The sequence below is a fragment of the Streptomyces sp. NPDC026673 genome, assembly GCF_040638135.1.
Taxonomy (GTDB): domain Bacteria; phylum Actinomycetota; class Actinomycetes; order Streptomycetales; family Streptomycetaceae; genus Actinacidiphila.
This window is the reverse complement of record NZ_JBEZXR010000017.1, coordinates 1-47,026: the sequence shown is the minus strand read 5'-3', so window position 1 is coordinate 47,026 and position 47,026 is coordinate 1. Positions and strand designations below refer to the sequence as shown.

36 protein-coding genes are annotated in these 47,026 nt (G+C 72.7%); 16 read left to right on the top strand and 20 right to left on the bottom strand.

Annotated features, from left to right (window positions below; all coding sequences use genetic code 11):
* Positions 1–54: 54 nt before the first annotated feature.
* On the bottom strand, positions 55–255 hold the full coding sequence (locus AB0F62_RS14820) for a hypothetical protein (protein WP_361797440.1): 201 nt from the start codon (positions 253–255) through the stop codon (positions 55–57).
* Positions 256–545: 290 nt separating this feature from the next.
* Positions 546–1,094, bottom strand: coding sequence for a GNAT family N-acetyltransferase (locus AB0F62_RS14815; protein ID WP_361797437.1), 549 nt, complete (start codon positions 1,092–1,094; stop codon positions 546–548).
* A gap of 258 nt (positions 1,095–1,352) precedes the next feature.
* Here AB0F62_RS14815 and AB0F62_RS14810 point away from each other — a divergent pair, with 258 nt between their 5' ends.
* The 4 genes from AB0F62_RS14810 to AB0F62_RS14795 all read left to right on the top strand — a co-directional run bounded on the left by AB0F62_RS14810 (position 1,353) and on the right by AB0F62_RS14795 (position 5,972).
* A complete protein-coding gene (locus AB0F62_RS14810; RefSeq protein WP_361797434.1) occupies positions 1,353–2,147 on the top strand; it encodes a hypothetical protein in 795 nt (264 codons plus the stop codon).
* On the top strand, positions 2,144–2,527 hold the full coding sequence (locus AB0F62_RS14805; protein WP_361797431.1) for a GntR family transcriptional regulator: 384 nt from the start codon (positions 2,144–2,146) through the stop codon (positions 2,525–2,527). Before AB0F62_RS14810 ends, AB0F62_RS14805 begins: the two co-directional genes overlap by 4 nt.
* A gap of 326 nt (positions 2,528–2,853) precedes the next feature.
* A complete protein-coding gene (locus tag AB0F62_RS14800) occupies positions 2,854–4,710 on the top strand; it encodes an FHA domain-containing protein (protein ID WP_361797428.1) in 1,857 nt (618 codons plus the stop codon).
* Between the two features lie 347 nt (positions 4,711–5,057).
* Positions 5,058–5,972 carry a hypothetical protein gene (locus AB0F62_RS14795; RefSeq protein ID WP_361797425.1) on the top strand — a complete coding sequence of 305 codons (915 nt, stop codon included), beginning with the start codon at positions 5,058–5,060 and terminating at the stop codon, positions 5,970–5,972.
* A 38-nt stretch (positions 5,973–6,010) separates the two neighbouring features.
* On the opposite strand, the gene AB0F62_RS14790 is transcribed toward AB0F62_RS14795, so the two are convergent.
* Positions 6,011–7,204 (bottom strand): cytochrome P450, encoded by a 1,194-nt coding sequence (locus AB0F62_RS14790; protein WP_361797422.1) that lies wholly within the window; start codon positions 7,202–7,204, stop codon positions 6,011–6,013.
* Positions 7,205–7,462: 258 nt separating this feature from the next.
* On the opposite strand from AB0F62_RS14790, the gene AB0F62_RS14785 reads away from it, so the two are divergent.
* The 3 genes from AB0F62_RS14785 to AB0F62_RS14775 all read left to right on the top strand — a co-directional run bounded on the left by AB0F62_RS14785 (position 7,463) and on the right by AB0F62_RS14775 (position 9,868).
* Positions 7,463–7,954 carry an amino acid transporter gene (locus AB0F62_RS14785; protein WP_361797640.1) on the top strand — a complete coding sequence of 164 codons (492 nt, stop codon included), beginning with the start codon at positions 7,463–7,465 and terminating at the stop codon, positions 7,952–7,954.
* 100 nt (positions 7,955–8,054) lie between these two features.
* Entirely contained in the window at positions 8,055–8,654 is a 600-nt protein-coding gene (locus AB0F62_RS14780) for a hypothetical protein (protein WP_361797419.1), read from the top strand.
* Between the two features lie 443 nt (positions 8,655–9,097).
* Positions 9,098–9,868 carry a hypothetical protein gene (locus AB0F62_RS14775; protein ID WP_361797416.1) on the top strand — a complete coding sequence of 257 codons (771 nt, stop codon included), beginning with the start codon at positions 9,098–9,100 and terminating at the stop codon, positions 9,866–9,868.
* Between the two features lie 133 nt (positions 9,869–10,001).
* Here AB0F62_RS14775 and AB0F62_RS14770 read toward each other — a convergent pair whose 3' ends face one another.
* On the bottom strand, positions 10,002–11,441 hold the full coding sequence (locus AB0F62_RS14770; RefSeq protein ID WP_361797413.1) for an MFS transporter: 1,440 nt from the start codon (positions 11,439–11,441) through the stop codon (positions 10,002–10,004).
* Between the two features lie 309 nt (positions 11,442–11,750).
* Between AB0F62_RS14770 and AB0F62_RS14765 the strand changes: the two genes are divergently transcribed.
* Entirely contained in the window at positions 11,751–12,332 is a 582-nt protein-coding gene (locus AB0F62_RS14765) for a TetR/AcrR family transcriptional regulator (protein ID WP_361797410.1), read from the top strand.
* A 123-nt stretch (positions 12,333–12,455) separates the two neighbouring features.
* Here AB0F62_RS14765 and AB0F62_RS14760 read toward each other — a convergent pair whose 3' ends face one another.
* Positions 12,456–13,217, bottom strand: coding sequence for an SDR family oxidoreductase (locus AB0F62_RS14760; RefSeq protein ID WP_361797407.1), 762 nt, complete (start codon positions 13,215–13,217; stop codon positions 12,456–12,458).
* Positions 13,218–13,440: 223 nt separating this feature from the next.
* On the opposite strand from AB0F62_RS14760, the gene AB0F62_RS14755 reads away from it, so the two are divergent.
* Positions 13,441–13,851, top strand: coding sequence for a hypothetical protein (locus AB0F62_RS14755; protein WP_361797404.1), 411 nt, complete (start codon positions 13,441–13,443; stop codon positions 13,849–13,851).
* Between the two features lie 9 nt (positions 13,852–13,860).
* Here the strand turns inward: AB0F62_RS14755 and AB0F62_RS14750 are convergent, their stop codons facing one another.
* From AB0F62_RS14750 to AB0F62_RS14715, 8 genes are all read right to left on the bottom strand, one after another.
* Positions 13,861–14,877 (bottom strand): LacI family DNA-binding transcriptional regulator, encoded by a 1,017-nt coding sequence (locus tag AB0F62_RS14750; RefSeq protein WP_361797401.1) that lies wholly within the window; start codon positions 14,875–14,877, stop codon positions 13,861–13,863.
* Between the two features lie 63 nt (positions 14,878–14,940).
* The gene (locus AB0F62_RS14745) at positions 14,941–15,969 is read right to left on the bottom strand and encodes an ABC transporter permease (protein WP_361797398.1); all 1,029 of its coding nucleotides are present in this window, start codon (positions 15,967–15,969) and stop codon (positions 14,941–14,943) included.
* Positions 15,966–16,934 (bottom strand): ABC transporter permease, encoded by a 969-nt coding sequence (locus AB0F62_RS14740; protein WP_361797395.1) that lies wholly within the window; start codon positions 16,932–16,934, stop codon positions 15,966–15,968. The genes AB0F62_RS14745 and AB0F62_RS14740 overlap by 4 nt, the downstream gene beginning before the upstream one ends.
* Positions 16,927–18,540 (bottom strand): sugar ABC transporter ATP-binding protein, encoded by a 1,614-nt coding sequence (locus AB0F62_RS14735; RefSeq protein ID WP_361797392.1) that lies wholly within the window; start codon positions 18,538–18,540, stop codon positions 16,927–16,929. The genes AB0F62_RS14740 and AB0F62_RS14735 overlap by 8 nt, the downstream gene beginning before the upstream one ends.
* A gap of 92 nt (positions 18,541–18,632) precedes the next feature.
* Positions 18,633–19,724, bottom strand: a complete 1,092-nt coding sequence (locus AB0F62_RS14730; protein ID WP_361797389.1) for an ABC transporter substrate-binding protein — start codon at positions 19,722–19,724, stop codon at positions 18,633–18,635.
* A 114-nt stretch (positions 19,725–19,838) separates the two neighbouring features.
* Entirely contained in the window at positions 19,839–23,156 is a 3,318-nt protein-coding gene (locus tag AB0F62_RS14725; RefSeq protein ID WP_361797386.1) for a LamG-like jellyroll fold domain-containing protein, read from the bottom strand.
* A gap of 413 nt (positions 23,157–23,569) precedes the next feature.
* The gene (locus AB0F62_RS14720; protein ID WP_361797383.1) at positions 23,570–25,984 is read right to left on the bottom strand and encodes a glycoside hydrolase family 32 protein; all 2,415 of its coding nucleotides are present in this window, start codon (positions 25,982–25,984) and stop codon (positions 23,570–23,572) included.
* A 135-nt stretch (positions 25,985–26,119) separates the two neighbouring features.
* A complete protein-coding gene (locus AB0F62_RS14715; RefSeq protein WP_361797380.1) occupies positions 26,120–27,187 on the bottom strand; it encodes a carbohydrate kinase in 1,068 nt (355 codons plus the stop codon).
* A 261-nt stretch (positions 27,188–27,448) separates the two neighbouring features.
* Here AB0F62_RS14715 and AB0F62_RS14710 point away from each other — a divergent pair, with 261 nt between their 5' ends.
* Genes AB0F62_RS14710 through AB0F62_RS14695 form a run of 4 tightly spaced genes read left to right on the top strand, consistent with a single transcriptional unit; the run spans position 27,449 to position 31,437 of the window.
* The gene (locus AB0F62_RS14710; RefSeq protein ID WP_361797377.1) at positions 27,449–28,450 is read left to right on the top strand and encodes a sugar ABC transporter substrate-binding protein; all 1,002 of its coding nucleotides are present in this window, start codon (positions 27,449–27,451) and stop codon (positions 28,448–28,450) included.
* 5 nt (positions 28,451–28,455) lie between these two features.
* A complete protein-coding gene (locus AB0F62_RS14705) occupies positions 28,456–29,451 on the top strand; it encodes an ABC transporter permease (protein WP_361797374.1) in 996 nt (331 codons plus the stop codon).
* Positions 29,448–30,359 carry an ATP-binding cassette domain-containing protein gene (locus tag AB0F62_RS14700; protein WP_361797371.1) on the top strand — a complete coding sequence of 304 codons (912 nt, stop codon included), beginning with the start codon at positions 29,448–29,450 and terminating at the stop codon, positions 30,357–30,359. Before AB0F62_RS14705 ends, AB0F62_RS14700 begins: the two co-directional genes overlap by 4 nt.
* A 49-nt stretch (positions 30,360–30,408) precedes the next feature.
* The gene (locus AB0F62_RS14695) at positions 30,409–31,437 is read left to right on the top strand and encodes a LacI family DNA-binding transcriptional regulator (RefSeq protein ID WP_361797368.1); all 1,029 of its coding nucleotides are present in this window, start codon (positions 30,409–30,411) and stop codon (positions 31,435–31,437) included.
* 74 nt (positions 31,438–31,511) lie between these two features.
* Here AB0F62_RS14695 and AB0F62_RS14690 read toward each other — a convergent pair whose 3' ends face one another.
* From AB0F62_RS14690 to AB0F62_RS14675, 4 genes are all read right to left on the bottom strand, one after another.
* Positions 31,512–36,053, bottom strand: coding sequence for a S8 family serine peptidase (locus tag AB0F62_RS14690; RefSeq protein WP_361797365.1), 4,542 nt, complete (start codon positions 36,051–36,053; stop codon positions 31,512–31,514).
* Positions 36,054–36,315: 262 nt separating this feature from the next.
* A complete protein-coding gene (locus AB0F62_RS14685) occupies positions 36,316–37,317 on the bottom strand; it encodes a helix-turn-helix transcriptional regulator (protein WP_361797362.1) in 1,002 nt (333 codons plus the stop codon).
* Positions 37,318–37,478: 161 nt separating this feature from the next.
* Positions 37,479–38,402 (bottom strand): NADP-dependent oxidoreductase, encoded by a 924-nt coding sequence (locus tag AB0F62_RS14680; protein WP_361797359.1) that lies wholly within the window; start codon positions 38,400–38,402, stop codon positions 37,479–37,481.
* Positions 38,402–38,878 carry a nuclear transport factor 2 family protein gene (locus tag AB0F62_RS14675; protein WP_361797356.1) on the bottom strand — a complete coding sequence of 159 codons (477 nt, stop codon included), beginning with the start codon at positions 38,876–38,878 and terminating at the stop codon, positions 38,402–38,404. The genes AB0F62_RS14680 and AB0F62_RS14675 overlap by 1 nt, the downstream gene beginning before the upstream one ends.
* Before the next feature lie 122 nt (positions 38,879–39,000).
* Between AB0F62_RS14675 and AB0F62_RS14670 the strand changes: the two genes are divergently transcribed.
* On the top strand, positions 39,001–39,852 hold the full coding sequence (locus AB0F62_RS14670) for a LysR family transcriptional regulator (protein ID WP_361797353.1): 852 nt from the start codon (positions 39,001–39,003) through the stop codon (positions 39,850–39,852).
* A gap of 254 nt (positions 39,853–40,106) precedes the next feature.
* Here the strand turns inward: AB0F62_RS14670 and AB0F62_RS14665 are convergent, their stop codons facing one another.
* The 3 genes from AB0F62_RS14665 to AB0F62_RS14655 form a co-directional block, all read right to left on the bottom strand.
* On the bottom strand, positions 40,107–42,407 hold the full coding sequence (locus AB0F62_RS14665) for a SpoIIE family protein phosphatase (RefSeq protein ID WP_361797350.1): 2,301 nt from the start codon (positions 42,405–42,407) through the stop codon (positions 40,107–40,109).
* 215 nt (positions 42,408–42,622) lie between these two features.
* Positions 42,623–43,096 (bottom strand): hypothetical protein, encoded by a 474-nt coding sequence (locus AB0F62_RS14660; RefSeq protein ID WP_361797347.1) that lies wholly within the window; start codon positions 43,094–43,096, stop codon positions 42,623–42,625.
* Between the two features lie 65 nt (positions 43,097–43,161).
* Positions 43,162–44,676: an MFS transporter gene (locus AB0F62_RS14655; protein WP_361797344.1), complete on the bottom strand. Its 1,515-nt coding sequence runs from the start codon at positions 44,674–44,676 to the stop codon at positions 43,162–43,164.
* 234 nt (positions 44,677–44,910) lie between these two features.
* Between AB0F62_RS14655 and AB0F62_RS14650 the strand changes: the two genes are divergently transcribed.
* On the top strand, positions 44,911–45,354 hold the full coding sequence (locus AB0F62_RS14650) for a VOC family protein (RefSeq protein ID WP_361797341.1): 444 nt from the start codon (positions 44,911–44,913) through the stop codon (positions 45,352–45,354).
* 120 nt (positions 45,355–45,474) lie between these two features.
* Positions 45,475–46,962 carry an NAD(P)/FAD-dependent oxidoreductase gene (locus AB0F62_RS14645; protein WP_361797338.1) on the top strand — a complete coding sequence of 496 codons (1,488 nt, stop codon included), beginning with the start codon at positions 45,475–45,477 and terminating at the stop codon, positions 46,960–46,962.
* Positions 46,963–47,026 lie beyond the last annotated feature (64 nt).

Here is a 47,026-nt window from a genome sequence, read left to right as displayed (position 1 = left end):
GGGGGTTGGCCGCGCCGGCCGCCCGGACCGGTCCGGGCGGCCTGCGCGCGCGGTTCAGTCCTGGGTCCAGCGGCTCCGCAGCCGCGCGAGTTCCGCGGACCAGCGGCCCCGGCGGCCCGCGGACGGATCGGAGTTCTCCGGCGGCGACACGGGCAGCCTCGTCGATTCGCAGTACGTCTTCCATGCCTGGTACCAGTTGGGCGCCAGGACGATGGCGAGCAGGATGAGCGGGACGAGCACGGCAGATATCAACACGGCTGCTCCCTTCCGTGCGGCCGCCGCGCCGGCACGGCGCGATCGGCTTCGGGCGCGGACAGGGGTCGGGGGACACGGGTCCGACCGACCGGACCGGATGAACGGGCTCCGAGCGATATCGTCCTCCCCGCCGCGACGAACGCAAATCGGACGGGATGCCGCCGCCGTCCCCCCGTCCGATCGGGCCGGGTTCACCCCGTCGGCGGCAAGGTCCGGGCCGCCGCCGTCCCTGTTACTCCGAACGGGTGAGGCGGCGACCCCGGAACCCCGGGCGGACGGCGCTGCGCCGCCTAGACCTCGGGGAGGGAAGGGTCGGGCGTCCACGGGGACGGTGCGGTGAGGGACCAGCGTTCGTGGTCGCGCCAGGCCCCGTCGATGTAGAGATAGGCGGGCGAGATGCCTTCGTAACGGAAGCCCAGGCGCTGGACCACGGCCAAGGACGCCTTGTTTCCCGGCTGGATGTTCGCCTCCAGCCGGTGGAGCCGCAGCTCGGTGAAGGCGTGCCGCAGGATGAGGGTGAGCCCTTCGGTCATGTAACCCCGCCCCGCGGACGGGGCGAAGGCCGCATAGCCGAGGGACGCGCCCTGGTAACGGCCCCGGATGATCGAGTTGATGTTCACCGTGCCGGCAACCGCGCCGGTCTCCCGGACGCGGATCAGAAAACCCCGGTTGGTGCCGTCGTCGAAGCGGCGCATCCACGCCTGGAACTCCTCCGGGCTCGTGGGCAGCTGCATCCACGGCCGATGGAGCTCGGCGCTGGCTTTCACGAGCGAGCAGAACTCGTCCTGGTCGGCGAGGGTGAGCGGGCGCAGTTCGACCCGAGACGGTGTGTGAGGCATGGGCCCATGCTAGGGCCAGGTTCCGCGCGGAAGCCCGGGTGTGGACGGGAGCCGAGGTTCCGCCCGCGCACCCGCGCACCCGCGTACCCGTGCCCAGTTGCGCGCCCGCAGGATCGCGGCCGCCCGGACCGGTGCCCCGCTCGCGCAGGTGCTCGGCCGGGGGCGTGTGGGTGGGGGTTCCCGGGCGCGTGGCCGGTGGCCGAGTTGTATCAATCGTTTGACACAAGCCTTCCGTGGGCGGCATCTTGTACTTGCCGCTTGATACAAGCGGTCGCGTTCACCTGGGGGGAGAAGCTCGTGTCCGAACTCGGCACCGTGCCGACCGCGTCGGCAGCCGACCGCTACATCCGCTGGGCGGGCCTGTTCGCCGGATTCGTCGCCGCTCGGTTGGTGACGCAGGCCGACAGGTCCGGCGAGGACGTCGGCATCCTGTACGCCATTCCCGTTTTCGGCCTGTGCGCCGTCGCCGGGGTCCTGGCGGCGGACGCGCTGACGGCCCGTCCGCGCGGCGCGGTCCGCACGGCGGGCCTGGCCCCGCGCCGGGTCCGCGACTACGTGCCGCCGCGGATGACCGCGCTCCTCGTCGCCCAGGCCGGCGTACTCGTCGTCCTCCTGGGCGCGGCAGCCGCGCTGGCCTGGCCCGACGATGCGGGTCGCGCGGGCCGTTCCCTGACCTTCACCTGCCCGGGCGGCGGCATCGCGGACGCGGGACCGTGGCCCGGCGCCTTCTACGGTCTGCCCATCCTCGCGTCGCTCGCGGTCTCGACGGGGTGCTGCCTCTGGTCGCTGACCTGGATCGCCCGGCGGCCCGGCGACGACCGGGCGCGCCGCGACCGCTCACTGGCCGTCGTCGCGGCGTGGGGCCTGCTGGTCTCCGCGCTCCTGCTCGGTACCGCCTCCACCGCGTCCGGCGCCCTGATGGGCACGACCTGTGACGGCACCCTCGGGCGCGTGGCGAACGGCCTGCTGTGGCCCGCCGCCCTGGTCGCCCTCGTCACGGTGCCGTGGTGCCTGGTCACGGTGATCTCGCCCAAGGCCCGGGTCCGCCGGTGACCGGCCCGGTCATCCAGGTCGACACCGGCAGCCACGTCCCGCCGTACGAGCAGATCCGCGCCCAGCTCTCCGCTCTCATCGTCACCGGCCGTCTCCCCGAGGGCGAACGCCTGCCGACGGTACGTCAACTGGCGGCCGATCTGGGCCTGGCGACGGGAACGGTGGCGCGGGCCTATCGCGAACTGGAGGCGGCGTCCTTGATCCGCACGCGCCGGGGCGCGGGGACGCGGGTGGCGCCGCTTCCGTCGCCCGCCACGGGCCCGGATCCGGCGCGGCTGGCGGAGTTGGCGCGGTCGTTCGTGACGGAGGCCCGGGGGCTCGGCGCGGACGGGCAGGCGGTGATCGCGGCGGTTCGGGAGGCGTTGGACGAACCGCTCTGATCCGCTCATGGCCGCCCGGCGACGGCCCGGCGCCGCCCCGGCACGCACGGGACGCGCGCCGTTTCCCCCGGCGGTGTTTCCGGCGGTGGGCGGGCTGGGCAGGTGTTCTGCTCGGGGAACACCGGTTGCTCCGGCTCCGTCGCGCGCGACGCCCGGTGAACCGCTGCTCCCCGGCAGGGCGGACGGTAAGAGGTGCTGGGAGGCCGGACCGGGACGTGACGCGGTGCGCGACGGCTCGGCGGCCAGGGAGTGTGCGTTCCCCGGGTTCGTTGACAAGTGGAGATGAGTGACCAATGCCTCCTGAGATTGTCGGGCATCGAGGCCCTTTGGCAGGGGAGAGGTTCGGGATCGGCGACAAGCCCCTCACCTTCGGGCGCAAGGCCGGGAACACGGTGGTGATCGCCAGTGCGAGCGCGTCCCGCCTCCACGCGGAGGTGCGCCGCGAGGGGCACGGCTTCGTCCTGTACGACCGGGGGAGCAGCAACGGGACGCGGGTCAACGGGGAGCGGGTGACATCGCACGTGCTGCAGCCGGGCGATGTGATCGCCATCGGCGACGAGTCGTTCGGCTTCGAGGCCGCGGACGCGATGGAGACCATCCTGGACCTCTCGCTCCTGGAGTCGCTGATGCCTCCGGCGGAGCCGGAGGAACCCGGCCCGGTGCTGAGGGTCACCGTGGCGGGCGGAGGTCCGGTCGGGCTGTCGTTCGCCCTCCTGCTGGAGTCCCTGATGGGCCGTCGGGTCTCCGTCACGGTCTACGACGGCCGCTGGACGCAGGAGGGGGACCGCGTCGTCTGGAAGGACGAGGGGCAGGGCAACGTCCGCCGGCAGCAGGTCGTGACCGTCCAGAGCCGGCAGTATCTGAACCTGCCCGAGGAGGTACGGGACAGGCTGTTCACCGAGGGCTCGTACACCGAGATGTGGCCGGCCGGCCCCGACTCGATCCGGGGCTTCAACCCGCGCAACATACGCATCGCCTACGTCGAGGACGCGCTGCTCGACCTGGCCAACGGCAAGCGCGACCGCATCCGCCTGGTGCCCGCCAGGTTCGACGCGGCCGAGCAGCAGGAGGCGGTGGCCCAGGGCCATGTCCTGGCGATCTGCGACGGCGGACGGTCCCGTACGCGGGAGCACTTCACCGACAGGTTCGGGACCGCCGACAAGTCCATCTACTCGCTCGGCGGCGAGCACCTCCAGGACGTGGTGCTGGGGCTGCGCGTGCGGTCGAAGCTCTCGGACCCCATGACGGTCCTGCTCACCGTGGCGCAGAATCGTTTTCTTCTGAACGCCCTGCGGGGCGAGGGCTTCCTGAACATGCGGCTGACGGACGCCGAGGCGCGGGAGGTCGTCGGGATCGATCCGGTGCGGCAGGTCTTCGAGCAGTGCATCGCCTCCCGCCCCTGCGTGATGAGCCGCGACGGGCACGGCGACTTCCACTGCTCCACCCACAGCACGTTCTTCCTGCCCGCGCTGATCAAGGGGTCGGCGCTCTGGAAGCGCGTCAAGGAGGGCCTGACGCTCTTCGACGTCGACGAGCAGGACCTGAGCGCGATCACCGCCTTCCGGCTGGACATGGTGCAGCGTCCGCGCTTCACGGCCCGCCTGTATCCGTCGACCTCGACCACCCCGGGAACATACGGTTTCCTTCTCGGGGACGCCGCCAACGCCATCCACTTCTGGCCCGGGCGCGGCCTGAACAGCGGCCTGGCCTCCGCCATCTCGCTCGCCCGCACGCTCAGCGGCACCTGGCGCGGCAGGCCGCTGCGCGACGCGGACTTCGTACGGCACGAGGCCGCCATGTCGATGCTCCAGTACCGTCACAAGAGCCGCGCCTGGAACGCGATGATCACCACGGACGAGGACGGGGTGGGGCAGGCGATCAAGGACAAGATCGCGCAGAGCATCGCGGCCGCGGCCGACGGGAAGCCGGACCGCGAGGCCGACATCGACGGGCTCATGGAGCAACTCCGCGCCATCCGGGAGCGCCTGGCGCCGCGCATCCCCGGGATGCCCGACGACGACGCCCTGCGGGAGCGCCTGGACGCCCTGGAGGACGAGACGCTGCGCACCCTCCGGGACAGCGGCGTGTGGGACACCGTCACGGTCGGCGGCGAGGAGGTCGACATCGACATCTTCTACCGGGACGAGCGGCCAGGGCCGCGCACGGTCCCGGCGGCCACCTGAGCCGGTCGGGCGACCGGCGGACCGGCCGCACCGTGAGGGGCGGGCCGGCGCCGGACGGCCCGTCGGCGGAACCGTCACCCGGGCCATCCGGACCCGGGCCATCCGGACCCGGGCCATCCGGCGCGCCGGGCCCCGGCACCTTCGCGGGCCCGGCCGGGCCGGACGGCGGGTGAGTCGGGTGAGTCGGGTGAGTCAGCAAACCGGCGAAACCGGGGCGAACCGGCGGAACGCCCGCGTATCGCGGTACGGTGATCCCGCATGCCTTCCCAGGGCCGCACCCATCCTGGCGCCGCCCCGGTGCCGAGATCCTCGAGGTCGCCGCATGATGCCGATCCGGTCGGGCCGCCGTGGCTGACGCGGCCGCGCGCGCGGAGCGACGGGTCGCCCATGTGCGGGACGATCCGGCGGCCCGCTACGCGCTCGCCCAGGACTTCTACCGGCTCGCCACGGGGCCCCGGCGCCGTTACGGCCATGCCGAGCTCAGCTTCATGCGCTGGTCGCTCGCCCGTGGCGTACTGGCACCGGAGACCGCCGACCCGCCTGGCAGTCCCTGGTGGCGCGCCGTCAACGAACGCCTGGTGCGCGACAAGACCGAGGCCCATCTGCTGTCCGCCGGGGTCCCGGGCACGCCCGGCGCCCGCAGCGTCGAGTACTGGCTGGACTTCATCCGCGCACCCGACCCTGGCCGCTGGTACCGCGCGCACAACGCCAGCATCGTCGCCGGCTATCTGCGGTACGAGGAACTGGCCGTCGCCGAGCAGCGGGTGGAGCGGTTCATGATGAACGTGGCGCTGCTCCGCGTCCTGTTCACCCACGCGATGCTCGTACGGCCGCGACTCGCCCTCGGCCCGCTGGCCGTCCTCGGTCCGCCGATGGCCGACCCCCGGCACCGGGCCGTCCAGATGTATCTCGACCTCGGCAGGTCCTTCCCGCCCCGGTACCCGATCGCGACGGCCCTGGAGGAGACGGTCCTGGACGAGCACCCCCTCGCGCGCGTGCTCGACTACGGGGTGATCGCCCCGCGGCTGAACGCCCTCTATGCCTTCTCGGCCGCCTCGCTGGACCAGCCGCGACTGACCGCCCTGCTGGACGACGGCGTCCCGGCCTACGCGTGGCGGCACGCCGACCGGCCGATCTGGTACCTCGGCAACACGGGCCCGCATCTGCGCGCCGTCGCCCGCGTGACCGGTGTGCGCCTGCTGTGGGAGCCGTCGCCGTCGGCCCGCGCGCGCCGCGGCCCGCGCCGTCCGGGTTCCGGGTAGCCCGGATCCGGGTCGGAGAAGCCGGGCCCTGACCGGTTTCAGAGCACGACCGGCAGCTCCGTCCGCCCGTTGAAGACGAAGGTGGGCAGCGGCTCCAGTTCCTCCGGCGGCCGCGCCGGCCGGATTCCGGGAAAGCGCTCGAACAGCGCGGGGAGGGCGGTCTCCGCCTCCAGGCGTCCGAGCGGTTCGCCGACGCAGCGGTGGACGCCGTGGCCGAAGGCCACATGGCCCTTGTCGCGCCGGTGGACGTCGAAAGCGTCCGCGCCCTCCGGGTGCCTCGCCGGGTCGCGCCCGCCCGCTCCGAAGCCCATGACGATCGCCTCGCCGCGGCGGATCACCACGCCCTCGCCGAGGTCGATGTCCTCGACGGCGTAGCGCAGCGGCATGTACTGGACCGGGGAGTCGGCGCGCAGGGTCTCCTCGACGACCGCCGACCACGGTACGGCGCCGCCGAGGACGTCCTCGCGCTGCCCGGGGTGGCGCAGCAGGTTGAGGACGGCGTTGGTGATCAGGTCGGTGGCGGAGGGGACGCCGCCGGCGACGGTGATGACGAGGGCCATCAGCCGTTCCTCGTCGGTCATGTCCGGCGCCCGGACGAGGGCGGTCGCCATGTCGTCGCCCGGAGCGTCCGCCTTCTCCGCCAGGAGCGCGGTCCAGAAGGCCATCGCGCCCCTGACGCCCGCTGCCGCCTCCTCGGGTTCGGAGGAGGGCTCGAGCAACCGGCGCATCGCCCTTCCGGCCCGATCCCGGTGCTCCTCCGGTACGCCGAACAGATCGCACAGCGTCTCGGTCGCGACGACCCGTGCGTACCGGGCGCGCAGGTCGACCGTCTCCCCGGAGCCGGGCGTGCCCAGCCCGTCGAGGCGGGCCGGGGTCCTGGCACGCAGGCTCGCCTTGATGACACCGACGCGCTCGGGGGAGAAGGCGCGCTCCATGATCGCGCGCAGCCGGCGATGGTCCGCCCCGAAGGCGTTGAGCACGGTGGCCGGGGCGAGGAAGGGCGACAGCGGCCAGTCGTCGGGCACATCGCCGAGGCCCGGCCAGTGCCGCTGCGCGTCGCGCGACACCCTGGGGTCGTCGGCGAGCCGCTTCAGCACGTCGTAACGGGCGACCGACCACGCCGCGATGCCGCCGGGCAGTTCGACGGGGGCGGCGGGGCCCGCCGCCCGGAGGCGTTCACCGGCGTCGTGCAGACGGCGCCCGGTCGGGTCGAGCCGGATGTCCATGGTCATGTCTCCACCTTCCCGGTGCTCACCCCGTTCCGCGCGGCACACCGCCCGGCCTGCCGGGACCCGGCTGGGGCGCTTGAGGGTGTGATGCCAGGGTGGATCCCGGGCAGGAGATGAGGCAAATCGATGGATCTCATGTTGCGATCGGCGCAATTGATGACGCTCGGGGTCGGGGACGCCGGGCCGCGTACCCGCCGATGCGGTGCCGGCCCCGCGGGAAGGTCGCGGCCGCCGTACCGGTGCACTACGGTGCGCGGCATGATGACGGCTGACGACGTCCTGTCTCTCCTCGCCGTGCTCCGCGGCGCGGGCGCGGACATCTGGATCGGCGGCGGATGGGGTGTCGACGCTCTGGTCGGCGAGCAGACCCGGCCGCACCGCGACCTGGACCTGATGCACCGCACCGAGCAGGAACCGGCCGTCGTGGCGGCCCTCGCGGACGCCGGGTTCACCGAGACGCTCGACTGGCGCCCCGTGCGGTTCGTCGTCGCCGACCCGGCCCGGCGCGAAGTCGACCTGCATCCCCTGGACTTCGCCGCGGACGGCTCCGCCGTCCAGGCATCCCCCGACCCCGGGCGCCCGTTCCGCTACCCCGCCTCGTGCTTCACCACCGGCACCATCCACGGCGTAGCGGTGCCGTGCCTCTCGGCCGAGCAGCAGGTCCACTTCCACCAGGGCTACGAGCCGGCCGAGCGCGACCGCCACGACATGGCGCAGCTCCGACGGGTGTTCGGCATCACCACCCACTTCTGAAGTTTCGTCAGTTTCATTCACGCCGGGCGTCGTTGTCACGGGCGGGGGTATACCTGTCGTGGGGCGTGGAGGGCGATGGCGGTCGCGGGCGAGCGGGGGCGTGGGAGTGCGACCTGAGGACGGGGGAACGCCGGACCGGCTGCCGGAGATGTTCAGCCTGCCGGAAGTGGTGCTCACGGAGTCCAAGAGGGGCCCGCTCATCGGTCCCGGGAAGCCGGTGATGAACCTCTCCGCCGCGGACGGCACCCGGTTCGCGACGCTGCACGACACCACGCCGAAGCGCGGCAAGCCCACCTACACCCTCACCGACCGGGCGGGCCGAACCGTCATGACGGTGGCGGTCGGACCGGGCAAACCGCACAGGATGCCGTTCGTCTTCACTGACGGCCGCGGCCGTCCGGCAGGCGGGGTGCGACTGCGCAATTCCCTCTTCTCGACGCTGGGACTTCGGGTGAGTGCCGACGAGTCGGCCGACGTACTGTGCCTCGACCGGACGGCTTTGGCAGGCTCGGCGTGGCTCGTCAAGGACGATTCGGACGCCGAACTCGTCCGTGTCACCGTGTCGTCGGCCGCAGGCGTCACCCTGCGTCAGAGATACGAGATCCGTTTCGACCCGCGGCTGACGGCACCGCAGCGGCGCGCCTTGGTCGGGGCCGTCATCACCCTCCAGGCGTTGCGGCGTTGGCTCGCCGGTGACTGAGAGGCCCTATCAGAGGCGGTCGGCGGCGTCGGTCCGCACCCTGTCGTGACAACCGGCCAGGCCGCGGCCACGGCTCGGACTCCCGGGCGCCCCCGCTACGAACGGCCCATCCAGGATGCGGCGCACGTCACCCCGTGTAACGGTGATCATGTGCATTTCGGGTTCGGCTGGGATCAGGGGACCGCGGGACGGCTTCGGCCGTCGCCTGACGGTCCGCCTCACCCACCCTGCCGGGGCCCGCGTCTTCGGCGGCGGGAACCCCGCCCCGCCGAAGACCGGTGCCTTGGACGTACCCCCCGCACACAGCGCGACCACTGACCATGATCCCCTGAAGACTCGAAGGGCCACGGCTCGACGGCTGCCGGCCCGCGGTGACGTGCGTCCTCGCACGCCGCCGGGCACGGCCGTGGGCCACGCCCTTCGACTACCCGCAAGGAGTGGGTGTGAAGGTTCGCTTTGGTGCGAGCCGAGGAAAGATACGCACGGCCATCGCTCTGGCCACCGTCGTCACCTCGGCCCTGTCAGGATCGGTGTCCGCCCTCGCGGACGGAAACTCCATAGGCTCGGATCACTGGGGTGTGATCACCCGCAACACGATCGGCTCGCCTGTCGCCGCCCTGAGGGACGGCCCGTTCGTCACAGGGATCGGCTCGAGGCCGCCCTACGGAAACGGCAGCCTGGGCATTGAGGTGGCGAACAACTCGACCACGCTGCCCACCCCGAGCGAGAAGGTCGACTTCGGCAATGAGGTCGACTTCTACGGCAATCGGGTGCGGGACCTCACGCATCTCGGGTTCCACGTTTTCCAGACCGGCGAGAACGTGAACTACGCGAACGACCGTAACCTGCCGAACATCAGGATCGAGGCCAATCCCAACCTGGCATCGCATCCGGGCGACACCTACACCACGCTGGTGTGGCTGCCGCCGGCGGTCCCGACGGACCGCCTGAACAGGTGGAGCAAGTTCCTTGACGCCACCGTTCTGGGCGGCCAGTGGTTCCTCAGCGGCAACGAGCTCTCGCCTCGGTGCACGCAGGCCAGTCCGTGCGACTTCACAACGCTGAAAAATGGGCTCCCGCAGGCGACCATCTACTCCGTCGCGGTCGGCAAGGGGCGTGACAACCTCTGGGTGGGCGCGGTCGACGGCCTCCGGATCAACAAGTACGTCTACGACTTCGAGGCCGACGGCGTGCGGGCCCGCCGCGTCAGCTGACGAGGTACCTCCGTCCCCCTCGGGGGAGCCCAGGTCGTCACCGGTGCGATCCGACCGGTGACGGCCTGGGCGTGGCACGTCAACCGCCTTCCTGCTGGAGCCTGATGAGCGGCAGGACGAAGTCGACGCTGCGTCATTCCGCGTGCCGGAGCTCCCGCGTCCGGCGGTCCCCGGACCGGACGACCCGCCCGCGCCGTCCCGGCTTCCCCGCGTCGATGGCGAAGAACGCGATCAGCGCCGCGAGGGCGAGGATTCCGGCGCCCCACCGGTAGGCGACCGAGTAGCCGTGCACCAGCGAGAGTTTGGTGAAGGCGGCCGAGCCGTGGTGGGCGGCCAGGTATGCGGTGGTGGCGCCGGCGGCGACGGTGTTGAGCAGTGCGGTGCCGACGGAGCCGCCCACCTGCTGCGCGGTGTTGGTCATGGCGGAGGCGACCCCGACGTCGCGGGACTCGACCCCGTGGGCGCCCAGACTGAAGGCGGGCATGAAGGCCGTGCCGATGCCGACGCCGACGACCACTTCGGCGAGGGCGATGCGGCCGAAGGAGGAGGCGGGGGTGAGCAGCGCGAGCATCAGTACGCCGGCACCGGACACCGCGTACCCGGCGCTCATCAGCAGGCCGGGGCGGACGCGGTGGGAGAGGCGGGCGCCGATCTGGGTGGAGCCGACGGCCTGGGCGGCCGCCATCGGGATGAAGGCGGCACCGCTCTGGACCGGGGTCCACTCCTTGACCAGCTGGAAGTGGTAGCTGAGGAAGAGGAACATGCCGAACATGGTCATGACCGACAGTCCCAGGGACAGGTAGACGCCCGCGCGATTGCGCTCCGCCAGGACGCGCAGGGGGAGCAGCGGCGAGGCCGTCTTCGCCTGCAGGAGGACGAAGCCCGCCAGCAGGAGCGCGGCGAGGACGAACATGCCCACGGTCACGCCCGCCCCCCAGCCGTCGGTCTCCGCCTTGGAGAAGCCGAAGACGAGGGCGACCGCGCCGCCGCTCGCCAGCACGGCCCCCGGGACGTCCAGTCGGGCGCGGTCCGCGGGTCCGCCGTGGTCGCGCACGGTGGTCAGGACGCCGGCGATGCCTATGGCCGCGATGGGCAGGTTGACGTAGAACCCCCAGCGCCAGTCGACGTACTCGGTGAACACCCCGCCGAGCAGCAGACCGGTCGCGCCGCCCGCCGTGGCGATGGCGCCGTAGACGCCGAAGGCCTTGGCGCGCTCCTTGGCGTCGGTGAAGGCCAGGGAGATTAGTGCCAGGGCGGCCGGGGCCAGGAGTGCGCCGAAGGCGCCCTGGAGCGCGCGGGCGGCGAGCAGCGTGGGCAGGTCGGGGGCGGCGCCGCCGAGTCCGGAGGCCGCGGCGAAGCCGATCAGCCCGATGACGAACACCCGCTTGCGCCCCCACAGGTCGGCCAGGCGTCCGCCGAGGATGAGCAGGCCGCCGAAAGCCAGGCCGTAGGCGGTGATGACCCATTGACGGCCGCCGTCGGTGAAGTGGAGGTCCCGCTGGGCGGACGGCAGGGCGATGTTCATGATGGCGCCGTCCAGGAAGACCATGAGCTGCGCGATGCCGATGAACATCAGGGCCGACCAGCGCCGCGGATCGGGGGGGAAGAGCGTCCTTGGGCATGGCTGTGCTCCTTGGGGGTTTTCGGTTCGGATCGAGTGCGATTGCGAGTGCGATTTCTAGGCGCTGGGATGCCGGCGCCGTCGCCCGGGAGGGCGGCTTCCGGGCGGTCCTGCCAGAGGGCGACCGTCCCGTATGGCAGTGAACATTAATTGGAACGATAGGTCAAAAAAATCTTCGGTCGCCATGCCCCCCGGGGGGTATGGCTGTGACCTTGCCGTCAAAACTGGACCGTTCGTTCCGGATAGGCGTACACTCCGCCCATGGCACGCGTCAGGGAGTTCGACACCGAAAGGGCTGTGGAGGCGGCGATGAACGCCTTCCGCCGCAAGGGATACGAAGGCACGTCGATCCAGGACCTGGTCGACGCCACCGGCGTGGGCCGTGGATCGCTGTACGCGGCCTTCGGCAACAAGGAGGGGCTGTACCTGGCGGCCATGGACCGCTATCGGGAGCACTACGCGCTGCCGCTGGTCGAGGTCCTGCGCGGCGGCGCCCCGGGCCGTGAGCTGCTCCGCGAGGTGCTGGTCGCGGCGGTGGACGAGATCGTGCGCGACGGCAGCCGGCGGGCCTGCCTGATCGTCGGCGCCGCCACGGAGCGGATGGCCCACGATCCGCAGGTCGCCACCCATGTGCAGTCGACGACCGCCCTGCTGGAGGACGCGCTGACCCGGGTCGTCGCGGAGGCCCAGGCGGAGGGGCAGGTGTCCGGCAGGCGTGACGCGCGGGACCTGGCCCGGTATCTCGTCGTGACGATGCACGGGCTCCGGGTGATGGGCGCGATCAACCCGGACCGCGACGCGCTGACTGCCGTGGTCGACGCCGCGCTGGACGCGCTCGGCTGACCCGTCTGACCGGAACGATCGGTCAAAAGAATTTACGGCATCTTTGCGGGGGTCGACGCGAACGCGGCACCACGCCGAAGGCCGTCCCGCCATGGCGGGACGGCCTTCGGCGCGTGGCGTCGGTCACCGTGCGGTGAAGCCGCCGTCGATGGCGAGTGCCGCGCCGTTGATGAAGGTGCTCTCGTCGCTGAGCAGGAAGGCGGTGAACGCGGCCACGTCCTCCTCGGCGCCGGCTCGGCCGGTCGGGATCTGCCCCAGGAACCGGTCCTCGATCTCCGGGTAGGCCTGGATCGCGGAACGCCACAGCGGGGTGTCGATGAGCCCGGTGACCAGCGCGTTGACGCGGACGCCCGCCTTGGCGGAGTCCAGCGCCGCGGAGCGGGTCAGGCCCAGTACGCCGTGCTTGGCCGCGACGTAGGCCGGCATGCCCGCGTCGCCCACCACGCCCGCCGTCGACGCGTTGTTCACGATCGACCCGCCGCCCGACGCGGCGATCGCCGGGAGCTCGTACTTCAGGCTGTAGAAGACGCTGGTCAGGTTGGTCGCGATCATGTGATGCCAGAAGGCGGAGTCGGTCGACCCGAAGTCGCGCTGGTTGTCGCCACCGCCCGCGTTGTTGAACGCGCCGTGCAGGCCGCCGAATTCGGTGACCGCGTAGTCGACGAGGCGGGCCACGTCCTCCTCGGCGGTGACGTCCGTCGGCAGGAAGCGCCCGCGGCCCCCGGCGGCTTCGATCTCGGCGAGGACCGCCTCGCCGCGCGCCTTGTCGCGTGCGCCGATGACGACGGTCGCGCCCTCGGCCGCGGCGCGCCTGGCGAAGGCGGCGCCCATGCCGGACGTTCCTCCCGTGACGAGGACGACCTTGGAGTGCAGACGATCGGACATGGGGCTCCCTTCGGCGCCCGAGTGCCATCGAGGATCGTGGCCGGGCGTTCATGTGACATGTGACGGGGATGGGCGGCCGGGCTGCGATGTGCGTGTTCCGGTGACGTCCGCGGGACGCCGACCGGTCTTCCGGCCTGCCTTCGGAGGCTAGCACATATCTGGAACGAACGATTGGTAAAGAAAACCGTGGAGTGGTGCCCGCACGCGCCCATAGGGTGGCCCGGTGTTCAATCGGCTTGAGATACGGGTGTCGGCGCCGGACCACCGGTACACCGCCGCCCGGCTGCGGCTGCTGGTCGACGGGGACGACCTGGTCGGGGAACTGGTCGGACCGGGCGGCCGCGGCCCGTACGCGCGGTGGGCGCTGCCCCCGGACCGGCCCGGCCCCCTGGCGGCGATCGGGGAGGGACGCCGCGTCGAGCTGGGGGAACCGGAGTGCACCGGTGGCTGCTGCGGCCACCTCTCGGTGTTCGTGCGCCGCAGCGGCGACATCGTGGAGTGGACCGACTGGCGGGGGCCGTTCGCACAGACCCCGCCGGAACTCCACTTCGACGCCCGGCGGTACGACGCCGAACTGGCCCGTGCCGCGGCCGACCGCTGGTGGGAGGCGCACCCGCAGGCGGTGTCCCCGTAGCCGGCGCCGTCAGTGGCCGCGGCCCAGCGTGGATTCGCGGACGACGAGGTCGTAGCCGGGCCGGACGCGGCGCGGCGGGGCGTCCGGGGTCCCGGTCAGCCGCTGGACGAGGCAGTCGACGGCCTGACGCGCGATGGCCTTCTTGTCGGGCGAGATCGTGGTCAGGGTGATCGCGCCGTAGCGTCCCTCCTCGATGTCGTCGAAGCCGACGATGGCGACGTCTTCCGGCACGCGCAGCCCCCGTGTGGTGAGGACCCGCAGGGCGCCGATCGCCTGGAGGTCGTTGTAGGCGAAGACCGCGTCCGGGAGCGCCCCGCGGTCCAGGAGGTCGGCCATCGCCTGGGCGCCGTCCGCCCGGCCGTAGCCGGAGGCGGTGGCGACCAGGTCGTCACCGTGGGGCAGCCCGCAGGCGGCCAGTTCCTCGCGCCAGCCGCGCAGTCTCAGGTGGGCCGGCTGCCGGGCGATCTCGCTGCGGGCGCCGAGGAAGGCGACGCGCCGCCGGCCGATCCCCGCCAGATGCCGCACCGCGCTGCGCGCCGCGGCCACGTTGTCGATCACGATGTGGTCGTAGGGGGCGTCGTACTCCCGCTCCCCGAGCAGCACCAGGGGTGAGCTGTCGCTGCGCGCCAGCAGATCCGATCCCTCCAGTTCGATCGGCGAGAGGATCAGACCGTCGATGACATGGGCGCGGAACCCCTGGCTGACCAGGATCTCCTTGCGGCGTTCGCCCGCGGTGTGGTCGAGCAGCACGGTGTAGTCGTGGCGGGCGGCGGCGTCGATGACGGCACCGGCCAGTTCGGCGAAGTACGGGTTGCCCAGCTCCGGCAGGGCCAGCGCGATGATGCCGGTGCGGCCCTTGCGGAGGTGCCTCGCGGTCAGGTTGGGCCGGTAGCCCAGCTCGTCGATGGCCTGCTGGACCCGCGCGCGCATCGCGGGTGTGACGTGCGGGTAGTCGTTCACGACGTTCGAGACGGTCTTGATGGACACTCCCGCGCGCTGCGCGACGTCCTTGAGGCTGACGCCCACGGCGCTCCCTCCGGGTTGGGCCGGTGCCGGAGGGCCGCGCACGGTCCTCCGGCACCGGCGCGATCATGTGGTGCGCGGTCCCCGCGCGAGATACCGCTGGGCCACGACCACCACGATAAGGAAGCCGCCGCTGACCACCGATTGGTACGACGAATTGAGGGAGCCGATCTGGTTGATGAGGTTCTGGATCACCGCCAGCACCAGTACGCCCCACAGGGTGCCGCTGATCGAGCCGGAACCCCCGATCAGCAGTGTGCCCCCGATGACCACCGCGGCGATGGCGTCCAGTTCCATGCCGACCCCGATGATGGTCACCCCGGAGGACAGGCGGGCGGCGTTGAGGGCACCGGCGAAGCCCGCCAGCAGTCCGCTGACCGCGTAGACCAGCACCCGGGTCCTGGCCACGGGCAGCCCCATCAGGGTGGCCGCGTCCGGGCTGCCGCCCACCGCGAACAGCGACTGGCCGAACGAGGTGCGCTGCAGCACGAGTCCGCCGACGGCGAAGAGCACCAGCGCGATCAGCACCGGGTGGCCGAACCCCGCCACAGTGCCCTGCCCGAGCTCGGCGAAGGCCGAACCGCGAGGCACCAGATAGGTGTCGGCGCCCTCCTCGGTGAGGGCCAGCAGCAGTCCGCGGGCGGCCAGCAGCCCCGCCAGCGTGACGATGAAGGGGGCCATGCCGGCCCGCGCGATCAGCAGACCGTGCACGGTGCCGAGCAGCCCGCACACCGCCAGCGGCAGCAGCAGCGCGGGCAGCATGCCGTACTGCGAGGCCCACGCGGCCAGGACGCCGCCGAGCGCGAAGACCGAGCCGACCGACAGGTCGATGCCGCCGGTGATGACGACCAGTGTCATGCCGAGTGCCACGATCGCCAGGAACGAGGCCTGCACGGTGATGTTCCGGGCGTTGTCGACGGTCCCGAAGGAGGGGAAGACGAAGGAGGAGACGAGGACGAGCAGCAGCAGGACGGCGAGTACGCCCTGCCGTTGCACCAGGACGGCCAGCCGCCCCCGGTCCCCGGCTCGGGCCGCCGCCACCGCGGGCGGTTCCGGCGTCGCCCCGGCGGAGCGGGGCGTGGTGAGTGACTTCATCGGGATCGACGCTCCCGGGCGACGTAGACGGCGACGAGGATGATGACGGCCTGGGCCATCTGCGCGGTGGAGTCGGGAAGATCGTGCTTGACCAGGGTGGCCCGCAGCAGCTGCATGAGCAGCGCGCCGCAGACCGTGCCCAGGACGCGCACCGATCCACCGGTGAGCGGGGTGCCGCCCACCACCACCGCGGTGATCGCGGACAGCTCCATCAGGGTGCCCAGCGTGGAGGGGTCACTGGCCGTCAGACGGGCGGTGGCCAGCACGCCGGCCAGCGCGGCCAGCACCCCGCACAGCACGTACACGCCGATCAGCACCCGCTTCACCGGCAGACCGGCCAGCCCGGCGGCGGCCCGGTTGCCGCCGATCGCGACGAGCTGACGTCCGAAGGTGGTGCGGTGCACGACGCCGGCGACCAGCAGGGCGAGCACACCGGCGATCAGCACCACCACCGGGACGCCCAGGACGTCGTCGGTGCCCAGGCCCAGCAGGCCGGGGTTGGCGATCTGCTTCAACTGCCCGTCGGCGAGAACCAGGGCCAGACCACGCCCGCCGACGAACAGCGCGAGGGTGGCGACGATCGGTTGCAGGCCCACCACCGCCACCAGTGTGCCGTTGACCGCGCCCACCACCGCCCCGGCGGCGAGCGCCGCGAGCAGCGAGGGCAGCAGGCCGTAGCCCAGGTACAGCGGCAGCAGCGCGGCGGCGAGGGCCATCACTGACCCCACCGACAGGTCCACCCCCTCGGTGCCGATCACCAGGGCCATTCCCAGTGCGACGATCACCACCGGGGCCACCTGGACCAGTTGGGTGCGCAGATTGGCGGCGGTCAGGAAATGGTCGGTGAAGACCGCGTTGAAGACCACCAGCACGGCCACCGCCGCGTACACCCCGTACGCCTGGAACCAGGCGGAGGAGGGGAGCCGGAGTTGGCCGCGCCGCACGGCAGGGGAGAGTTCAGCCATCGTTCCGCACCTCCCCGCCGCCGGCGCCGTTCTCCTCGGCGGGCGCGTGGGCGGCGAGCACCTCCAGCAGTTCCCCTTCGCCGACCCGCTCGCCGGTCAGCTCGCCGGCCACCGCGCCGCCACGCAGCACCACCAGCCGGTCCGCGCCCTCGACGAGCTCCTCGATGTCGGAGGAGATGAGCAGCACCGCGAGTCCCTCCTGGGCAAGTTCGTCCACCAGCGCCTGCACTTCGGCCTTGGCCCCCACGTCGATGCCGCGCGTCGGCTCGTCGAGCAGCAGCACCTTGGGTTCCAGGCAGAGCCAGCGGGCCAGCAGCACCTTCTGCTGGTTGCCGCCGGACAGCTCGCCGACCTTCTGCTCGGGTCCGGAGGCCTTGATCCTCAGGCGCTTCATGAAGATCTCGACGACGCGGTCCTGGCGGGCGCGGGACACGACCCCGGCCCGCGACAGCCGCGGCATGGCGGCCAGCACGATGTTCTCCCGTACCGACAGGCCCGGGACGATGCCCTCGGCCTTGCGGTCCTCGGGCAGCAGGCTGATGCCCGCGCGGATCGCGGCGGCGGGGGAGGGGCGGCCCAGCCGTCTGCCGGCGACCGTCACCGATCCCGAGTCCAGCGGCAGCGCCCCGGCCAGCGCCTTGGCGGTCTCGCTGCGCCCGGAGCCCAGCAGACCGGCCAGGCCGAGCACCTCGCCGGGGCGCAGCTCCAGCGAGATGCCGTCCAGGACGTGCCGGCGGCTCAGCCCCGAGGCGGTGAGCACCGGTTCACGATCGGGGTGGTGGTCCTCGCCGAAGCCGGTCCGGCCGTGCCGGCGCACCTCGGAGACCTCGCGGCCGAGCATCATCGCGACCAGCTGCATCCGGTCCAGGTCCGCGAGGTCGCCGGTGTGCACGAGCCGTCCGTCGCGGAGCACGGTGACCCGGTCGCAGATCCGGTAGAGCTCCTCGAGCCGGTGGCTGACGTAGAGGACGGAGATCCCGCGGCCGTGCAGCTCCGCGATGACCCGGAAGAGGGTCTCGACCTCGCGCGGCTCCAGCGCCGAGGTCGGTTCGTCCATCACCACGACCTTCGCCCGCACCGACACCGCCCGGGCCAGCGCCACCATCTGCTGGGTGCCGACGCCGAGGCTGCCGAGCGGTCGGCGGACGTCCGCGGTCACGCCGAATCCCGCCAGGAGCGCGGCCGCCTCCCGGTGCATCCGCGGGAAGTCGATGAGCCCGAGGCGGTTCTTGGGCTCGCGGCCCAGGAAGATGTTCCGCGCCGCGCTCATCAGCGGGACGAGGTTGACCTCCTGGTAGATGGTGGTGACCCCGGCCTTCTGGGCGTCGGAGGGCCGGGTGAAGGAGGCCGCGGTGCCGTCGAGCCGCACTTCGCCGGCGTCCGGGCGGTGCACTCCCGTGAGGACCTTGATCAGGGTGGACTTGCCGGCGCCGTTCTCGCCGACGAGGGCGTGGATCTCGCCGCGGCGCAGGGTGAACGAGACGTCGTCCAGCGCCGTCACGCCAGGGAAGCGCTTGACGACGCCGACGGCCTCCAGCACCGCGGGGGCGGTGGGGCCGCCCGGTCCGGGCGGCGGTGCGGCCGGTGCCGCTTCGGGGGGTGCCATAGCGGGCCTTCCATGGGTTCGCGGGGTCGGAGAACCGGGGGAGCGGCCGGCCGCCCGGCCGGGGAGGAGGACCGGGCGGCCGGCGGCGGGGCTCAGTACGCCCCGGCCAGCGAGTCCTTGGCGTTCGACGCGTCGTATTCGCGGTCGGAGATGATCACGTCCTCGGGGATGGCCTCGCCGGCGAAGAACTTCTGCGCGGTGGCGAAGGCGAGCGGCCCGAAACGCGGGTTGGACTCGATGACGCCGTTGTACTGGCCGTTCGCCAGCGCCTGGACGGCGTTGCGGGTTCCGTCGATGGACACGATCTTGACGTCCTTGCCGGGCTTCTTCCCGGCCGCCTTGAGCGCGGTGACGGCGCCGAGGCCCATCTCGTCGTTCTCCGCGTAGACGGCGGTGATCCCGGGGTTGGCCTGGATCAGCTGCTCCATCACCTGCTGGCCCTTGTCGCGGGCGAACTCGCCGGTCTGCTGGGCGACGATCTCCAGGCCGGGGGCCTCGGCCTTGATCTGGTCGACGAAGCCCTTGGTCCGGTCGGTGGTGACGTTGTTGCCGGAGGCGCCGAGAAGGATGGCGACCTTGCCCTTGCCGCCGGTGACCTTGATCATCTGATCCGCGGCGCGCTTGCCCTGCTCGACGAAGTCCGAGCCGAGGAAGGCGACGTAGTCCTTGCAGGCGGTGGCGTTGATCTTGCGGTCGATGGTGATGACGGGCACGTGCTTGGCGGCCGCCGCACGCAGCGCGGGCTCCAGGCCGTCGGAGTTGAGCGGGGCGACGATCAGTAGCTGGGCGCCCTGGGCGAGCATGTCCTGGATGTCGCTGATCTGCTTGGGCAGTTGGGACTGCGCGTTGGTGGTGAGGAGCTTCTTGACGCCGAGCTTCGCCGCCTCGTCCTTGATGGACTGGGTCTCGGCGATGCGGAAGGGGTTGGCCTCCTTCTCCGACTGCGAGAAGCCGACGACGGCGTCCTTGAGGTCGATCTTCTTCGCCCCGTAGGTCTGCAGGGTGCAGCCGTCGCCGCCGGGGGCGGACGCGGTCGGGGACTGCACGACCTGGGCGCCCTCGGAGGAGGCGGAGGCGGAGGCGGTGCCGGAACCCTCCTCCTTGGCGCAGGAGGTGGCGGTCAGGGCGGCCGCGGCGGTGAGGCACGCGATGGCCAGGAAGCGGGTGGTACGGGAGGTGCTCATGAACGTTCAACTCCTCGGAGAGCGGTGTGCGACCTGTTCAGGGGATTGCGGTGGCTCCCCCAGGGGCCCGGGAGGCGGCCCGCTCCGCCCCGTGACGGGGCGGGCCGCCCGTGATCAGCGGGTCGTGGCCGGCGCGGCGGGTTCGCCGGCCGCCAGCGAGGCCACCTCCGCCGCGCTCAGCGCGCGGTCGTAGGCGTGCACATCGGAGATCGCGCCGCCCCAGTAGTCGACGCGGTTGCCGCCGTACTTGCCGCGGCCGATCACCAGATGGCCCGAGGGCCCCTCGGCGTTGCAGCCGCGGACCGAGCCGGACTCGCTGCCGTCGACGTAGATCCGCAGCCGGCCGTCTCGGTGGCTGTAGCTGCCCACCAGGTGGTACCAGCGCCCGGCCTCGGGCTCCCCGATGGTGCCCGCGAGGGCCCTGCTGCCGGCGAAGCTGAACGCGAACCGCTTGTCGGCCTGCGAGTACTGCAGGTAGAAGGCGCTGTTGGTGTCTCCGTCGACGGAGACCGCGGTGCTGAAGTGGCCCTTGTCGTCCAGCCGGACCCAGGCGGCCACCGAGTAGTCGTGGGTGTCGGTGTTCAGGACCGGGGCGCCGGTGTCGACGAAGCCGGTGCGGCCGTCGAGTTGCAGGGCGGCGCCGTTGGGGCCGGTCGTCCAGCTCGTCCCGCCCGTCAGGGTGCCGTCGTGGTCACCGGCGACGTCCTCGGCGACGGTGCCGGTCCCTTCGTGCAGGGGCCACCAGCCGACGCCCCGCGCCCCGGGGGTGCCGGGCGGCACGTCGGTCCCGCCCGCGGCGGCACCGGCCGCGATGACCTGGCGGTTGACCTCCCGTACCTGTTCCGGGAGCACCTTGACCACGTCGCGGTCGTAGGTGATCAGGCCGTTGAGCTCGCCCTCGACGTCCGTGATCTGCGTGTAGACCGATCCGGACAGACCGCACGCGGCCGGGCGCAGCAGTCTGCGGGTGTTCTCCACGTAGGCCGCGGTCAGTTCCTCCTTGCTGTGGGCGGCGTCGCCGTAGTCCTGGCCGCCCGCGGTGCCGAGGATGTGGCCGGGGACGAGGTAGGAGTAGCCGCCGTGCTCGCCGTCGACGGCGGCGCGGCCGGCGTCCGGGGCCGGGTTGGCCGGGCCGTGGTAGTCGTGGAAGTCGATCAGGTCGCCGCGGCCCGAGTCGCCCTTGGAGGCACAGCAGTTGACGCCGGAGTGGGCGTCGACCAGGCGGGCGGGGTCCTGCCGCTTGACGGCGTCGGCGAGCTGACCGGTGGCCTCCTTGCTCCACTCGCCCCAGCCCTCGTTCATCAGCGTCCAGACCAGGAGGGACGGGGTGCTGATGTGCTGGTCGACGATCTGGTGCAGTTGGTCGACGAAGGTCTCGGTCTCCGGGGTGCCGGCGGCGGCCGTGCCCCGGCTGGGTATGTCCTGCCAGACCATCAGGCCCAGCTTGTCCGCCCAGTAGTACCAGCGGGCGGGTTCGACCTTGATGTGCTTGCGGACCGCGTTGAAGCCGAGCTCCTTGTGCTGGACGAGGTCGTACTTCAGGGCCTCGTCGGTCGGCGCGGTGTACAGGCCGTCGGGCCAGAATCCCTGGTCCAGGGTGGCGAGCACGAACACCGGCTTGCCGTTGAGCTTGATCCGGTTGGTCCCGCCGGCGGGGGCCACCTCGATCGACCGCATGCCGAAGTAGGAGCCGACGCGGTCCTTTGCGCGCCCGGCGGTGAGGGTGACCTCGAGGTCGTACAGATACGGGTCGTCCGGACTCCACAGGCGGGCGCGGGGGACGGGCAGCCGCAGGGCGGTGCCCGCGTCGCCGGTGACCGAGCCCGCCTTGCGGCCGTCGCGGGTGTAGGCGGTCGCGGTGACCCTGGCACCCGCGGGGGTGCCCGCGCCCGGCCGTACGGTGACGGCGAGCGAGGAGTCCGCGACGTTCGGGGTCAGCACCAGCGACTCCACGGACGCCTCGGGGACCGGCTCCATCCAGACGGTCTGCCAGATGCCCGAACTCGGGGTGTACCAGATGCCGCTGGGGTCGCGGGACTGCTTGCCCAGGGCGTAGCGGTCGTCGGTGGTGTCCTTGACCTTCACCAGCAGGGTCTGCGGGCCGCGTCCGGTCAGGGCGTCGGTGACGTCGGCGGTGAACGCCTGGTAGCCGCCGGTGTGGTGGGCGACCTCGCGGCCGTTGACGTAGACCCAGGCCTCGTAGTCGACGGCGCCGAAGTTGAGGTTCAGCCGGTTGCCGGAGCGGATCCGCCAGTCCTCGGGGACGGCGAAGGTGCGCTGGTACAGCGACCAGTCGTGGTGCCGGGCGACGCCCGACAGGCCCGACTCCATCGGGTACGGGACGACGATGCTGCCGCTCAGCTTGCCCTGGGGGAGCGCCGTGTCCTGCGCGGTGGGCTGGAACTGCCAGGTCCCGTTGAGGTTCTTCCACTGCTTGCGGGTCAGCTGCGGCCGCGGGTAGTCGGGCAGCGGGCGGGACGGGGAGACGTCCTTGGCCCACTTCGTCTGGAAGTACCACGTCGAGTCGTTGCGCGCGACGACCGAGAAGGGCCCGACGTCGCCGCTCGCGGTGGTGATGCCGCCCCTGCCGTCGTAGCTGATCCGTACGTCGGCGTTGAGCGAGACCGGGGTGTCGGACTCACCGGGCTTCAGGACCAGTCTCGAGGGGTGCTTGGGGTCGCGGGACACCGTGGCCGACCAGCGGGTTCCGCCGGACAGCAGGGCGACGTGCGAGGCCGCGCCGGCGGGGAGGTCCGTCACGGGGGAACCCAGATCCACGGTGGCGGTGCGGCCGGAGGTGGCGACCGAGGCCTGGGCGTCGGCGGGCGCGAAGCCGTCGGGCAGGTGCAGCGCCGAGTCCGGTACGGGGCGGCGGTCGAAGCCCGGCCCCGACCATTCGGTGTGCAGGTAGGCGCCGCCGTTGCCCTGGTTGTAGTCGAGCGACAGCTCGTGCAGGCCCGCGGTCAGGGTGATCGGCCGGGAGGTGGTCTGCACGTCCCAGTCGGTGGTCCAGTGGTCGATCACGCTCGCGCCGTCGAGGGACATCCGGAAGCCGTTGTCGCCCTTGATGTAGAACGTGTATGTGCCGTCGGAGGGCACCTCGAGCCGGCCGGTCCAGCGCACGGCGACGTTGTCGGTGGTGCCGGCGTAGGTCCGCAGGGTGGGCAGCAGGTCGTCGACGTGCAGCGAGCCGTCGATCCGGGTGCCGGTGTACTGGGCGAAGTCGAGGGCGGTGCCGCTGGACATCCGGTAGTAGTCCCCGCGCAGGCCGGTGTCGGCGCTCGCGGAGGCGGAAGCGGAGGCGGTGGTGTCGGTCGTGTCGGCGGGCCGGGCGGTCGCCGGGGGCGGCGTCAGCAGAGCCGCTCCGAGGAGGAGCGATACCAGGGCGGTTAACCGAGCAAAGCGGGTGGTACGTCGTCGGCCAGGACTCATGGTGCACCTTCCGTGGGAGTCATCGACGCCTGGACAGGAAAGCTGCGGGTCAGGGGTGTGAGGTGCCTGGGACCAAGAGCGGCACACGTCGGAAACGTGGTTGTACAACGTTGGAAACTTCGGACGCGGTGAGCATGAAAGCAGGGCCCCGGCGCCGTGTCCAGACCCCTCGTCAAACGTTGTCATCCGGCCCCGAGGGCGTGCCGGCGCAGCCCGTGGACGCCCCGGGCCCTTACCGGCGCAGGCCGGATCGAGCTTCGAGACATCGGTGAAATCAGCCTGACCTGCGGTGAGTTGCCACCGGCCGGAATTCCGCCGGGCGTACCCGGGCCTGTTCAACGTTGGAAACGCAGACGATCGGGAACCGCCCGGGACAGGCGCGCGGGCCTGCCCCGGTACGGTCTTCCGGTGGGTCAGCCGATGGTCAGATTCTGCGCCAGCGTGTTCGCGGCGTAGCCGTTCACCCCGAACAGGCCGCTGGTGTAGGCGTCGTCGGTGGCGTCGATGACGGGGTCGGCACCGTTGCCGAACCACACCCGGATGCGGGAGCCGTCGGTGCGCACCTTGAGGTGGTAGGTGCGGCCCTCGACGATCGGCGTGGTGTGGGTCGCGATGTCCCGGCCGGGACGCCACAGCTTGACCACGCCGCTGGTGTCGATGTTGGCCGTGTAGCCGGCGCCCGAGGAGTTCGCGCGGAAGGTGAGACCGGTCGCGGTGCCGTTCGTGACGGACAGGTCGCCCTCGTAGCTGAAGTCACCGCCCGTACGGTCGCTCAGGTAGAAGCCGTCCTGCGACGAACCGCCCTTCAGCCCGTCCGGGGTGACCGTCCAGGTGCCCCCGCGCGGTGTCCAGCGTCCGGCGGGGAAGGCCGAGAATCCGGCCGTTCCGGTGTTCAGGTTCTGCACCGTCGCCGTTCCGTTGTAGACGTTCACCCCGAACAGGCCGCTGCTGTAGGCGTCGTCGGTGGCGTCGATGACGGGGTCGGCACCGTTGTCCAGCCACACGCGGATGCGGGAGCCGTTCGTCTGCACCTTCAGGTGGTAGGTGCGGCCGGCGGTGATGGGCGTCGACACGACGGCGATGTCCTTGCCCGGCCGCCACAGCTTGACGACGCCGCTGGTGTCGATGTTCGCCGTGTAGCCGGCGCCCGAGGAGTTCGCGCGGAAGGTCAGTCCGGCGGCACGGGCGGTGTCCAGGGTGAGGTCGCCCTGGTAGACGGCGTCGGATCCGCTGCCCGCGCTCATGTAGAAGCCGTCGCCGCCGGTGGAGGCGCGCTTGCCGCCGCTGACGTCGGTCCACGCCCCGCCCACGGCGTGCCAGGGACCCTTGAGGTTGCTGAGCAGCGTGGACTGCGCCGTGCCCCAGCTGGTGTTGAGGCGCGTGAAGGTGGCGCTGTCCAGCTTCACCTTGCCGCCGACGGCGAAGAGCCGGATGCCCTGGCTGTCCGCCGCGGAGTCGAAGTCGACGTTGTCGGACAGGGAGTAGAGTCCGCCGTCGGCGAAGGTCTCGAGCTGCCCGCGGTCGACGAGGAGCCGCATCGTGACCTTCCCGTTCCGCGGCTTGAGGGGCTTGCCCCGGAGGGTCTGCGCCTTGGTGTCGTAGACGACGCTGCGGTCGGCCGAGCCGTCCGACCGGGCGTGCAGGTCGAAGCCGAACTGCGTCGCGGTCGCGCCCTTCACGTCGAACTGGGCGGTGATCTCGTAGGTGTCGGCCTTGATGCCCGAGAAGAGGTTGGCTCCCTTGGCCGCGTTGACCGTCTCGTTCTTCCAGCTCTTGGTCTCCGAGGCCAGCGAGCCGAGCTCGGCGACCGGCGTGCGGGTGATCCGCGGCCCGTCCGGGGTGCTGATCAGATCCAGCGTCACCGGGAAGGTCGAGTTGCCGGTCCAGGTGCTGCCGCGGTTGCCGCCCTGCCAGGCCATCTGCACGGTGCGGCCGTCGGGGGCGTTCGTGAACGTCTGCGCGGCGTAGAAGGTGCCGCCCGCGTAGGTGGTGCCCAGGTCCATCTGCTCCGGGCCGGTCCAGTCGGTACGGAAGGTCGTACCGTCGAAGGAGCCGACGACGTACTGGCTGGAGGCCGAGGTCAGGACCCACCGCTGCTGTCCGGACTTGCCGTCCAGTGCCAGCGGGAACATGTCGGGGCACTCGAAGAGCCAGGGCGCCTGGTAGCGGCTGGCGAGGGTCCAGTCCAGGAGGTTCGGCGAGGTGTAGATGTTGACGCCGTTGCCGCCCTGGTTGGACCAGACGACCATGGCCCAGCGGTGGCGTGCCGCGTCCCAGAACACCTTCGGGTCACGGCTCTCGTTCGGGATCTCGATCTGCTTGCGGCCCTTGTCGTACGCCTGGAAGGTCTGGCCGTTGTCGTTGCTGTAGAAGACGCTGACGCCGTCGGTGTTGGAGAACACCACGATCGGGTCGAGGGAACCGGTCTTGAGTCCGGAGGTGTTGTCCTTGTCCACGACGCCGCCGCCCGAGAAGAGCGTCCCGGCGTGCACGCCGGGTTCGAGCGCGATCGGCTTCTGGGTCCAGTGCACCAGATCGGGGCTGGTGGCGTGGCCCCAGTGCATGGTGTCCCAGTCCAGGCCGTGCGGGTTGTGCTGGTAGTAGAAGTGGTACAGCCCGTTGGCGTACACCAGGCCGTTGGGGTCGTTCATCCAGCCCGACCGCGAGCTGAAGTGGAACTGGCCGCGGAACGGCTCGCTGTAGGTGGTGGCCGGGTACGGGAATTCCGGATAGTCCCCTACGGTGCCGGCGGCCGCCGGTGTGCCCGGCAGCAACGCGGCCAGGCTCGCGATCAGGGCGACGAGCAGCGCCCCGACTCTTCGACGCATGTGAACCCACTCTCTGGCACGGAGGCGGAGGTGTGTCATCGTTGACACATGTCATCGCTGACACCCGATCGATGTCAGATCATGGGCCCCCGCCGGGGACCCGTCAACGCCTCGAACGGGATCGGCCGCGGTCGTTCATGATCCGGACCCCGCGCTCAAGTCATCGTTCTCCGGCTTCACTTGGTGCGCCCACGGCGGGTTCGGGCCGGCGACGGCGCAGGTCAGCGCGGCCACCCGGGTCGCGTATCCGCAGGCCGCCACGACATCGTCGACGCCCAGGCGATCGAGGCGGCCGCCGAGCAGGCCGCGCCCGCCGAGGTGGTGGAGCAGCCCGGCGGTGAAGGAGTCGCCGGCGCCGACCGTGTCGACCACCCGCGCGGGCACCCCGGGCACGCGGACCCGCCGGCCGTCGAGCGAGGCGAGGACGCCCCGTGCCCCGCGGGTGACCACGACCAGTCGTGCGCCCGAGGCGTGGAAGCCGTCGCAGGCCGCCTCCAGCGGGGTGTCCGGGGCCAGTACGGCGAGGTCGTCCTCGCTGAGGCGCAGGATGTCCGCCGTCGCGCACCACGTGGCCGCCCGGTCCCGGTAGACCCGCGGATCGACCAGCGCGGGCCGGACGTTGGGGTCGATGCTGACCGTCGCGTGCCGCCGCGCCCCGGCCAGCATCTCCTCCACGAGGGAACCGCCGGGTTCCCTGACCAGCGCGAGCGAACCGGAGTGCACGCAGACCGAGCCGTCCAGGCCGGCGTCCGTCAGCTCCTCGCGCGTCCACTGCCAGTCCGCGGTGCCCTCGGCGTGGAAGGAGTACGCGGCCTGGCCCTCGGCGTCGACGTCGGCGACCGCGAGCGTGCTGGGCTCGGGCGCGGCGGCCGCAGCCGACAGGTCGACGCCCGATTCCAGCAGGTGGGCGCGGAAGAGACGGCCGAAGACATCCCCGGACAGCCGCGCCAGCAGCCGGGTCGGCGTGCCCAGACGGGCCAGTCCCACCGCGGTGTTGGCGGGTCCGCCGCCCGGCAGCACACGCAGGCGCAGGCTCTGCCCGCGCTCCGGGGAAACGCCGTGCCCGGCGGCAAGGGCGCTCCCGGCGGTACGGACGCTCCCGGCGGTACGGGCGCTCCCGGCGGTCTGGGCGGTCCCGGACCCGGGCTCGGGGAAGACATCGGCGACGCACTCTCCCAGCACGGTGACCTGACGCGGCTGCATGTGGTGTTCCTCCAGGTGGGGACGGGGATGCCGGCCAGGCCGACGAGGGGCCCGGGCCGGCTACGGGGTTCCGCTCGGCCGGAGCGCCAACGTGCTTCCGGCGCAAAGGCATTGACGTTGCCGGAGCGGGAGTCCATCATCCTCCGCAAGCGGTGTCAACGATGACATGTGTCAACGATGGCACTCTCCTGGCGAGATCCTTCGCCGTACGCAGCGCGCCATTCGGCCGTCCCCGCTCACTGCTTCCCGTAGGAGTCGCACATGTCCCGTAGAGCCCGTCCGGTCCTCGTCGTCGGTGCCGTCGGCCTCGCACTGTCCCTGGCCGCGTGCGGTTCCGGTTCCGGCGGCGGCTCCCCGTCCGGGGGCAAGGTGAAGGTGGGTCTGATCACCAAGACCGACACCAACCCCTACTTCGTCAAGATGAGGGAAGGCGCCGCGCAGGCGGCCAAGAGCTCGAACGTCGATCTGAGCACCGCGGCGGGCAAGTTCGACGGTGACAACGCGAGCCAGGTCACCGCGCTGGAGAACATGGTCGCCTCCGGGGTCAAGGGCGTGCTGATCACTCCGAACGACTCCAAGGCCATCGTCCCCGCCATCGAGAAGGCCCGCGCCAAGGGCGTACTCGTCATCGCGCTCGACACCCCGCCGGAGCCGCAGAGCGCCGTCGACGCGCTGTTCGCCACCGACAACGTGAAGGCCGGCGAACTCATCGGCGCCTACGCCAAGGCCGCGATGGGCGGCAAGCCGGTGAAGATCGCCACCCTGGACCTGGCCCCGGGTGTGTCCGTCGGCGTCCAGCGGCACGAGGGCTTCATCAAGGGCTTCGGAGTCGGCGCCTCCGACCCGTCGATCGTCTGCTCCCAGGACACCGGTGGCGACCAGGCCAAGGGCCAGACCGCCATGGAGAACTGCCTGCAGAAGGCGCCCGACATCAACCTGGTCTACGCGATCAACGAGCCCGCGGCGCTCGGCGCCTACACCGCCATCAAGGCCAAGGGCCGCGAGAAGGACGTCATGATCGTCGCCATCGACGGCGGCTGCACCGGCGTGCAGGCGGTCAAGGACGGCAAGATAGCCGCCACCTCGCAGCAGTACCCGCTGAAGATGGCCGCCGACGGCGTGAAGGCGATCGCCGAGTACGCCAAGTCCGGCAAGAAGGCGTCCGGCTACACCGACACCGGCGTCCAGCTCATCACCGACAAGCCGCAGACCGGCTCGGCGTCCGAGGACACCGGCTTCGGTCAGCAGAACTGCTGGGGCTGAGCACCGTGTCCGTCTCCACTCCGCTCCCCGCCGGCGCCAAGGAACCGGCCGCGCTGCGCCGGTTCCTGACGGCGCCGGCGGCGGGGCCGCTCGCCGCCCTCGTCCTGGCGTCGGTGTTCTTCTCGACGACGACCGACCAGTTCCTGTCGGGCGGCAACTTCTCCCTGATCCTCCAGCAGGTCATGGTGGTCGGGACCCTGGCCATCGGCCAGACGCTGATCATCCTCACCGCCGGCATCGACCTGTCCTGCGGCGCGGTGATGGCGTTCGGCGGCATCCTCATCGCCAAGACGGCCGTGGGCGGACCCCTGCCCGCGCTGCTCGCCATCGCCCTCGGCGTGCTGGCCTGCGGCGGCTTCGGCCTGGTCAACGGGCTGCTGGTGCGGACGGTGCCCCTGCCGCCGTTCATCGTGACGCTGGGCATGCTCAACGTGGCCTTCGCGCTGACCCACATCTACTCCGCCGAGCAGACGGTCACCGGCCTGCCCGAACCCCTGACCTTCCTCGGCCGCACCTTCCCGCTCGGCAGGACCGACGTGACCTACGGTTCGCTGGTCACCATCGCGCTCTTCCTGGGCTTCGCCTACGCGCTGAGCAGCACCGCCTGGGGCCGGCACGTCTACGCGCTCGGCAACAGCGCGGAGAGCGCCCGGCTCAGCGGCATCCGGGTCTCCCGTCTCACCGTCGGCGTCTACACGGTGGCCGGACTGGTCTACGGGATCGCCGCCCTGCTGCTGGTGTCGCGGACCGGGGTCGGCGACCCCCAGGCGGGGCAGACCGACAACCTCGACAGCATCACCGCGGTGGTGCTCGGCGGCACGAGCCTGTTCGGCGGCCGCGGCACGGTGCTCGGCACCTTCGTCGGCGTCCTCATCGTCGGCGTCTTCCGCAACGGCCTCCAGTTGATGGGCGTCTCGTCCGTCTACCAGACGCTGGTCACCGGCGTCCTGGTGATCCTCGCGGTGACCGTCGACCAGCTCTCGCGAAAGGGGACCCGATGACCGGCCCCTCCTCCCCCCACGAGCCGGAGCCGCCCGCGCAGGGCGACGGCACGGCACCCCGGCCGGCGCAGCCCACGACGGCCGGCGGGCCCGAACCCGTCCTCAGCGCACGCGGACTGGTCAAGCGCTACGGCCATGTGACGGCGATCGACGACGCCGACTTCGACCTGCTGCCCGGCGAGGTGCTGGCCGTCATCGGCGACAACGGCGCGGGCAAGACCAGCCTCATCAAGGCGCTCACCGGGGCCCTGGTGCCGGACGCCGGTGAGATCAGGCTGCACGGCAGGCCGATCAGGTTCGGCGGGCCGCAGGACGCACGGGCGCACGGCATCGAGACGGTGTACCAGGACCTCGCCGTCGCCGCGTCCATGGACATCGCCTCGAACATGTTCCTGGGCCGCGAGATCCGCCGCGCCGGAGTGCTCGGCTCGGTCTTCCGGCTCCTCGACAAGAAGGCCATGCGGCAGCAGGCCGCCGCGCACATGGCCGAGCTCAAGGTCGGCGTCGGCTCGCTCACCCAGCCGGTCGAGACGCTCTCCGGCGGCCAGCGCCAGGCCGTCGCGGTCGCCCGCGCCGCCGCCTGGGCGCGCAGCGTCGTGGTGATGGACGAGCCGACCGCCGCCCTCGGGGTCAAGGAGTCCGGACAGGTCCTCGACCTCATCCGCCGGGTCCGCGACAAGGGCATCCCGGTGATCCTCATCAGCCACAACATGCCCCATGTCTTCGAGATCGCCGACCGCGTCCACGTCCACCGGCTCGGCCGGCGCGAGGCCGTCATCAGGCCGTCGGACTACTCCATGGCGGAAGTCGTGGCCATCATGACCGGCGCGCTCAGCGTGCGCCCGGACGGCGGTACGGTCGTGGCGGACAGTGACGCGGCCTCGGCAGCAGGGGTTCGGGGGAGCTGACCGACGGCCCCGGCAACCGCGGGTCCGACATCCAGAGAAAAGGTGGTCCATGACAGCGACCCGCAGACCGACCCTCGCCGACGTGGCCCGCGAGGTGGGGGTCAGCGCAAAAACGGTCTCCCGGGTGCTGAACGAGGACGGTCCCAGCTCCCCGGAGACCAGGAGGCGGGTGCTGGACGCCGTGGCGAAGCTCGGCTTCCAGCCCAACCTCATGGCCCGGAGCATGAGGGTGGGAGGCCCCGACACCACCGTCGGCCTGGTGGTGCCGGACGTCGGCAACCCGTTCTTCGGCGCTGTCGCCGGCGGCATCGAGGACGCCGTGCACGGCCACGGGCTGACCCTGCTGATGGGTTCGTCCGACGACGACCCGGAGCGGGAACTCGCCCTGATCCGCACCTTCCTGGCCCGCCGGGTCAGCGTGCTCATGGTCGCGCCGGCGGTGGGCGCCGACCACACCCACCTGAAGTCCCACCGGTCCGCCGGGATGCCGGTCGTCTTCCTCGACCGGCCCGGCAGCGGTCTGACCGCCGACACCGTGGTGAGCTCCAACCGCGCCGGCACGCAGGAGGGCGTCACGCACCTGATCACCGGTGGACACCGCAGGATCGGCTTCATCGGCGACCTGCCGGCCCGGCTTTACACGCGCCGCGAGCGGCTCGCCGGCTACCGCGCGGCGCTCGCCGACGCGGGGCTGCCCTACGACCGGACCCTGGTCGTCGACGCCCACGACCCGGCGGGTGCCGCCGAGGCGACGGGGCGCCTGCTCGCCCTGCCCGATCCGCCCACCGCGCTGCTGTCGGGCAACAACGTCATGACGATCGGGGTCATGACCGAACTCGCCCGCAGCAGGCGGAAGGACGTCGCGGTGGTCGCCTTCGACGACGTCCCCATGGCCGCCATCCTCGAACCCGCCCTCACCGTGGTGGCGCAGAATCCCGTCACCATGGGCGAGTTGGCGGGCTCCACGGCCCTGGAGCGCCTCGAGGGCGACCGGTCCCGTGCCCGCACCATCCTGGTCGAGACCCGGCTGGTGGCCCGCGGCTCCGGGGAACTGCGCCCGCCCGCTCCCTCCCGCTGACCGGGCGGCCGTTCCGCGCGGTCGCGGCCCGGCCGGCGCACTCCCCACGGGAAGTACGCCGGCCGGGCACGTGCCTATCCGGAGACCCCGAGCACGGTCTCGCCCGAACGACCCGCCCCGGTCCCGGCCACCCGTACCGTCAGCGTACGGCCGTGGCCGCGCGGGACCGGTACGAACGCGTGGGCGAAGCCCTCCGCCGTCGCGCGGCCGAGGGCGACGACCCGCCCGTCGATCCGCACGGTGAAGCGTTCACGGGGGGACAGGCCCGCCGCGGTGACCGACACGGTGGTACCGGCCGTGGCCTCGCGGGGCATGGCGTCGACGACGAACGCCGGCCGGGGCCTGGAGCCGCGCACCGGTTCGAGGTCCTCCGCGGCCACCGGCGGCACGATGATCCGCCGCACCGCCAGGGCCTGGAAGATCGGGCCGTTGATCTCGTAGTAGGCGGTGGCCCACAGCGGCCGCCCGGCGGGCACCGTGACGGTCCGGGAGATCGGCGCCCCCTCCTGCGGGCTGCGCGTGGTGGGGATGGGCTCGTTGATGAAGAGCGACATGCCCGCGTAGATCTCCGGGCCCTCGCCGACCGACAGGGAGAATCCGCCGCTGTACGCCGCGGGTCGGTTGGTCACGGTCATCTTCAGCGGCGCGGAACCGCCGTCGTGCCCGGCCGTGCCGCCGCGCCGGAAGGTCGCGTAGAACGGCTCCACCATCGCGGGCCGTCCGCTGAGCCCGGCGCGGTCCCGGTTGCGGTACGTCGCGACGGTCGTGCCGTCGAGCACGAGGTCGAGGCGGTCCACTCCGGTCGTGTCGTACGAGCGGCTGAACGTGTCCTCCGGGTCGGCCTGCAGGGTGGCGAGGACCAGGTCTCCGTCGGTCAGCTTGTAGCGCAGCGTCGCGAAGACCGGCACGTCGGAGTTGTTGGTGAAACTCACCTTCGCGGCGTGCTTCTCCTCGCGGTCCTCGGAGATCGACGCGGTGCTCGCCTTCAGGGCCTTGGGAGTCCACGTCACCGACCTGCTCTGCCCGGCGCGGCCGTGCTCCCCGATCACTCCGAGGGTGGCGGTGAGCTTCTCCGGCCTCGTCTCGACCGGCTCGGACTTCCAGGCGTACCAGCCCAGTTCACCCGAGTCGGCGGCCAGGGTCCGGTCCAGGTAGGTGCCGGAGGCGCCGCGGACGGTGATGCGCACCTTGCCCTCGCCCCGGATGGCCGCGGTCATCGTGGCCAGCGGGTTGCCGTCGAAGGCGTGGGCGTCGCCGTGTTCGGCGTCGCCCAGGACCAGGCCGGCGACGGTGAAGGAGTCGCCCGCGCTCCGGCCGCCGTACCCGACCTCCAGCGTCTGCTTTCCGGTGGCGAGGTCGGCCGGCAGGGTGACCAGACGGCCGACGCCTCCGTCGTCGGTGGTGCGTCCGCTCGCCAGGACCCGGCCGGAGCCCTTCACCCGGATCTGGAAGTCGACGGCCGGAGTCAGTCCCGTCGCCACGACGACGGCGGACTGACCGGGCACGGCGTAGTCGGGCCGGACGGTGACCGCGGGACGCGCGCCCGGAGCGCCGCCGGGCGGACCGGTGCGCGGGTCGCCGGTGACGGTCACGTACGTCGTCCGTCCGGTGTCCCCGTAGGTGACCCGGCCGAGGTAGACCGCGCCGGCCTTGAGGCCCTTCCAGGACAGGGCGACCGGGGTGGTGCCACCGGCCCGCAGTGCCGCCGTGGCGGGCTGCGCGGTGAACGAGCCCTCGGCGCCCTTGTCGCCGAGGGCGAAGCTCGTCACGGTGAAGCCCAGCGGTCCGGTCCCGGCGAAGAAGTCCACCTCGACCTCGTACAGGCCGGGTTCGGGGTCCTCCAGGTCGAGTTGCTCGTCGGCGGAGTCGGTGGCCGCGCGGTCGACGAGCGCGGTGTCGCCGTACTCGTTGAGCCGGTGGACCGACAGGTCCAGGTCCGCGGTGTCGTCGGCGGCGTCGAGGGCGAACCGGGCGTGCTTCGTCCCGGCGGGCACCTCCACGACGTGGGTGCGGGCCGCGCCGCCGACGGTGCCCGAGCCCTCGACCCGCAGCCCCCGGGACAGCCCGGTGAGCTCCAGCGGGACCTCGCGGTCCTCGCCGCCCTTGAGGGTCACGGTGGCACGGCCGGAGCTGCCCGAGGCCTTGAGCGCGGCGGGCGCGACCAGGGTCACCGGCCGTACCGCGACCGCACTGCGCACGCTCTGCTTGCCGTCGCGCCAGGTCAGGTAGCCCGAGGCGTACTCGCCCAGGGGCGCGGTGGTCCGGGTGAAGGTCACCTGGAACGTCTTGGCCTGCCCCGGCTCCGTGAAGGTCAGGGAGCGCGGCTCGACGGTGGTCTCCACGCCGGGGATCCGCACCGGGTCCGCGGTGAAGGTGCCGGGCTCGGTCGACGTCACGGTACGGGTGACGGTCTGCCGCCCGGCGAGCGAACCGACGCCGATCGACGCCAGGTTGAGGTCGGAGGGCGCGGGCGCCGTGGTGTCGCCCTTGACGGCGTCGACGTACCGCGTCCAGTCGGCGGGGCCGTTGAGGTACAGCAGCCCGGGGTGCAGGTAGCGGGTCGCGTCGACCTGTCCGTTGCCCTGTGCGAAGACGTCGTCCGAGGCCTCCCCGGCCCCGGTCACGGTCGGCTGGGTGGTGGTCATCAGCGCGGACTTGATCTCGGCCGGCGTCGCCTGCGGGTGCAGCCCCAGGTAGAGCGCGCCGAGACCCGCCACGTGCGGGGAGGCCATCGAGGTGCCCGACATGAAGGTGAACCGGGGCCGCTCGCCCGCCGCGTTGGCGCCGTCGGCGAGGACGGCCACACCGGGGGCCGCGAGGTCGGGCTTGATCAGGTCGCCGCCGTCGGCCTGGACCGGGCCGCGCGAGGAGAACCCGGCGATCTGCGGGACGGCGACCGACGCCAGCTTGTGCGGGTTGCCGTCCACGAGCGTCGCGGTCGGTGCCTCGGCGCCCGCGTACGAGACCAGCGCCTCGTATCCGTCCGCGTCGACCGCGACGGTGGGGACGCCGTGGGCGTCCAGGTCCGTGGAGTCGGGCTCCCGATTCACCAGGATCATCCCGATGCCGCCCGCCCGCTTGACCTCGGCGGACTTGGCGAGCCGGTCGTACGTTCCGCGTTCGCACAGCACGATCGCACCCCTGACCCGGGCGGAGTCCAGGCTGTCCGGGCCGCACAGCTGCGGCCTGACGGCGATCGGGGTGCCGGCGGCGGCCGCCGCGACCAGCGGTCCGGCGACCTCGCCGCCGCCCGCGGGCAGCGAGACGGACGCGCCCAGCACGTTCTCGCCGTCGCCGAGTTCGACCGTGGCCTCGCGGGTGGGCATGGAGCTCGCCGCCGCCGTGGTGATCCACGGCGAGGCGTTGTCCACGGTGCTGTCCCCGGGGCCCGAGTTGCCGCCCGCGGTCGCGACGAAGATGCCGCTCGCGGCCGCGTTGCGGAACGCCTCGTCCACCACCGAGTCCGTGGACAGCGCGCCGCCGGCCGAACCGATCGAGTAGTTGATCACGTCGACGTTGTCGGCGACGGCCGCGTCGATCGCCGCCAGCAGGTCTCCGGTGGCGCAGCCGTCGTCCGTGGTGTCGTGCGTGTCGGGGCCGCTCCAGCAGGCCTTGTAGACGGCCACCTTGGCGGCCGGCGCGACTCCGGAGATCGTGCCCATGGGGACGCCGCCGAGGTCGGCGTCGACCCCGTTGGCTCCTGCGGCCGTGCTGGCCGTGTGCGAGCCGTGCGCCTCGCCGTCCCGCGGCGAGAGGTACTCGCCGGTCGCCGGACCGCCGATGTGGCCGCTGCCGAAGTTGTCCACGAAGTAGCGCGCGGACACGATCTTGGTGGAGCAGTCCGCGGCGGTGAACTGGACGCCCGCGGTGCAGGCGCCGGTGAAGGTGCCCCCGTCGGCCTTCCGGTAGGTGATGGCCGAGCCGTCCAGATACGGTTCGGCACCCGGCTGCGTTCCGAGCGGGGCACCGGCGAACGACGGGTTCTCCGGGGCGATGCCGGTGTCGACGACGCCGACCACCACGCCCTTGCCCGCGTTGCCGACGCCGCCGTTGCCGGCCCACACCCCGGTCTTCCCGCTCAGGCCCAGGTAGTCGGTCGAGTTGACGGCGGCCAGCGGCTTGCGCAGTTCGTCCTTGACCACCGACACCACCGAGGGGTCGGCGCGCAGCTCCTCGACCTGCCGCGGCCGCAGTTCGGCCGTGAAGCCGTTCAGCGCCGCCGAGTACGACGAGATCACCCGGGCGCCCACGGTGGCCGCCGCGTCGTCCTGCCGCTGGTGCAGGTAGGCCCGATAGGCGCGGACGGGGGCGGAGCCGGTCTTCAGTCCCTCGCCCGCCCGGGGTGCCGTGCGGGCCTTTCCGGCCACTCCGCCGGTGTACGTCGCCGCGGCCGGCTCGCGCAGGGTGACGATGTACCGCCCGGCGGCGGGCTGTTCGCCGGCGTTCGGGTCGTGGGCGGCGTAGGGCGCCGGCACGGCGGGTGGCGTCGGTACCGGGGCCGCGGCGGCGGGGGACTGGTCGACGGCCGTGAAGACCGTCAGGCTGACGCCCGCGACGAGGGCCGCGAGGGATCGCGGTATCGCCGAACGGCGCGCAGGAGGATGGGCAGGTGCCACCAAAGCTCCTTCATCAACGGATGACCGGGCATCCCGGCCGAGTGACACGCCGTGCGGGCGCACACCAGTTCTAGCCGGGTGATCCTTTGGTGACCAACGTCCTGCGCTGCCGATACCGGTCAGTGGCCAGAAGGGGCCATCGAGGTGTGCCCTGTGCACGGCCTCGCGGCGGGGCCGCGTGCCCTCGCCCGCCCGGTGGCCGTGCCCGCCGGACCGATGCCGGAAGCCGGTGTTCCCGCGAAGACGCCGGATCCCGTGGCGGTCAGATCCAGTCGCGGCGGGCCGCCGCGACGCCGGCGCCGAAGCGGTTGGTGGCACCGAGTTCGGTGAACAGGTCCTGGATCCTGCGGCGCAGGGTTCGCGGCGAGATGCCCAGTTGGCGGGCGATCGCCTCGTCCTTGACGCCGGCCGCGAAGAGCGCGAGCAGGTTCCGCTCCTCGTCGGTGGGCCGCCGGCCCGGGGCCGCCCCGTCCGCGGACGCCGCCGGGGGCAGCGTCCCGGAGGCGGGGGAACCGGTCAACGGGACGGCGGCCGCCCAATAGTGCTCGAAGAACTCGCCCAGGGCCTCCAGGAGGGGCGGAGCCTCGGTGTACAGGTACTCGGCGCTCCCCACCGACAGGCTCAGCGACACCATCGCGGCCGACCGGTCGGCCATCGCCAGTTTGATCGGCAGCGCCGGGACGACCCTGGCCTCCTCCCCGCGGGAGACGAGGCTGCCCAACTCCTGCCACCTCCCGTCGGCTTCGAAGCTCGCGGCGGCGTACACCGCGCGGACCCGCACGCCGCGCCGGACCGCGGCCTCGTCCAGCGGCTCGTTCGGGGCCAGCAGGAACGGTGGCCGGTCCAGGGCGCACAGCTCGGTCCGCGCGGTCTGCTTGAGCCGGTAGTAACGGTCCCCGACGGCCTCCAGCCCGCTGATCACGCTGGTGCCGGGGCCGCCGTCACGGGCCCGCCGCGCCGCGTCGAAGATCGCCCCGAGCGGCCCCGCGGACTCCCGCACCGCGGCCAGCCGGCGCTCGCGCGACTCCACCAGGGCGTGCAGCGCGTGGCGGGGATCCACCGTGAAGAACTCCCCCGAGGAGCGGCGGCTCATCAGCCCGGCGTGGTGGAGCCGTTCGAGCAGCGCCAGCGCCTCGCCGTCCGTCACCCCGAGGGCCCCCACCACGTCGTCGGCGGTCGCGCTGTCGCGGGAGAGGAGGAGGCGGTACGCCTCCTCGGCCACCCGGTCCACTCCGACCCACGCGAGTGACGCGTCATTCTCCACGAGAGCATCCATTCCTGCCGTTCACCACCTCGATCAACACGTCCCGGGCGCGTACCCGCCGTGCGGCCCCGCCGGGTGATCGAACCAAGAACGGGCGGCGACTTCAAAGCGGCGGTCGGACGTCCCGGTCCGCGGACACGCGGTGGCCGCGGACCGGGACCTCAGGCGATCTCGACGACCACCTTGCCCCGGGTGCCGCCCGCGGCCAGGGCGCGCTGGGCGTCGGCCGCGCGCTCCAGCGGGTAGGTGGCGGCGATGCGCACGGACAGCCCTCCGGCCTCGGCGAGTTCCACCAGCGCGGTGAGATCCGCCCGGTCGAGCCGGCAGAAGACCGGGATGATCCCCGGGGTGCCCGCCTCGGTGACGGAGGCGATCCGGGCTCCCGCGCGAGCGGCCTCCGCCGTCGCGGCGAGGGTCCCGCCGCCCGCGGTGTCGAGCACCGCGTCCGCCCCGTGCGCCGTCAGTTCCCGGATCCGGCCGGCCGTCCCGCGGCCGTAGGCGACGGGCTCGGCTCCGAGCGAGCGCAGATACGCGTGGTCTCCGGGGGAGGCGGTGCCGATGACCCGGGCGCCCCTTGCCCGCGCGATCTGCACGGCGAGTGAGCCGACCCCGCCGCCCGCGCCGTGCACGAGCAGCGTCTCGTCCTTCCGGACCGCCAGCGCGTGCACCACGGCCTGGTAGGCGGTGAGGCCCGCGAGCGGCAGTCCGGCGGCCTCGGCGAAGGACATGCCGGCGGGTTTGCGCACGAGCGTGCGCACGTCGGCGCCGACCAGTTCCGCCAGCCCGCCGTGGGCGCGCTGCACATCCCCGCGGACGTATCCGATGACCTCGTCGCCCGGGGTGAACTCGGGCGCGGCGGGCCCGGCGTGTTCGACCACGCCCGCGATGTCCCAGCCGGGGATCACGGGGAAGTACGTGTCGACGGCGGAGTCGAGTGCCCCCGCCTGCAGCGCCAGGTCCGCGGGGTTGAGCGCCGCCGCGCGCACCCGGACCAGCACCGAGTCGACATGGGTCCTGGGAGCGGGGAGTTCGGCGAGTTCCAGGACCTCGGGGCCGCCGTAGCGGCGGTAGACCACGGCCCTCATCACGCCCCCGGGAGGGCGATGGGCATGTCCATCAGGACGTCGTGGCGGACGATCCGCCACTCGCCGTCGACGCGGCGCAGTTCGGTGTCGTAGTACCCGGACTCGATCGGCTCCACCGTGCCCTGGGCACCGGGCGTGCCGGCCGGCAGGGTGGCCGCTTGCGTCCGGAAGACGATGAACTGGGCGTTCATGCGGGCGCGGTCGCCGTCGACCTCGATGAGGTGATCGGAGGTCGTGTGGTGACCGGTGGCGCCCTCCGGGTGCGGAGCCATGTAGTGCTCGACCGCGTACTCCACGGCCGCCCCGCCGATCAGGGGCTCGCCGACGGGTTCGTACGTACCGGGGCCGGTCCTGGCGTGGATCCGCACGACGGCGTCGTCGGTGAACAGGGCGCCCTGCGCCTTGCCGTCCCTCCGGTCCGTCGCGCGGACGTAGCGGGCCAGGACCTCCTGGACCTTGCGCTCTTCGCTGCTCATGCGCGGTGGCTTCCCTTCGTCGTGTGTGCCGGACGCCCGTCCCACGGGGTCCGGGTCCCAGTGCACCAAGGGGCGGCGCCAGGAGCCATGACGCTTCCGACATGCGGCGATACTCTGGAGGTATGGATCGACTGGAGACGCGGGAGCTGGAGTACTTCCTGGCCGTCGCCGAGGAGCTGCACTTCAGCCGTGCGGCGCAGCGGCTGGGCATCGCGCAGCCGCCGCTCTCCCGCGCCGTGGCCCGGCTGGAACGCCGTATGGACGTCCGCCTGCTCGAGCGCACCAGTCGCCGGGTCGAACTCACCGCCGCGGGCGAGGTCTTCCTCGAAGAGTGCCGCCGCCTGCTCGGGGAGCTCGACGGAGCCGTACGCCGCGCCCGGCAGGCGGCCGCCCCGCCCGGGCTCGCTCTGGCGGTCCGGCCCGGCACCGGCTCGGGCCTGCTCGCGGAGCTCGTCAGGTCCCACGACGGCATCGACACCGAGCTCGTCTTCACCTACGACCGGGTGGGCGCGCTGCGCGCCGGCACGGCCGATGTCGCGCTGCTGTGCCTCGGCAGCGACGACCTGACCGGCCTGACGACCGTCGAAGTGGCGCAGGAGGACCCCGTCGCCCTGCTGCCGCGCGGCCACCGCCTCGCGGGGCGCCGAACGGTGACCACCGCCGAACTCCGGCGGGATCCCGCCTACACGGAGCAGTGCCCGGCGGTGGGCCTGGACGAGATCGTCGACCGGGTGGCCCTCGGCCGGCTCGTCACCGTCGTCGGCTCGGCCGCCGCCGACCGCCTGACCCGGGACGTGGCCGCCGTCGCGGTGGCGGACCTGCCCGCGACGACCCTGGCCCTGGCCTGGCCGGCGCAGGCGGCGCGGCCCGAGGTCGCCGCGTTCGCCCGCACCGCGCGGCGCGTCGCCCGCGACCGGGAGCGGCCGACGGACCCGGCGCCACCACCCGCCGCCGCGCCGCCGCCCCCGGCATGACGAGGGGACCTCGGCCCCGGGTTCCGGGCCCGCCGGGCGGCCCGCGATGTACGGGCGCATCGCCGCGGCACGAAGGAGTTCCGTCTTCCCGCGGTCGGCGGTTCGACGCTGCGCTTCGAGGCCCCGCGGTCGCCGGCCGGGCGCCCCGCTCCACCGGCGGCAACGGCGCCCTCAGCCCTGGCGGACCGGACCGGACCGGACCGCACCGGGCAGGGCTGAACGGCGGCATCCGCGCGGCAGGAGGGCGCGCCGGGTCACGGACCGGCCGTCGGCACAGCGACCGGCTGCTGCGCCCACACCGTCTTCCCCTGCGCCCGGTAGCGGACGCCCCACTGGTCCGCGAGCCCGCCGATGATGAAGAGCCCCCGGCCGGTCTCGTCGACGGTACGGGCGTGCTTCACATGCGGCGCGCCCGCCGCGGTGTCGCTGACCTCGCAGGTCAGCATCTGCTCGAGGATCAGGCGCAGCCGCAGGGGCGGAGCGCCGTAGCGGACCGCGTTCCCGACGAACTCGCTGACGATGAGCTCGGTGGTGAACGCCGTCTCCTCCGCGACGCCCCAGGCCGCCAACTGGCGGCGGGCCGCGGCGCGGGCGATCGGAGCGGCCTCGGCACCGGCCGGCAGCGCGCAGGTCAGCACCCGGTCCGCGGGCAGCGCCTTCGTACGGGCGAGCAGCATCACCGTCTCGCCGGTCCCGCCCGAGCGGGTGAACGCGGAACCGATCGCGTCGCACACCTCCGGCAGCGGCCGGCCGTCCGCGCCGTCGAGGTACGCGCGCAGGGGAGCGGAGGGTGCCAGGACCCGCTCCGCGAGCGAGGCCGTCGCCATGGCGAGGGTGCTTCCCTCGGGAAGGCCGACGGTTGTCGCGGGGAAGGGGGCGTTGTCCTGGCCGCTGAGCGGGGGACCCGAGGGGACGCCCAGGGGCTCCGAGGTGCCGTCCGGCAGGACGGCGACCGGCTCCGGCAGTCCGGCCCGGGCGATGGTGCAGGTGAGTTCCACCGGGTCGTACACCGCGATGGCGCAGCCGATGTCGAGCGGCTCGGCATCCAGCTGGGGCAGGGCGGCGGAAGCGGCGGCGAGACGGGCGGCGGTTTCGCCCAGCCGGGCGAGCAGTTCGTCCGGCGGCAGATCCAGGGCGGCGAGCGTGTGGAGGGCGGTCCGCATCAGCCCCATCGTGATGGCCGCGACGATCCCCCGCCCCGCCACGTCGCCGACGACCAGGGCCGTTCGCGCGCCGGGCAGCGGAATCGCGTCGGACCACGCGCCGCCTCCCTCCGAGCCGGGCAGGTACAGCCGGGAGACCTCCACGGTGGGCCGGCCGGCCGGCTGCCCGGGGAGCAGCCTGTGCTGGACGGTCGAGGCGATGATCCACTCGCGCATGTACTGGCGGGCGTTCTCGACGCAGAGGGCGGCGTGCGCACATGCGGCGGTGGCCACCGCCAGATCGCCCTCGTCGAAGGGCTCCCTGTTTCCGTCGCGGTAGAAGCTGACCACGCCTAGGGCCTGATCGCGCAGCGTCAGCGGGATCACGATCAGGGAGCGGGCGCCGGCGCCCACCAGGATGGCGTCCGCCCGGGCCGGGTCGGCGGCCAGCCACGGGGCGGGCCCGTCGATCGGCACCAGGCGCGCCCGCAGGTCGGACAGGACCTCCGCGAAGGGGGTGCCGGGCGGCAGGGGACCGACCTCGCCGACGGGGTAGGCCGAGTGGTGTCCCGCGAACGCGGCCCGCCGCAGAGGTACGTCCTGCCGGACGGGCGCCCGCGGCGGCTCCTCCCCGCGGACGACGTCGTCGACCATCTCCACGACCGCCGCGTCGGCGAAGACGGGGACGACCACCTCCACCAGCTCCCGGCAGACGAGCCCGACGTTGGGCACGTCCCCCACCCGGGTGCGGACCTGTTCCAGCAGGTCCAGGCGGCCCTGTGCCTTCTCCCGCTCGGTGACGTCCACCGCGGACGCCACCAGCCCGAGCGTGCCGCCCCGGGAGTCCTCCAGACGGAGATAGGACATGGAGCGCACACGGCACCCGTGGCGCTCCGGTGTCTCGGCGCCGCGGACGAGCCGGTTCACGACCGGTTCCCCGCTCTCCAGTACCCGCCGCGCCACGGCGGCCTCCTCCTCGGGGCCGGCCAGGTCGTACACCTCGGTGAAGTGCCGGCCCAGCGGGCCGCCCGCCCTCGTGCCCGGTGCCGCGCCGACACCGGCGCTCATGCGGAGCACGCGCAACTCCCGGTCGAGCACCAGCAGTTCCATGGGGGAGTGGGTGAAGACGGCCTTCAGGATCGCCAGGTCCCGTTCCGACAGGGCCGGGTCCCCCGTCACGAGCACCCGCCACAGGACGGAGCCGCCGCGGCGCACCCGCTCGACCCGGACCGTGACGGCGTCGGGGACTCCCGCGCAGGGGCGCCCGGTGCCGGCGGTCCCGTGGAGGAGGGTGCTCAGGGGCCGGCCGACGGCCTCGGCGGCGGACCACCCGAACAGCTCCTCGGCTTGACCTCCCCACTCGACCACCCGGCCGTCCTCGTCGACGAGAACCAGCACGTCACCGCTGGGCATGGAACACGCACCTCCGCCCCCATACCTGCCCGCCCCGCGGCGGCGACAGGCCCGTCCGCGGGACAGCTACGCCGATCGGCTCAGCCGTTCCCACCGGCGCCGACCGGCCGGTGCCCCGCCCGACCCCGCCGAGGGCGCGGTCCGGCGGACACGGCACGGCCCCTCCGTGCGCGCCCCGTGCGACGGGGGCGCCCGGAAGGGCCGTGTGCCGTGGTTCAGCCGCGGCGTACCGTGATCGTCCGCTCGGCGGTGACGCCGTTGACGGTCACCCGGAGCACGGCGGTGCCGGCGCGCAGGGCCGTGACGGTCGAGGTGGCCGGGTCGTAGGCGACCACGGGCGCCGCGTGGTGGTCGCCGTGCCCGCCGTCGCCGCCCGCGACCTCGACGCGGGTGCCCGACCAGGTGGCGCCGACCGGCCGGGCCACGGGGACGGTACGAGTGCCGTCCTTGGTGAGCGTCGCCGACGCGTGGCCCAGGCCGCCGACCGTGAGCGTGGCCGGGGCGATCATGTCCACCGCCTCGGTCCGGGCGTGCACCTCCGCGCGCGGCCAGGTCTCCGCGTCGTGGGCGGGGACGTCGAAGGGGTCGGCGACCCGTCCCCGGCGGGGGTCCGTGCCCGGCATCGTCCAGCCGGTGAAGCCGCCGTCGTCCTGCGTACTGGCCGGGTTCTTGCCGGAGTTGCCGTTCACCAGGCAGGGGACGCCGTCGACCCGCGTCGCCGGGAAGGCGCCGACCTGGCCGGCGACGGCCTGATTCAGGCCGCCGTCCCGACCGCGGCCGCCCGGTGGCGCGGTGAGGGGGCGTTCACGAGGAGGGCGGCGGTGAGGGCGCCGACGAGCGTGATGACACCGGCGCACCAGAACGCGGTGGTGAATCCGTGGACGACGCCTGCGTCGGCGATGGCGTGGTGCCGTGCGGCGGTCAAGCGGCCGTCCCGCGCGGACAGGCGCGACGCGACGTAGTGGCCTGTCGAGGTGGTCGCGATGGTGTTGAGCAGGGCGGTGCCCAGGGAACCGCCGACCTGCTGGGCGGTGTTCACGGCGGCGGCGGTGATGCCCGCGTCCGCGGGGCCGACGCCGGAGGTGGCCGTGGCCATGACCGGCATGAAGACCAGGCCCATGCCGAAGCCGAGCAGCAGGGCACCCGGCAGGACGTGGGTGGCGTAGCCGGAGTCGGTGCCGAGGGAGGTGAAGGTGAACATGCCGATGGCGGCGATGGCCAGGCCCGGGGCGATCAACAGGCGCGGCGCCACGTGGGGCAGCAGACGCGCGGAGACCTGTGTGGAGGTCAGGACGATGCACGCGGACATCGGCAGGAAGGCGAATCCGCCCTTGAGCGCGGAGTAGCCGAGGATGTTCTGCAGGTAGTAGGTGAGGAAGAGGAAGACCCCGAACAGGCCGACCATGGCCAGGCTCAGGGTCAGCATGGGCGCGCCGTGGGCGCGGGACGCGATGATCCGCAGGGGGAGCAGAGGGCTCGTGGCCCGGCTCTGCCACCAGGTGAACACGGCCAGGAGCACGACGCCCGCGGCGAGCAGGCCGACCACCGGGCCCGAACCCCAGCCGTCGGAGTCGGCCCGGCTGACCGCGTACACCACGGTGACCAGGCCGCCGCTGCCCAGGACGACTCCGGGGACGTCGAACCGAACGGCGCGGTGGCCGGCGCGGTCCTCCAGGAAGGCGACGGCCCCGGTCACGGCCGCGGCGGCGATCGCCACGTTGACGTACAGGCACCAGCGCCAGTCGAGGTACTGGGTCAGGACGCCGCCGAGGAGCAGGCCGATCCCGCCGCCCGCCCCGGCGAGCGCGCCGAAGATGCCGAACGCCTTGGCGCGTTCCCGGCCGTCGGTGAAGGTCGTGGCCAGCAGCGACAGCGCGGTGGGGGCGAGGAGCGCGGCGAAGCAGCCCTGCAGGGCGCGGGCCGCGAACAGCATCGCGGGCCCCGTGGCGGCGCCGCCGAGTGCCGAGGCCGCGGCGAAGCCGACGAGGCCGACGATGAAGGCGCGCTTGCGGCCGACGAGGTCCGCGATGCGGCCGCCGAGGAGCAGCAGTCCGCCGAAGGCGAGGGTGTAGGCGGTCACGACCCACTGCCGGCTGCCGTCGGTGAGGCCGAGGTCCCGCTGGGCCGAGGGCAGGGCGATGCTCACGATCGTGGCGTCGAGGACGACCATGAGTTGCGCCAGGGCGATCACGCCCAGCGCCCACCACCGCTGGGCCTCCGGCCGCCGGCGGACATCGTGCTGCGGGGCCGACAGGGCCGGACTGCTCATCGGGGACTTCCTCGGGATGTCGGTGGGACCGGGGTTCGGGTGCCCGGGTTCGGGGCTGCGGGCCTGCGGCGGGACAAGAATGCGGCCTAGATGCTTGCTGCGTCAAATATATCCCGGCAAGAATGATCTTGTGAGGGCCGGCCGCGATTGCGTCACCTGTTTGACAGGTGACGCCAGACGGGTCATGCTCGTCACCAGTTCAACCGGTTACCAATGTGTGAGGGTGAGAATTCGATGGAACTGAAGCTCGAGGTCGTGGTGCTGCCCGTGTCCGACGTGGACCGGGCCAAGGACTTCTACACGGCGATGGGGTTCCGGCTCGACGTCGACTACGTCGGCGACGACGGCTTCCGGGTGGTGCACTTCACGCCGGAGGGATCCGGGGCCTCGATCCTCTTCGGCGACGGCGTGACGACGGCCGCCCCGGGCTCCGTGCAGGGCCTCCACCTGATCGTCGAGGACATCGTGGCGGCCCGCGCCGAGCTGGCGGCCCGCGGCGTCGACATCAGCGAGGTCTTCCACGACGCGGGCGGCGTCTTCCACCACGCCGGTGAGACCGGCCGGGTCGCCGGCCCGCACCCGAAGCGCGCCAGCTACGGCTCCTTCGCGACCTTCGCGGACCCGGACGGCAACGGCTGGGCGCTCCAGGAGGTCACGGAGCGCCTGCCGGGACGCTGACCCCGCACTCCCTCCCCGACGACCGACCCTTCCCCCGAACCCCCGCGGTGCCGTGGATCCCCCCTCCGCGGCACCGCGGGCCCCTGACGGGGTTCCCTCCGGCCCCTTTGGAAGCAGGTTATGAAGACCGACGAAACGACGGGTCAAGCGACGAGCGGTACGTCCCGGGAGTACGACGTCGTCGTCATCGGCGGCGGACCCGTGGGCGAGAACGTCGCCGACCGGACCAGCGCCGCCGGACTGGCCACCGTGCTCGTGGAGAGCGAACTGCTCGGTGGCGAATGCTCGTTCTGGGCGTGCGAGCCCAGCAAGGCGCTGCTGCGGCCGGTGGTGGCACGGGCCGACGCCCGCCGCATACCCGGCCTGAAGGGCGCGGTCGGCGGGCCGCTGGACGTGGCCGAGGTCCTCGCCCACCGTGACCGGCTCTCCGCGAACTGGAAGGACGACGACCAGGTCGAGTGGCTGGAGTCCGTCTCCGTCGACCTGGTGCGCGGGCACGGTCGTCTCGACGGCCCCCGCCAGGTGGTGGTGGCCACGCCGGACGGCGGGACGGTGCGGCTGACCGCCCGGCACGCCGTCGTCGTCTCCACCGGGACCACCGCGGCGCTCCCGGAGCTGCCGCGGCTCGCCGAGGTCCGTCCGTGGACCAACCGCGAGGCGACGAGCGCCCGCGAGGCGCCCGGCCGCCTGGTGGTGGTCGGAGGCGGCGTCGTCGCCGTCGAGATGGCCACCGCGTGGCGCGCGCTCGGCTCCGAGGTGACCATGCTGGTCCGGGGGAGCGGCGGATTGCTTCCCCGCATGGAGCCCTTCGCCGGGGAGATGGTCCTCGACGCCCTGCGCGAGGCCGGGGTGGACGTACGGCTGGGCGCCTCCGTGACGGCCGTGGAGCGGGAGGACGGCGGGGCCGGCCCGGTGCGGGTGACCCTGGCCGACGGCGGGACGGTGGTCGCCGACGAGATCCTGTTCGCGACCGGCCGGGCCCCCCGCACCGCGGACCTCGGCCTGGAGACGGTGGGCCTGACCCCCGGCGACTGGCTGACCGTGGACGACACCTTCCGGGTGACGGCCGTCGCCGACGGCTGGCTGTACGCGGCGGGCGACGTCAATCACCGTGCCCTGATGACGCACCAGGGCAAGTACCAGGCCCGCATCGCGGGAGCGGTGATCGGGGCACGGGCCAAGGGCGAGCCGGTGGACGAGACCAGGTGGGGCGCGCACGTAGCGACCGCCGACGCCCACGCCGTGCCGCAGGTGGTCTTCACCGACCCCGAGATCGCGAGCGTCGGTCTGACCACCCGTGAGGCCGAGCGGCTCGGGCGCCGGGTCGACGTGGTGGACTACGACATCGGGCGCCTCGCCGGAGCGGTGCAGTACGGCGAGGACTACCGGGGCAAGGCCCGGGTCCTGATCGACCCGGACCGCGGCACGGTGGCCGGCGTCACCTTCGTCGGCCCGGGCGTGCAGGAACTGCTCTACTCGGCGACGGTCGCCATCACCGGGGAGATACCGGTGGAGCGGCTGTGGCACGCGGTCCCCGCGTTCCCGACGATCAGCGAGGTCTGGCTGCGGGTTCTGGAGACCTACCGGGACATGCGCGCCCGTTCCTGAGCGCCGGCCGGCATCGCGCATCGCGCCTCGCGCACACGAACCGCCGCGGCGGCCCTCCCCCCGG

Coding starts and splice junctions, on each gene's coding strand:
- AB0F62_RS14815 (WP_361797437.1), bottom strand. CDS start 1,094: ATGCCTCACACACCGTCTCGGGTCGAACTGCGCCCGCTCACCCTCGCC.
- AB0F62_RS14790 (WP_361797422.1), bottom strand. CDS start 7,204: ATGACCATGGACATCCGGCTCGACCCGACCGGGCGCCGTCTGCACGAC.
- AB0F62_RS14785 (WP_361797640.1), top strand. CDS start 7,463: ATGACGGCTGACGACGTCCTGTCTCTCCTCGCCGTGCTCCGCGGCGCG.
- AB0F62_RS14770 (WP_361797413.1), bottom strand. CDS start 11,441: ATGTTCATCGGCATCGCGCAGCTCATGGTCTTCCTGGACGGCGCCATC.
- AB0F62_RS14765 (WP_361797410.1), top strand. CDS start 11,751: ATGGCACGCGTCAGGGAGTTCGACACCGAAAGGGCTGTGGAGGCGGCG.
- AB0F62_RS14760 (WP_361797407.1), bottom strand. CDS start 13,217: ATGTCCGATCGTCTGCACTCCAAGGTCGTCCTCGTCACGGGAGGAACG.
- AB0F62_RS14745 (WP_361797398.1), bottom strand. CDS start 15,969: ATGAAGTCACTCACCACGCCCCGCTCCGCCGGGGCGACGCCGGAACCG.
- AB0F62_RS14740 (WP_361797395.1), bottom strand. CDS start 16,934: ATGGCTGAACTCTCCCCTGCCGTGCGGCGCGGCCAACTCCGGCTCCCC.
- AB0F62_RS14735 (WP_361797392.1), bottom strand. CDS start 18,540: ATGGCACCCCCCGAAGCGGCACCGGCCGCACCGCCGCCCGGACCGGGC.
- AB0F62_RS14730 (WP_361797389.1), bottom strand. CDS start 19,724: ATGAGCACCTCCCGTACCACCCGCTTCCTGGCCATCGCGTGCCTCACC.
- AB0F62_RS14725 (WP_361797386.1), bottom strand. CDS start 23,156: ATGAGTCCTGGCCGACGACGTACCACCCGCTTTGCTCGGTTAACCGCC.
- AB0F62_RS14720 (WP_361797383.1), bottom strand. CDS start 25,984: ATGCGTCGAAGAGTCGGGGCGCTGCTCGTCGCCCTGATCGCGAGCCTG.
- AB0F62_RS14715 (WP_361797380.1), bottom strand. CDS start 27,187: ATGCAGCCGCGTCAGGTCACCGTGCTGGGAGAGTGCGTCGCCGATGTC.
- AB0F62_RS14710 (WP_361797377.1), top strand. CDS start 27,449: ATGTCCCGTAGAGCCCGTCCGGTCCTCGTCGTCGGTGCCGTCGGCCTC.
- AB0F62_RS14700 (WP_361797371.1), top strand. CDS start 29,448: ATGACCGGCCCCTCCTCCCCCCACGAGCCGGAGCCGCCCGCGCAGGGC.
- AB0F62_RS14695 (WP_361797368.1), top strand. CDS start 30,409: ATGACAGCGACCCGCAGACCGACCCTCGCCGACGTGGCCCGCGAGGTG.
- AB0F62_RS14680 (WP_361797359.1), bottom strand. CDS start 38,402: ATGAGGGCCGTGGTCTACCGCCGCTACGGCGGCCCCGAGGTCCTGGAA.
- AB0F62_RS14675 (WP_361797356.1), bottom strand. CDS start 38,878: ATGAGCAGCGAAGAGCGCAAGGTCCAGGAGGTCCTGGCCCGCTACGTC.
- AB0F62_RS14670 (WP_361797353.1), top strand. CDS start 39,001: ATGGATCGACTGGAGACGCGGGAGCTGGAGTACTTCCTGGCCGTCGCC.
- AB0F62_RS14665 (WP_361797350.1), bottom strand. CDS start 42,407: ATGCCCAGCGGTGACGTGCTGGTTCTCGTCGACGAGGACGGCCGGGTG.
- AB0F62_RS14655 (WP_361797344.1), bottom strand. CDS start 44,676: ATGAGCAGTCCGGCCCTGTCGGCCCCGCAGCACGATGTCCGCCGGCGG.
- AB0F62_RS14650 (WP_361797341.1), top strand. CDS start 44,911: ATGGAACTGAAGCTCGAGGTCGTGGTGCTGCCCGTGTCCGACGTGGAC.
- AB0F62_RS14645 (WP_361797338.1), top strand. CDS start 45,475: ATGAAGACCGACGAAACGACGGGTCAAGCGACGAGCGGTACGTCCCGG.